The organism is Legionella saoudiensis, from assembly GCF_001465875.1.
Taxonomy (GTDB): domain Bacteria; phylum Pseudomonadota; class Gammaproteobacteria; order Legionellales; family Legionellaceae; genus Legionella; species Legionella saoudiensis.
Genome location: NZ_LN901320.1, coordinates 1 through 57502 on the forward strand (window position 1 = coordinate 1; position 57502 = coordinate 57502).

The window sequence follows — 57502 nt, forward strand, 5'->3', positions numbered from 1 at the left end:
AAAAACATATGATCTGAGGTAACTGAGATTATATGGTCAAGAAGAGAAGCGCAAACGGTGGATGCCTTGGCAGTAAGAGGCGATGAAGGACGTGGAATCCTGCGAAAAGCTTCGATGAGCTGGAAACGAGCGATTAATCGAAGATGTCCGAATGGGGGAACCCGGCTGTACGTGAGTACAGTCATCGTTAGCTGAATACATAGGTTAACGAGGCGAACTCGGGGAACTGAAACATCTAAGTACCCGAAGGAAAAGAAATCAAAAGAGATTCTCCAAGTAGCGGCGAGCGAACGGGGAGGAGCCTGGTGTGATTTATAGTACAGTGAACTAGAACAACTTGGGAAGGTTGGCCATAGAGGGTGAAAGCCCCGTATAGGTGGATTGTATTAAGAACTAAGCACGCGAACAAGTAGGCCGGGACACGTGTAATCCTGGTTGAATATGGGTGGACCATCATCCAAGGCTAAATACTACTTACTGACCGATAGTGAACCAGTACCGTGAGGGAAAGGCGAAAAGAACCCCGGAGAGGGGAGTGAAATAGAACCTGAAACCGTTTGCGTACAAGCAGTGGGAGCATGGCTTAGGCTGTGTGACTGCGTACCTTTTGTATAATGGGTCAGCGAGTTACTTTCAGTGGCGAGGTTAACTGAATAAGGAAGCCGTAGAGAAATCGAGTCTGAATAGGGCGCGAGTCGCTGTGAGTAGACCCGAAACCGGGCGATCTAGCCATGTGCAGGATGAAGGTTGGGTAACACCAACTGGAGGTCCGAACCGGGTAATGTTGAAAAATTATCGGATGACGTGTGGCTAGGAGTGAAAGGCTAATCAAGCCCGGAGATAGCTGGTTCTCCCCGAAAGCTATTTAGGTAGCGCCTCGTGAATGATTGTTGGGGGTAGAGCACTGTTTCGGCTAGGGGGCTGTCATGGCTTACCAAACCGATGCAAACTCCGAATACCGGCTAATTGAATCACGGGAGACACACGGCGGGTGCTAACGTCCGTCGTGAAGAGGGAAACAACCCAGACCGCCAGCTAAGGTCCCCAAGTACTAGTTAAGTGGGAAACGATGTGGGAAGGCATAGACAGCCAGGAGGTTGGCTTAGAAGCAGCCACCCTTTAAAGAAAGCGTAATAGCTCACTGGTCGAGTCGGCCTGCGCGGAAGATGTAACGGGGCTAAAACTAGTCACCGAAGCTGCGGATGTGCACTAAGTGCACGTGGTAGGGGAGCGTTCTGTAGGCTGAAGAAGGTGGATTGAGAAGTCTGCTGGAGGTATCAGAAGTGCGAATGCTGACATGAGTAACGATAATGAGGGTGAAAAGCCCTCACGCCGGAAGTCCCAGGTTTCCTGCACGACGTTAATCGGAGCAGGGTGAGTCGGCCCCTAAGGCGAGGCTGAAGAGCGTAGTCGATGGGAACTAGGTTAATATTCCTAGACTTTTTGTAAGTGGTGATGTGGGGACGGAGAAGGCTAAATGAGCCAGGCGTTGGTTGTCCTGGTACGTGCATGTAGGGGGGTAGACTTGGCAAATCCGGTTTACTGTTAACCCTGAGGTGTGAAGTGGTGCTGACACTTCGGTGTACAGCGAAGTCATTGATGCCCGGCTCCCAGGAAAAGCTGCTAGCCATAACTTACAGAGAACCGTACCGCAAACCGACACAGGTGGACAGGTAGAGAATACTAAGGCGCTTGAGAGAACTCGGGTGAAGGAACTAGGCAAAATGGTACCGTAACTTCGGGAGAAGGTACGCCCTTGCTGGTGAGTTGCTTTACGTAACAAAGCTGGTGAGGGCCGCAGAGACCAGGTGGCTGCGACTGTTTATTAAAAACACAGCACTCTGCAAATTCGTAAGAAGACGTATAGGGTGTGACGCCTGCCCGGTGCCGGAAGGTTAATTGATGGGGTTATCTTCGGAGAAGCTCTTGATCGAAGCCCCGGTAAACGGCGGCCGTAACTATAACGGTCCTAAGGTAGCGAAATTCCTTGTCGGGTAAGTTCCGACCTGCACGAATGGCGTAACGATGGCCACACTGTCTCCACCCGAGACTCAGTGAAATTGAAATCGCTGTGAAGATGCAGTGTACCCGCGGCTAGACGGAAAGACCCCGTGAACCTTTACTATAGTTTTGCACTGGACTTTGATGATGACTGTGTAGGATAGGTGGGAGGCTATGAAGTGATGACGCTAGTTGTCATGGAGCCGACCTTGAAATACCACCCTGTTATTATTGAGGTTCTAACTTGGTCCCATTATCTGGGATGAGGACAGTGTATGATGGGTAGTTTGACTGGGGCGGTCTCCTCCCAAAGAGTAACGGAGGAGCACAAAGGTACCCTCGGTACGGTCGGACATCGTACCAAGAGTGTAAAGGCATAAGGGTGCTTGACTGCGAGAGCGACGGCTCGAGCAGGAACGAAAGTTGGTCTTAGTGATCCGGTGGTTCTGAATGGAAGGGCCATCGCTCAACGGATAAAAGGTACTCCGGGGATAACAGGCTGATACCGCCCAAGAGTTCATATCGACGGCGGTGTTTGGCACCTCGATGTCGGCTCATCACATCCTGGGGCTGAAGCAGGTCCCAAGGGTATGGCTGTTCGCCATTTAAAGTGGTACGCGAGCTGGGTTTAGAACGTCGTGAGACAGTTCGGTCCCTATCTGCCGTGGGCGTAGGAAAATTGAGAGGAGCTGCTCCTAGTACGAGAGGACCGGAGTGGACGAACCTCTGGTGTACCGGTTGTGACGCCAGTTGCATCGCCGGGTAGCTAAGTTCGGACGGGATAACCGCTGAAAGCATCTAAGCGGGAAGCCTCCCTCAAGATGAGTTTTCCCATGAAGCCCGTTGAAGACTACGACGTTGATAGGCAAGGTGTGGAAGCGCAGTAATGTGTGAAGCTAACTTGTACTAATTGGCTGATTGTCTTGACCATATAATCTGAGTTGCTTTGGGTTGATGAAGCAATGCGAGATAGAACGTGTTACGAAAAAAAGCGAAAAAAAAGCGCTACTCTTTATTTACCTGATGCGACATTGCGGTATAATAGCGGCAATGAAGCATAAACGAGTTTTCCTGGCGACCATAGCGGTTTGGAACCACCTGAATCCATCTCGAACTCAGAAGTGAAACAGACATGCGCCAATGATAGTGTGAGGTCTCCTCATGTGAAAGTAGGTCATCGCCAGGGTTTTATTAAAGTGACATAACAATAATTGTCACGAAAGTACTTACAAAGTGTAAGTGAGCGATACATGCCGGCGTAGCTCAGTTGGTAGAGCAACTGACTTGTAATCAGTAGGTCCCGGGTTCGATTCCTGGTGCCGGCACCATCTAAATTAAGTTGGCCGTCAAACAAAGTGTTGACAATCATAGCATCTTAAAAGACAATAGCGTTCTTTTTGGAGGGGTTCCCGAGCGGTCAAAGGGATCAGACTGTAAATCTGACGGCTCTGCCTTCGAAGGTTCGAATCCTTCCCCCTCCACCAGTATTAAGAAGAAAAATAGCGGGTGTAGTTCAATGGTAGAACTTCAGCCTTCCAAGCTGATAGCGTGGGTTCGATTCCCATCACCCGCTCCAATTACAGTGAAGATGTTTGCTTATATAATGATCTAAGCATATATATAAGCCCACATAGCTCAGGCGGTAGAGCACTTCCTTGGTAAGGAAGAGGTCGTTGGTTCGAGTCCAGTTGTGGGCACCATGAAATATTAATTTAGCATATGGGGAGACTTTCCAATGGCGAAGGAAAAATTTGAGCGTAAGAAGCCACACGTTAACGTGGGTACTATTGGTCACGTAGACCATGGTAAAACAACTTTGACTGCAGCTATTACGACAATTATGGCGAAGAAATTCGGTGGTACAGCTAAAGCTTACGACCAAATCGATGCTGCGCCAGAAGAAAGAGAGCGTGGAATTACAATTTCTACAGCTCACGTAGAATATGAATCAGCTACAAGACACTATGCGCACGTAGACTGCCCAGGACATGCTGACTATGTTAAGAACATGATCACTGGTGCGGCACAAATGGACGGAGCGATCTTAGTAGTATCCGCAGCTGATGGCCCAATGCCACAAACTAGAGAACACATTCTATTGTCACGCCAAGTTGGTGTACCTTACATTGTTGTGTTCATGAACAAAGCAGACATGGTTGATGATCCTGAGCTGTTAGAATTAGTTGAAATGGAAGTGCGTGACCTGTTAAGCAGCTACGACTTCCCTGGCGATGATATTCCTATCGTTGTTGGTTCAGCGCTGAAAGCACTGGAAGGCGATGAGAGTGATATTGGTGTTAAAGCAATTGAAAAACTGGTTGATACAATGGATTCTTATATTCCTGAGCCAGTTCGTAACATTGATAAAGCATTCTTGTTACCAATCGAAGACGTATTCTCGATTTCTGGACGTGGTACAGTAGTAACTGGCCGTGTTGAGAGCGGAATTGTTAAAGTTGGTGAAGAGATTGAAATCGTTGGTATCCGCGATACAACCAAAACAACATGTACTGGAGTTGAAATGTTCCGTAAGTTGTTGGATGAAGGTCGTGCTGGAGACAACGTTGGTGTGTTATTACGTGGAACTAAGCGTGATGAAGTTGAGCGTGGACAAGTATTAGCGAAGCCAGGCACAATTAAGCCACACACTAAATTTGAAGCAGAAGTGTACGTATTATCAAAAGAAGAAGGCGGACGTCATACTCCATTCTTCAATGGTTACAGACCACAATTCTATTTCAGAACAACAGACGTAACAGGTACTTGTGACTTGCCATCTGGTGTAGAAATGGTAATGCCAGGCGATAACGTACAATTAGTAATTAACCTACATGCTCCTATTGCGATGGATGAAGGTTTACGTTTCGCAATTCGCGAAGGCGGCCGTACAGTAGGCGCTGGTGTTGTTGCGAAAATTATCGAGTAAGGTAAAATATTGGCATGCGTTAAGATTGACGCATGCCAAGTAAATTTAGGCCAGTAGCTCAATTGGCAGAGTGGCGGTCTCCAAAACCGCAGGTTGGGGGTTCGATTCCCTCCTGGCCTGCCAACTACAAGTGAATATGAAAAGTTCAAACGAAAATCCAAATAAGACAAAAGATATTTTATCTTGGCTAGCGGTAGTTCTATTAACTGCTGGCGCATTCTTTTGCACCTACTATTACACTTTTTCTGGACCTGTTCAGTCAATGATATGGCTGGGATGGTTCTTACTGTCTATGTTTTTTGCTTACCTAACAACCACAGGCAAACAGGTTTATCAATTTGCTCAAGAATCTAAAATTGAATTGTTAAAAGTTGTTTGGCCTACACGTCAAGAGACAATACAGACAACAACCATTGTTATTGTCATGGTTACATTAACTGGATTTATTCTTTGGGGAGTAGATTCAATAATGATGTGGGCAATTGCTAAAATAACACATTTAGGGTGAATTCGGTGGAAGAGCAGAAGTCAAAGCAATGGTATGTAGTACATGCCTACTCAGGTTATGAGAATTTTGTTATGCGCGAAATCTTATCTCGTGCAGTACACCACAATTTGCAAGATAAAATCGGTGAAGTTGTTGTTCCTTCTGAAGAAGTTGTTGAAATGCGTTCGGGACAAAAACGCAAAAGTACACGTAAGTTCTTCCCAGGCTATGTTTTAGTAAACATGGTTATGGATGATCAGACATGGCATATGATTCGTGCGATTCCACGTGTATTAGGCTTTATCGGTGGAACCAGTCAAACGCCTACACCAATTACAGATAAAGAGGCACGTGCAATTATGCAACGTGTCGAAGATGGGGTTACTAAACCTAAACCGAAAATTCTCTTTGAACCTGGTGAAGTTATTCGGGTCAAAGAAGGACCATTCGTTGACTTCAACGGCGTTGTTGAAGAAGTTAACTATGAGAAAAACAGACTAAGAGTAGCAGTTCTTATTTTTGGACGTTCTACGCCTGTCGAGCTTGAATTTAGTCAAGTTGAAAAGACCTAGTTTGTTAAGTGCCTAGACCAGTATTCATACTGTAGATGCTAAATCTACGGTATGGTGCTGGTCAGGCTTTTTTTGTAAAACAGGGGAGCTAGAAATTTTGGACGAAGTTAATTTGTCACGAAACTAGTGTTTGACCCGTAAGGAGTAAATATGGCAAAAAAAGTAGAAGCATATATTAAGTTACAAATTCCAGCCGGAAAGGCAAACCCAAGCCCACCAGTTGGACCTGCATTAGGTCAACGTGGTGTGAATATTATGGAATTCTGTAAAGCATTTAACGCTGCAACACAACAATTGGAACAAGGTTTACCTATTCCTGTTGTTATTACAGTTTATAGTGATCGCAGCTTTACCTTTATCACTAAGACTCCTCCAGCTTCTGTTCTCTTGAAAAAAGCTGCTGGTATTCAAAGTGGAAGTGGTACACCTAACACTAAGAAAGTGGCTAAACTTCACGTCAGTAAACTTGAAGAAATCGCGAAGCTTAAGGCTCCTGATTTAACTGCTGCAGATCTAGCAGCTGCAGTTAGAAGTATTGCAGGTACAGCGCGTAGCATGGGTATTGAAGTTGAAGGTTTAGAATAAGGGGTCACCATGGCAAAAGTAACTAAGAAACAAAAGAAAATTGCAACAGTAGTTAAGCCAAATCATTTGTATACTGTTAGCGAAGCTGTTGCTGTATTAAAAGAATTTGCATCAGCAAAATTTCGTGAAAGCTTAGATATCAGTGTTAACTTAGGAGTTGATCCTCGTAAATCTGACCAAGTTGTTCGCTCATCTACTAACCTGCCAAAAGGTACTGGTAAAGTAGTTCGTGTTGCTGTATTTGCTCAAGGCGATAACGCAACTAAAGCAAAAGACGCAGGTGCTGATATTGTTGGCTTCGAAGATTTAGCTGATCAAATTAAAGCGGGTAAAATGGACTTCGATGTTGTTATTGCAACACCAGATGCAATGAGAATCGTAGGTCAATTAGGTCAAGTTCTTGGTCCAAGAGGTTTGATGCCTAACCCTAAAGTTGGTACTGTAACTACAAACGTAGAAGCAGCAGTTAAAGATGCTAAATCAGGTCAGGTACGTTATAGAACTGATAAAAATGGTATTATCCATTGTTCAGTTGGGAAAGTTGATTTCGCAGCAGAAGATGTGCTGGAAAACATTGTTGCTTTAATTAGCGACTTGAAAAAAGCGAAACCATCTTCATCTAAAGGTCAATACCTGAAGAAAATTTCTTTATCTACAACTATGGGCCCTGGATTAGCTATTGATATTTCATCTTTACCTGTGTAATATATCCACCCATTTTTAAGAATTCACGGCATAGATTTGGTTCTCATGCCGTCGAAGACCGCAGGTGCCTTGGCTTAATTTCCTGCGCAGACGGTGAACCGGCTCCATTTAAAAGAGGCGGCCACCATAACTGGCAAATCCTTGAGATTTGTTTACATTAGGAGGTCAGTAACGTGACATTAAATTTAGCTGCAAAGAAAGCAGTAGTTGAAGAGGTGGCTGAAGTCGCTTCTAAAGCTATTTCGGCAGTTGTTGCTGATTATCGTGGTTTAACTGTTAATCAAATGACGCAATTACGCACTGAAGCGCGTAAAGCTGGTGTCTATCTTCGAGTTGTAAGAAATACCTTAACTCGCAGAGCATTTAAAGACACTGAGTTTGAATGCTTGAGTGATATGCTTGTTGGCCCGTTATTCGTTGCTTTATCTCTGGAAGCACCCAGTGATGCAGCACGTCTGCTTAAAGAGTTTGCTAAGACATTCGATAAACTTGAAGTCAAAGCATTATCAGTAGGCGGAAAAGTATACGCAGCAAGTCAAATTGACGCAGTTGCAAGCTTACCGACTAAGGACGAAGCAATTGCTAAGTTGATGTATGTAATGAAAGCGCCAGTTGAGAAATTTGTTAGAACTCTTGCTGAGCCTCACGCTAAGTTAGTGAGAACTATAGCAGCAGTAAAAGACAAAAAAGCAGGTTAATCCCTTAATCATTAATTAATTTTTTTTAAATCAGGAGCTAGTAATGGCTGTGTCTAAAGACGAAATTTTAAATACCATAGCAAACATGTCTGTTATGGAAGTTGTTGAACTAATCGAAGCAATGGAAGAGAAATTCAATGTTTCTGCTGCCGCTGCTGCTGTTGCAGTTGCTGCTCCAGCTGCTGCTGCTTCTGCTGCTGAAGAGCAAACTGAGTTCAACGTAATTATGACTAGCTTTGGCGCAAACAAAGTTAACGTAATTAAAGCGGTTCGTGAAATTACTGGTCTAGGCTTGAAAGAAGCTAAAGATTTAGTAGAAGGTGCTCCTTCAACAATTAAAGAAGCTGTATCTAAAGACGAAGCTGCTAACCTCAAGAAAGCGCTTGAAGAAGCTGGTGCTACAGTAGAAGTTAAATAATATAGTTGTATCAATGAGATTGAACCCAGCCATGTTTTCATGGCTGGGTTTACGTGTTTGAAAGTCATCAATAATTTACAGAGGAACCACCATGGCCGTTGCAGAAGCTAAACCTCAATATTCGCATGCTGAGAAAAAACGATTTCGCAAGAGCTTTGGTACCCAAGCCGATAAAATGGCGATACCAAATCTGCTTGAAATTCAACTTAAATCCTATAGAGATTTTCTTCAGGCCGATAGCAAATTAAGTCAACACTTTAATACAGGATTACATGCTGCATTTTCTTCTGTATTCCCTATCGAAAGTTTTTCTGGTAATGCACGACTTGAATATGTTGGTTATAAGCTGGGCGAGCCAGCATTCGATGTTCGCGAGTGCAAGTTACGTGGTTTAACCTATTCTGCACCATTACGGGTTAAGATAAGACTTGTTGTTCTTGATAAAGACGCAAGCGAAGAGCCTAAGCCAATTAAAGATATTAGAGAACAAGATGTATTTATGGGAGAAATTCCCTTAATGACCGATGTAGGTACATTCGTTGTGAATGGAACCGAGCGTGTTGTGGTTTCACAGTTACATCGTTCACCTGGTGTTATATTTGAGCATGATAAAGGTAAAACTCATTCATCAGGTAAATTGCTTTATTCAGCACGCATTATTCCTTATCGTGGATCTTGGCTAGATTTTGAATTTGATCCTAAAGATTGCGTTTATGTCCGAATTGATAGACGACGTAAGCTACCCGTTAGCATTTTATTGAGAGCTTTAGGATACGAAACAGAAGATATTCTTAGCGAATTCTTTGAAATGACCAGCTGTCACCTTAAAAATGGTGAGTATCATATTGAGTTGATACCACAACGTTTACGAGGTGAGATAGCTTCATTTGATATTCTTGTACCAGAAACTGGCGAGTTAATCGTTGAGCAAGGCAGAAGAATTACAGCACGTCACATTAAGCAAATGGAAAAAAGCCAAATGCAAGATCTCGTAGTGCCTAGAGATTATTTGGTTGGTAAAACATTAGCTAAAAATATAATAGACACGCTAACAGGCGAAGTTGTTGCTCAAGCAAACGACGAAGTTACTGACGAGTTGCTCGATAAAATGGCATCTCATGGCATTCATCAATTTGATATGATTTATACCAATGATTTGGATCATGGATCATACATTTCTGATACAATTAAAATTGACCCCACTTCAAGTCAATTAGAAGCATTGGTAGAAATCTACCGTATGATGCGTCCTGGTGAGCCACCAACTAAAGAAGCAGCCGAAGCATTATTCAAAAACTTATTCTTTGTTGATGAGCGTTATGATCTATCTGCTGTTGGCCGTATGAAGTTCAACAGACGTGTTGGTAGAAAAAATGATGATGGTCCAGGTACTTTGACCAAAGAAGACATCATGGCAGTAATTAAGACGCTTATTGATATTCGCAATGGTATCGGAATGGTTGATGATATTGATCATCTTGGTAACCGTCGTGTGCGAAGCGTTGGTGAAATGACTGAAAACCAATTCCGTGTTGGTTTAGTTCGTGTTGAGCGTGCAGTTAAAGAGCGTTTAAGTTTAGTTGAATCTGAAAACTTAATGCCACAAGATTTAATTAACGCGAAGCCTGTATCTGCTGCAATCAAAGAATTCTTCGGTTCCAGCCAGTTGTCTCAGTTCATGGATCAGGTAAACCCATTGTCAGGGGTTACTCATAAGCGTCGTGTATCTGCGTTAGGCCCAGGTGGTTTAACACGCGAGCGCGCAGGCTTCGAGGTTCGTGACGTACACACCACTCACTATGGCCGCGTATGTCCAATTGAAACGCCTGAAGGTCCAAACATTGGATTGATTAACTCTTTATCTGTTTATGCAAGAACTAATGATTACGGTTTCATTGAAACGCCTTGCCGTAAAGTAATTGATGGTCGTGTAACCGATGACATTGAATATTTATCTGCGATCGAGGAAGTAGATCAATATATTGCACAATCAAGTGTTGCTTTAGATGAGAATGGTAACATTCTTGCGGATTTGGTTCCTTGCCGTCATCAGAATGAATTTTCATTAACGACACCTGATAAAATTAATTACATGGACATCTCTCCAAAGCAGATCGTTTCTGTAGCAGCTTCGTTAATTCCATTCTTAGAGCATGACGATGCGAACCGCGCATTAATGGGATCAAACATGCAACGTCAGGCAGTACCGACATTGCGCTCTGAGAAGCCTTTAGTTGGAACGGGAATGGAGCGTATCGTTGCTTCAGATTCTGGGGTTTCTGTTGTTGCAAAACGTGGTGGAATAATCGATCTAGTTGATGCTTCACGTATTGTAGTTCGTGTTAATGATGATGAAACTACTGCTGGTGAAACTGGGGTAGATATTTACAACTTAACTAAATATTTCCGTTCAAACCAAGATACCTGTATTAACCAAAGACCAATTGTAAATACCGGGGATCGCATCCAACGTGGTGATATTCTCGCGGATGGTCCTTGTACCGATATGGGTGAGTTAGCATTAGGTCAAAACTTGCTTGTAGCATTTATGCCTTGGAATGGATATAACTTCGAGGACTCGATTCTTATCTCTGAGCGCATTGTCCAAGAAGATCGTTTTACTACAATTCATATCGAAGAATTAACGTGTATTGCTCGTGATACCAAGTTAGGTACAGAAGAAATTACCGCTGATATTCCAAACGTTGGAGAATCTGCATTATCAAATCTGGACGAAGCTGGTGTTGTATACATCGGTGCTGAGGTAAAAGCAGGCGACATTCTTGTAGGTAAAGTAACTCCTAAAGGGGAAACTCAACTTACTCCTGAAGAGAAATTATTACGTGCAATATTCGGTGAAAAGGCTTCTGACGTTAAAGATTCATCGTTGCGCGTTCCTTCTGGTATGAATGGTACAGTAATTGATGTACAAGTATTTACGCGTGATGGACTCGATAAAGATGCTCGTGCAAAGAGCATTGAAGAAGAGCATCTAGCCCGTGTTCGTAAAGACTTAGTTGATGAGCGCAGAATTCGTGAAGAAGATATCTATCATCGTGTAGCTAATCTGATTCTTGATAAAGTAGCAACCGGCGGCCCAGCTAATTTGAAACCAGGGTCAACTGTTACCCAAGAGTACTTGGATAAAGTTGAACGTCAAAAATGGTTTGATATTCGTTTAGACAATGATGCGATAAGTCAACAGTTAGAACAACTTTCAAAACAACTTGAAATGTTGTCTAAAGAAATGGAAAAACGTTTTAACGACAGCCGTAAGAAAATCATTCAAGGTGATGACTTAGCGCCTGGCGTATTAAAAATTGTTAAAGTCTATCTAGCTGTTAAGCGTCGAATCCAGCCTGGTGATAAAATGGCAGGTCGACATGGTAACAAGGGGGTTATCTCTATTGTCGTACCTGTTGAGGACATGCCGCATATGGAAGATGGAACTGCTGTTGATATCGTACTGAACCCACTTGGGGTACCTTCACGTATGAATATTGGTCAGGTATTAGAGACGCATCTTGGTTTAGCTGCTAAGGGTCTAGGACATAAGATAGCCGAATTGTTAGATACGAAGCAGTCAGCAGCTGAAATTAAGTCGTTCCTGGGCAAAATATACAACCATGATGGCGTACAACGAGTTAATCTTGATTGCTTAAATGAAGAAGAATTATTCCGTTTAGCGGATAACCTACGTGCTGGAGTACCAATGGCAACGCCAGTATTCGATGGAGCTTCTGAAGAAGAAATCAAGAGCATGTTATTACTGGCAGGCTTATCTCCTGATGGTAAAACAACATTGATTGATGGTAGAACCGGAAATAAATTTGATAATCCAGTTACCGTTGGTTATATGTACATGTTAAAACTTAACCATTTAGTTGATGATAAGATGCACGCTCGTTCAACTGGTTCCTATAGCTTAGTAACGCAACAACCACTGGGCGGTAAAGCACAGTTTGGAGGACAGCGTTTCGGGGAGATGGAAGTATGGGCACTGGAAGCATATGGTGCTGCATATACATTACAAGAAATGTTGACTGTAAAATCAGATGACGTTGGTGGTAGAACGAAGATCTATAAGAATATTGTCGATGGTGATCATCGTATGGACCCAGGAATGCCTGAATCGTTTAACGTATTGTTAAAAGAAATTCGTGCATTGGGAATTGATATTGAATTAGATCACGATTAACTGTATCAGCGATACATACTGATTAACCAATTTTTGGAGACATAGACTTGAGTACTCTAAACGACGATCCAATGAATGAACCGATGAGAAAAGCTCCAGTGATGAGCGACTTGCTTGGAATTCTCAAGCAACAAGGGCAAAGTGAAGAGTTCGACGCAATTAAAATTGCGTTGGCCTCTCCGGAATTAATTCGCTCTTGGTCTTATGGTGAGGTAAAAAAACCAGAAACGATTAATTACCGTACCTTTAAGCCTGAGCGTGATGGTTTATTCTGTGCTAAAACGTTTGGCCCGGTAAAAGATTATGAATGTTTATGCGGTAAATATAAGCGCTTAAAACACCGTGGTGTTATTTGCGAAAAATGCGGTGTTGAACTCGCATTAGCTAAAGTACGTCGTGAGCGTATGGGACATATCGAACTGGCGAGCCCAGTTGCGCATATTTGGTTCTTAAAATCATTACCATCCAGAATTGGTTTACTACTGGATATGACTTTAAGAGACATTGAGCGCGTTCTTTACTTCGAAGCATTTGTTGTTGTTGAGCCAGGTATGACTGAGCTTGAGCGCGGCCAATTGCTTAATGATGAGGCTTATCTTGATGCAATGGAGCAGTACGGTGATGAATTTGATGCACGTATGGGTGCAGAAGCAATCCGTGATCTATTACGTCAAGTTAGCCTAGAAGATGAAATCAAAAATCTACGTGAAGAGTTACCAACTACGAGCTCTGAAACAAAGATTAAGAAGATTACTAAACGCTTGAAACTATTAGAAGCGTTTTATGAATCAGGAAATAAACCTGAGTGGATGATTATGGATGTATTGCCAGTTCTTCCACCCGATTTAAGACCATTAGTACCTCTAGATGGTGGTCGTTTTGCTACATCAGATCTTAATGACTTATATCGTCGCGTGATTAACCGTAATAATCGTTTGAAGCGTTTACTTGACTTGAATGCTCCAGATATTATCGTACGTAACGAAAAGCGTATGTTACAAGAATCTGTTGATGCCTTATTAGATAACGGCCGTCGCGGTAGAGCCATTACAGGTACCAACAAGCGTCCACTTAAATCATTAGCGGATATGATTAAAGGAAAGCAAGGTCGCTTCCGTCAAAACCTTCTTGGTAAGCGTGTTGACTACTCTGGTCGTTCGGTAATCGTGGTAGGTCCTACACTAAAATTACATCAGTGCGGTTTACCGAAAAAAATGGCTCTTGAATTGTTCAAACCGTTTATTTTTAGTAAATTAGAATTTAGAGGGTTAGCGACAACAATTAAAGCTGCCAAGAAAATGGTAGAGCGTGAAGAGTCTGTGGTATGGGATATTTTAGATGACGTTATTCGCGAACATCCAATCCTATTAAACCGTGCACCAACACTGCATAGATTAGGTATTCAGGCCTTCGAACCTGTACTAATTGAAGGTAAGGCGATTCAGTTACATCCGTTAGTTTGTACTGCATATAACGCGGACTTCGACGGGGACCAAATGGCGGTTCACGTACCACTAACTTTAGAAGCACAGTTAGAAGCTCGTTCGCTAATGATGTCTACGAATAATATTTTATCGCCTGCAAGCGGTGAGCCAATTATTGTTCCTAGCCAGGACGTAGTATTAGGTTTGTACTATTTAACTCGTGAAAAAGTTAACGCCTTAGGTGAAGGTAAAATATTTGTTAGTGCCCAAGAAGCACAAAACTTCTATGAATCAAATCATTTAGATATCCATGCGAAAATTAAGATTCGTATGGCTAAAGAAAATGGCGAAGAAGGGTATCATTTAGTCGAAACTACCGTTGGGCGCGCGATTCTTGCCGAAGTACTACCTAAGGGTATGCCTTTTGCGACAATTAACCGTACTATGACTAAGAAAGTAATTTCTAAGGTAATTGACGGTTGCTACCGTACTTTTGGCTTAAAAGAAACGGTAATTTTCGCCGATAAGCTGATGTATACAGGTTTCAAATATGCAACTCGTTCTGGCGTATCGATTGGTATCGAAGATATGGAGATTCCAGACGATAAAGCCAGTATTATTGAGCATGCTGATAACGAAGTTCGTGAAATCGAATCACAATTCCGTTCAGGTTTGGTAACTAACGGTGAGCGTTACAATAAAGTAATCGATATTTGGTCACGTACTAATGAATTAGTCGCTAAGTCGATGATGGCCAAAATTGCTACCGAAGAAGTCACTGATGCTAGAGGTAATCAGACTCGCCAAGAATCATTTAACCCAATCTTTATGATGGCGGATTCAGGAGCAAGGGGTTCGGCAGCACAGATAAGACAGCTAGCAGGTATGCGTGGTCTGATGGCGGCTCCAGACGGTTCGATCATTGAAACCCCAATTACCGCGAACTTCCGTGAAGGTCTGAACGTATTCCAGTACTTCATTTCAACTCACGGTGCGCGTAAAGGTTTGGCGGATACCGCATTAAAAACAGCGAACTCTGGTTATCTGACTCGTCGCTTAGTTGACGTTGCCCAAGACGTTGTTATTACCGAGGATGATTGTGGTGTCGAAACAGGTATTCTAATGCAACCTCTCATTGAGGGCGGTGATATTGTTGAGCCACTGCATGAGCGTGTATTAGGTCGTGTTGTTGCTGCAGATGTTTATATTCCTAACCAAACTGAACCTGTAGTTACTGCAGGTACTTTATTGGATGAAGATTGGGTTGAGCAGTTAGAGAAGCAGAGTGTCGACCAAGTAATGGTTCGTTCACCAATCACCTGCCAAACTCGATTTGGACTCTGTGCTAAATGTTATGGGCGTGATCTGGCTCGAGGACACTTGGTTAACACCGGGGAAGCAGTTGGTATTATTGCCGCCCAGTCAATCGGTGAACCTGGAACTCAGTTGACCATGCGTACCTTCCACATCGGGGGGGCTGCATCAAGAGCAACCGCTGCGAACAACATTCAAATTAAGACTAAAGGGGTTATTCGCTTACATAACATTAAGACGGTAACTCATGAAAATAAAAACCTGGTTGCGGTATCGCGTTCAGGTGAAGTGACCATCGTAGATGAATTTGGTCGTGAGCGTGAGCGTTATAAGCTACCTTATGGTGCGGTGATTTCCGTGCAAGATAACTCTCCTGTAGATGCAGGTCAGGTAATTGCAACCTGGGATCCTCATACTCACCCAGTTATTTCTGAAGTGAGTGGTTACCTGAAGTTCGTTGACTTAATCGACGGTATTACTATGAACAGACAAACCGATGAATTGACTGGTTTGAGTAACATTGTAATTATCGATGCGAAGCAACGTAGTGCAGCGGGCCGTGATTTACGTCCTATGGTTAAATTAGTAACTGCTGATGGTGACGATATTTATCTGGCTGGTACTAACGTTCCTGCACAATACTATTTACCTGTAGATGCGATCGTTAACTTTGAAGATGGCGGTCTAGTAGGTATCGGGGATGTCATTGCACGTATTCCTCAAGAACGCTCTAAAACACGCGATATTACCGGGGGTCTTCCACGGGTAGCTGACTTGTTTGAAGCGCGTAAACCAAAAGATTCTGCGGTTATGGCGGAAGTATCTGGATTGGTGAACTTTGGTAAGGAAACTAAAGGTAAACGTCGATTAATAATCAATGTTTCCGAAGATCAATGTCATGAAGAATTGATACCAAAATGGCGTCATATATCTGTGTTTGAAGGGGAGCATGTAGAGCGCGGTGAAATCATCGCTGAAGGTGCACTCAATCCACATGACATATTACGTCTATTAGGTGTGGGCGCATTGGCAAATTATATTGTGAACGAAGTGCAAGATGTATATCGTTTACAGGGTGTGAAAATTAATGATAAGCACATCGAAGTAATTGTTAGACAAATGCTACGTAAGCGAGTTATTACTTTTGCTGGTGATTCTAAATTCCTGGCTGGTGAGCAGATCGAAGAAAGCGCTATGCTGCAAGAAAATGATAGGCTTATTGCTGAAGGAAAACAGCCTGCCCGCGGTACACCAATTCTATTGGGTATTACTAAGGCATCTTTGGCTACGGAATCATTTATTTCTGCTGCATCATTCCAAGAAACAACTCGAGTTCTGACGGAAGCAGCAGTAAGTGGTAAAATTGATGATTTACGTGGATTGAAAGAAAACGTGATGGTTGGTCGCTTGATTCCTGCAGGAACAGGTTATGCTTACCATCAAGGCCGGAAGGCAAAAAGAGCTAAGGCTGCAGCTGGTGAGCATGTAATGCACACTGTTACTGCGAGTGATGTTGAACATGCGTTAAGCGAAGCATTAAACGCTGATAATCAAGAACACTAGTTCGGATCTAAGATACGGCAGATTAAAACTTGACAAATCTGTCGTATCTATATAGAATCCGGCCTCCTTATGCATTCGAAATAATCACAAGAGAATATCGGAGTGAAGTACAAATGGCTACTATTAATCAGTTAGTAAGAAAGCCTCGTGTGGACGTAAAGAAGAAAAGTAACGTACCTGCACTAGAGTCATGTCCACAGCGACGCGGTGTGTGTACACGCGTTTATACTACTACACCTAAAAAACCTAACTCAGCGATGCGTAAGGTTGCTCGTGTACGTTTAACTAATGGATTTGAAGTTTCATCATACATTGGTGGTGAAGGCCACAACCTCCAGGAGCACTCTGTTGTGCTAATCCGAGGTGGTCGTGTTAAAGACTTACCGGGTGTGCGTTATCACACAGTAAGAGGTAGTTTAGATACGTCAGGTGTTAACGATCGTAAGCAAGGTCGTTCTAAGTACGGTACCAAAAAACCTAAAGATAAAAAATAACTGATTGTAGGAAATCGAAATGCCTAGAAGAAGAGAAGTCCCCAAAAGAGAAATTTTGCCAGATCCTAAACATCACAGTGAACTGTTAGCAAAATTCATTAACGTATTAATGGTTAGCGGTAAAAAATCGACTGCTGAGAAAATTATTTATGGTGCACTTTCTGTTATGGAAGAGCGCATCAAGAAAATGAAAAAGTCAGATGAAGAAGGTGAATCAGGCTCAACAACTGCTACTGGTTCTAGCCCTGTTCTTCGCTACTTTGAAGATGCCTTAAACAACGTTCGCCCAAGTGTTGAAGTTCGTTCACGCCGTGTTGGTGGTGCTACTTACCAAGTTCCAGTTGAAGTAAGACACGATCGTAGCATAGCTTTAGGAATGCGCTGGATCGTTCAAGCTGCACGTACGCGCGGTGAAAAGGGTATGATGTTACGTTTGGCAGGGGAACTGTTAGATGCTTTTGAAAGCAAAGGCTCAGCAGTTAAGAAACGTGAAGATACTCATAAGATGGCAAAAGCTAACCAGGCGTTTGCGCATTTTAGATGGAACTAAGAGAGAGGTAATCCGTGTCTACTCCATTACAACTATATAGAAATATAGGTATTGCAGCACACGTTGATGCGGGTAAAACCACAACAACAGAGCGTGTTCTGTACTATACCGGTATGTCTCATAAGATTGGTGAAGTACATGACGGTGCTGCAACAACTGACTGGATGGTTCAGGAGCAGGAGCGCGGCATTACCATTACTTCAGCTGCTGTTACATGCTTTTGGTCTGGAATGGATAAACAATTTCAACCACATCGCATTAATATCATTGATACTCCAGGACACGTTGATTTCATGATTGAAGTTGAACGTTCCTTGCGTGTTCTTGATGGTGCTGTTGTAGTATTTGATTCAGTATCTGGAGTTGAACCTCAATCTGAAACTGTATGGCGTCAAGCGAATAAGTATGGTGTTCCTCGTATCGTATTCGTTAATAAAATGGATAGAATGGGCGCAAACTTTTTGCGCGTTGTTGACCAAATTCGCCAAAGATTAGGTTCTAACCCTGTGGTTCTTCAATTGCCAATAGGCGCTGAAGAAGACTTTAAAGGGGTTATTGACTTAATTAAAATGAAAGCAATTGAGTGGGATGATGAGACTAAAGGCATGACCTTTAACTACGTAGACATTCCTGCAAACATGCAAGCTCAATGCGAAGAGTATCGTGCATTAATCGTTGAAGCTGCAGCAGATGCAAGCGAAGAGTTAATGGAAAAGTATCTTGAAGGCGCAGAAATTTCTGAAACTGAGCTTAAAGAGGCTTTACGCCATTTAACTGTGAGCAATAAAATTGTTCCTGTTTTCTGCGGTTCAGCCTTTAAAAATAAAGGCGTTCAAGCGGTATTGGACGGAGTAATTGAATACTTGCCTTCACCAGTAGATGTTCCAGATGTTCAAGGTACTGATGAATATGGTGAGCCAACTACACGTGCAACTAAATATGATGCACCTTTTTCAGCTTTAGCATTTAAAATTGCGACTGACCCTTTTGTTGGCACATTAACATTTATCCGTGCTTATTCTGGTACGCTTAAAAGTGGCGATACGCTGTTCAACTCTGTTAAAGAAAAAAGAGAGCGTATTGGTCGAATAGTGCAAATGCATGCTAATGCTCGTGAAGAGATTAAAGAAGTAAGAGCTGGTGATATTGCCGCTGCGGTTGGTTTAAAAACAGTGACTACAGGTGATACTTTATGTGATCCAGATCATATTGTTATTCTGGAGCGTATGGATTTCCCTGATCCTGTAATTGCAGTAGCTGTTGAGCCAAGAACTAAAGCAGACCAAGAAAAAATGGGTGTTGCGCTTGGTAAATTAGCTCAAGAAGATCCTTCCTTCAGAGTTCATACTGACGAAGAGTCAGGTCAAACGATCATTGAAGGTATGGGTGAGTTACATCTTGAAATTATTGTTGACCGCATGAAGCGTGAGTTTAATGTGGAAGCAAATGTTGGTAAACCCCAAGTAGCTTATCGTGAAACGATAAAACAAGCTGTTGAGCAAGAAGGTAAATTCGTACGTCAATCTGGTGGCCGTGGTCAATTCGGACATGTATGGATTAAAATTGAGCCTCAAGAGCCTGGTAAGGGTTACGAATTTATCAATGAAATTGTTGGTGGTGTTATTCCAAAAGAATACATTCCAGCAGTTGATAAAGGAATTCAAGAGCAAATGCAAAACGGTGTTATTGCTGGCTATCCCGTCGTGGATGTTAAAGTGACACTGTTTGATGGCTCATTCCACGAGGTAGACTCTAGTGAAATGGCGTTCAAAATTGCTGGCTCTATGGGTTTCAAACAAGGTGCATTAAAAGCTAAGCCTGTTTTACTCGAACCAATAATGAGTGTTGAAGTAGTTACTCCTGAAGATTACATGGGAGATGTTATGGGTGACCTTAACAGACGCCGTGGTTTAGTTCAGGGTATGGAAGACTCACCAGCGGGTAAAATTGTTAGAGCTGAAGTACCACTTGCAGAGATGTTTGGTTATTCGACCGATTTACGTTCTGCTACCCAAGGAAGAGCAACATATACTATGGAATTTTCTAAGTATGCTGAGGCTCCAAATAACATTGCTGAAGCAATTATCAAGAAACAATAAAAGTTAACGAGGTTATTGAAATGGCGAAGGAAAAATTTGAACGTAAGAAGCCACACGTTAATGTGGGAACAATCGGTCACGTAGACCATGGTAAAACAACTTTGACTGCAGCTATTACGACAATTATGGCGAAAAAATTTGGCGGTACAGCTAAAGCATACGACCAAATTGATGCTGCGCCAGAAGAAAGAGAGCGTGGAATTACAATTTCTACAGCTCACGTAGAATATGAATCAGCTACAAGACACTATGCGCACGTAGACTGCCCAGGACATGCTGACTATGTTAAGAACATGATCACTGGTGCGGCACAAATGGACGGAGCGATCTTAGTAGTATCCGCAGCTGATGGCCCAATGCCACAAACTAGAGAACACATTCTATTGTCACGCCAAGTTGGTGTACCTTACATTGTTGTGTTCATGAACAAAGCAGACATGGTTGATGATCCTGAGCTGTTAGAATTAGTTGAAATGGAAGTGCGTGACCTGTTAAGCAGCTACGACTTCCCTGGCGATGATATTCCTATCGTTGTTGGTTCAGCGCTGAAAGCACTGGAAGGCGATGAGAGTGATATTGGTGTTAAAGCAATTGAAAAACTGGTTGATACAATGGATTCTTATATTCCTGAGCCAGTTCGTAACATTGATAAAGCATTCTTGTTACCAATCGAAGACGTATTCTCGATTTCTGGACGTGGTACAGTAGTAACTGGCCGTGTTGAGAGCGGAATTGTTAAAGTTGGTGAAGAGATTGAAATCGTTGGTATCCGCGATACAACCAAAACAACATGTACTGGAGTTGAAATGTTCCGTAAGTTGTTGGATGAAGGTCGTGCTGGAGACAACGTTGGTGTGTTATTACGTGGAACTAAGCGTGATGAAGTTGAGCGTGGACAAGTATTAGCGAAGCCAGGCACAATTAAGCCACACACTAAATTTGAAGCAGAAGTGTACGTATTATCAAAAGAAGAAGGCGGACGTCATACTCCATTCTTCAATGGTTACAGACCACAATTCTATTTCAGAACAACAGACGTAACAGGTACTTGTGACTTGCCATCTGGTGTAGAAATGGTAATGCCAGGCGATAACGTACAATTAGTAATTAACCTACATGCTCCTATTGCGATGGATGAAGGTTTACGTTTCGCAATTCGGGAAGGTGGCCGTACAGTAGGCGCCGGTGTTGTCGCTAAAATTATCGAGTAATTAGAATGAGTAACAATCAAAATATAAAAATTAGATTAAAATCCTTTGATCATCGGTTGATTGACTTATCAACTCGAGAAATCGTGGAGACAGCTAAGCGTACTGGTGCTCAAATCCGAGGACCAATACCCTTACCAATTCGTAAGGAAAAATTCACCGTATTGATTTCTCCGCATGTCAACAAAGATGCGCGAGATCAATATGAATTACGTACTCATAAACGCCTGGTCGTTATCGTTCATCCGACTGAAAAGACAGTAGATGCTTTGATGAAATTGGATCTGGCTGCTGGGGTTGATGTTCAGATAAGCCTTGATGACTAATTGTTAGGGTGAAGGATATTAAAGAGGTGTTACAATGATGATCGGTTTATTAGGCCGTAAAATCGGTATGACTCGGGTCTTCACACCAGAAGGGGTTTCAGTACCTGTTTCTGTTGTTGAAGTTCACCCTAATAGAGTTACTCAAATTAAAACCAATGACGTTGATGGCTACTCAGCTATTCAATTAACTGGTGGTTCTAAAAAGGCGAGTAAAGTAAATAAAGCTCAAACAGGCCATTTTGCTAAAGCTCAAGTTGAAGCTGGCGATATGCAAGTTGAGTTTAGAATCGACGCTGAAGATCAATTTACTTCAGGTCAAGTACTGTCTGTTGCTGATATTTTTACAGCAGGACAATTTGTAGACGTTTCAGGTACTTCTAAAGGTAAAGGTTTTGCCGGTACTGTTAAACGTTACAACTTCAGAACACAAGATGCTACTCATGGTAACTCTAGATCGCATCGTGTTCCTGGTTCTATTGGTCAAAACCAAACTCCAGGCCGCGTGTTCAAAGGTAAGAAAATGGCAGGCCATATGGGTAATGTTCGTTGTACAGTTCAAAGCCTTGAACTTGTGCGCGTAGATGCTGAAAGAAATCTTCTGTTAATCAAAGGCGCTATTCCTGGTGCTCCTGGTTCACGAGTAGAGATTAAGCCTGCAGCTAAAAAGCAAGCACGAGGTGAGTGATGGAAATTACTACTATAGATAAGAAAACAAAATTAAATCTGAACCAAGATGTTTTTGCGTACGCATACAATGAAGGTTTAATACACCAAGCTGTTGTAACCTACATGAATAATGCACGTAGTGGTAATAGCGCACAAAAAACTCGTTCAGAAGTTAGAGGCGGTGGTAAAAAGCCTTGGAACCAAAAAGGTACAGGTCGTGCACGTGCTGGTACGATTCGAAGCCCGATTTGGAGAAGCGGGGGGGTAACCTTCGCATCCAAAAAGCGAGATTATTCACAAAAAATTAATAAAAAAATGTACAAACGCGCATTACGTAGTATAATCTCCGAACTTTGTCGTACTGGGAACTTAGTTGTCGTTAGTGATTTTCAATGCGAAAGTAAAAAAACTAAAGACTTCGTTGCAAAAATGAACCAGTTGGACATTAACAACGCTCTAATTGTAATGAGTGAAGTTGGTGAGAATGAATACTTCGGGTCAAGAAATTTAATTGACTTCGATATCTGTGACGTTGCGACTTTAGATCCTGTTTCTTTGCTCAAATTTGAGAAAGTTGTTGTTACAGAAGCTGCAATTAAAAAAATTGAGGAACAGTTACAATGAATGCTGAAAGATTGTTGATGGTTCTCCGTGAACCACATACTTCTGAAAAAGCTACTGTTTTAGCCGACAAGCTAAAACAGTTCACTTTCAAAGTATTGAAAACCGCAACTAAGAATGAAATTAAAATGGCGGTAGAGCATGTATTTAACGTTAAAGTTAAAAATGTATCTGTTATCAACGTGAAGGGAAAATCAAAACGCTTCAAGCAAACTGCTGGTAAGCGTAGTGACTGGAAAAAAGCATTTGTAACTCTTCATGCTGATCAAGATATTGACTTTACAGCTACCGAATAAGGCAGATTAAGATGGCACTATTAAAATCTAAACCAACATCGCCCGGTAAACGTGGTGAATTGCGTGTGGTTCATAAAAACATCCATAAAGGACGTCCACATGCTGCTTTAATTGAGAAGCTAAAGAAAACTGGCGGACGTAACAACAATGGTAGAATCACTGTAAGACATATCGGTGGTGGCCAACGTAATCAATACCGTATAATTGATTTCAAGCGAAATAAAGATGGTATTGAAGGTCGTGTTGAGCGTATCGAATATGATCCAAACAGAACTGCTTTAATCGCTTTAATCGTTTATAAAGACGGTGAAAGACGTTATATTATTGCTCCAGCTAACTTGAATGTTGGTGATGTTATTGTAAGTGGTGCAGATGCTCCTATTAGCGTAGGTAACTGCTTACCGCTGAAAAACATGCCAGTTGGTAGTACAATTCACTGCGTTGAAATGAAACCAGGTAAAGGCGCGCAAATTTTAAGAAGCGCTGGTGCTAGTGGTCAGTTAGTTGCTAAAGAAGGTATTTACGCAACTTTAAGACTGCGTTCAGGTGAAATGCGTAAAATTCACGTATTATGCCGTGCAGTAATTGGTGAAGTAAGCAACAGTGAACATAGCTTACGTTCATTAGGTAAAGCAGGTGCTAAGCGTTGGAGAGGTATTCGTCCAACAGTACGTGGGGTTGCGATGAACCCAGTTGACCATCCACATGGTGGTGGTGAAGGCCGTACTTCTGGTGGACGTCACCCAGTATCTCCTTGGGGTGTACCTACTAAAGGTTATAAGACCAGAAGTAATAAGCGTACAGATGGCTTCATTGTCAGAAGACGTAAGAAGAAATAATTAGAGAGGATATCAAGTGGCTCGTTCTATAAGAAAAGGTCCATTTATTGACCAACATCTGATCAGCAAAGTAATGGCTGCAGTAAAAAGCAACTCTAAGAAACCAATTAAGACTTGGTCTCGCCGTTCAACAATCGTTCCTGAAATGATTGATTTAACAATTGCTGTTCATAACGGGAAAGAACATATTCCTGTATTTATCACAGACAATATGGTTGGTCATAAATTAGGTGAGTTTGCCATGACTCGTACATTCAAAGGCCACTCTGGTGACAGAAAGGCTAAAGGCAAGTAAGAGGATATGATGGAAGTTACAGCTAAGTTGAAAGGTGCTCCCTTATCCGCTCAGAAGGGCAGATTGGTAGCCGATATGATACGTAATATGAAAGTATCAAGTGCACTTGATGTCCTCAAGTTCACGCCCAAAAAAGGTGCTCAATTAATGCTTAAATTATTGGAGTCAGCACTTGCTAACGCTGAAAACAATAATGGAGCAGATATTGATGATCTAAAAGTAGGTATGGTCTGCGTTGATGAAGCGGCTACTTTAAAACGCATTAGTCCCAGAGCTAAAGGTCGTGCAAACAGAATTTGCAAACGCACCTGCCATATCACGATTAAAGTGTCTGACGAGGAATAGCAATGGGACAAAAAGTTAACCCTATAGGCATACGCCTTGGAATTATTAAAGATTGGAATTCTAAATGGTTTGCTGGTAAGCGATATGCTGAGTTCTTAATTCAGGATATTAACTTACGCGCTGAACTCAAGAAAAAGCTTATGGCTGCTGCTGTAAGTAAGATTCTAATCGAGCGTCCAGCTAATAATGCTGTAGTTACAATTCAAACTGCACGTCCTGGTGTTATCATCGGTAAAAAAGGCGGTGGTATTGAAACTTTGCGTAATGAAATTTCTGGTAAATTAGGTGTTCCTGTACATCTAAACATCGAAGAAATTAAAAAGCCTGAGCTGGATTCTACTTTAGTAGCAGAAAGCATTGCACAACAGTTAGAGCAGCGTGTTATGTTCCGTCGTGCTATGAAACGTGCTGTTACATCTGCACTTAAAGCAGGTGCTAAAGGTATTAAGATTTGCGTGAGTGGAAGATTAGGTGGTGCTGAAATCGCTCGTAGTGAATGGTATCGCGAAGGTCGTGTTCCATTACACACATTCAGAGCTGATATTGATTACGGTACAGCAGAATCTAAAACTACCTACGGTATTATTGGTGTAAAAGTCTGGATCTTTAAGGGCGAAGTTCTCCCACAAAAGAAAAGATCTACTGACAACGCCTAGTGATTGAGGATTAAGAATCATGTTACAACCAAAGCGTACAAAACACCGCAAGCAAATGAAAGGCCGTAACAGAGGTTTGGCCTTACGTGGTAGCAACATAAGTTTTGGTGAGTTCGGTATGAAGGCCCTGGAAAGAGGGCGTCTTACTGCTCGTCAAATCGAAGCTGCACGTCGTGCAATGACTCGTCATATTAAGCGTGGTGGTAAAATTTGGATTAGAGTATTCCCAGACAAGCCGATTACTCAAAAGCCTTTAGAAGTTCGTCAAGGTAAAGGTAAAGGTAGCGTTGAATATTGGGTTGCTCAAATACAACCTGGTAAGGTTTTATTTGAAATGGAAGGTGTATCTAGAGAGCTTGCGATGGAAGCTTTTGATCTAGCTAAAGCAAAACTTCCTTTCAAAGTTATGTTTGAAGAAAGGAAGGTGATGTAATGAAAACTGTTCAAGAGTTACGTAATTTGTCAGTTGAAGAATTGAATGACGAATTGCTCTCATTACGTAAAGAACAATTAAATTTACGAATGAAAAAGGCAAGTGGTTCACTAGATAAAACCCACCTTATTACTATGGTGCGTAAGTCAGTAGCCAAAGTTAAAACAATTTTGACTGAAAAGGCAGGTAAGTAATATGTCTACTAATGAATCAAACGCCAGAACAATGGTTGGAAAAGTAGTTAGCGACAAAATGGATAAAACTATAGTTGTGATGATTGAGCGTTCAGTAAAGCATCCTAAGTATGGCAAAATTATGAAGCGTAGATCCAAAGTGCATGCTCATGATGAAAATCAAGTATGTCAAATTGGAAATATTGTGAAGATCCGTGAGTCAAGACCACTCTCTAAAACAAAAAGCTGGGTATTAGTTGAAGTAATTTCTTAATCAACTTCGTTGATATACTTTTAAAACCCTAAAAGGCCTGATATAATCAGCAACCTTTTTCTGGTCTAAATCAGAGCTGGAGTAATAAAATGATCCAAATGCAGACTGTGCTCGAAGTGGCTGATAACAGCGGAGCACGTAAGGTAATGTGTATTAAGGTACTTGGTGGATCGCACAGACGCTACGCGCGTGTTGGTGATGTAATCAAAGTGAGTGTTAAAGACGCAATACCAAGAAGTAAAGTAAAAAAGGGTGCTGTAATGAAGGCTGTTGTTGTTAGAACAGCTCAAGGTGTGCGCAGAGATGACGGTTCGTTGATCCGTTTCGATGGCAACGCTGCAGTACTTTTAAACAACCAAAACGAGCCAATTGGTACTCGTATATTTGGCCCCGTTACTCGCGAGCTACGAGAGAGATTTATGAAAATAATATCTCTGGCTGCAGAAGTTTTGTGAGAAGGATTAGATATGAAACGTATTAAGACAGGCGACATAGTTATTATAATCGCCGGTAAAAGTAAAGGTCATGTAGGTAAAGTCCTACGAGTGGCAGAAGATCGTGTTGTTGTAGAAGGCGGAAACATGGTTATGAAGCATGTTAAAGCTAATCCACAAAAACCCGAAAATAAAGGCGGTATTGTGGCTACTGAAGCTGCACTACATGTATCAAATGTTGCTCATTATAATCCTAACACTAAGAAAGCTGATAAAGTTGGCTTTAAATTTATTGAAAGCAACGGCATCAGTACTAAGGTTAGATACTTTAAATCTGACAATGAAATAATTGACCGTGTTTAACTAGGGGATTGAAATGACAAGACTTAATGATTTTTATAAAAAAGAAATCATCCCTATGATGATGAAGCGGTTTAATTATTCCAGTGTTATGGAAGTTCCAAAGCTTGTTAAAATCACCTTAAATATGGGTGTTGGCGAAGCTGTTGGTGATAAAAAAGTAATGAACCACGCAATCGAAGACATGACTTTAATTGCTGGACAAAAGCCTGTTGTTACTAAAGCTAGAAAATCTATAGCTGGTTTCAAAATCAGAGAAGGTTGGCCGATCGGATGCAAAGTTACGCTTCGTCGTCAACATATGTATGAGTTTTTAGATCGTTTAGTTTCTATTACTCTACCTCGTGTAAGAGATTTTCGTGGCCTAAATCCTAAGTCTTTTGATGGTACTGGTAACTACAGTATGGGATTAAATGAGCAAATCGTATTCCCTGAAATTGATTACGATAAAACAGATGGCATTCGTGGGTTAGATATTTGTATCACCACAACTGCTAAAACAAACGAAGAAGCTAAAGCTTTATTAGAAGCGTTTAATCTTCCATTGAAAGATAGAGACAAAAAATAGAAGGGTGATATTGTGGCTAAGAAATCAATGCTTATGCGAGAGTTAAAGCGTGCCAAGCTTGTAAACAAATACAGCCAGCGCAGAAACGAATTGAAAATCCTGATCAAATCATCTGATGATTTTCAGGTGATTATGGATAGTCAGGCGAAATTAGCAAAATTACCTGTTAATTCTAACCCTGTTCGCCATAAAAAAAGATGTCAATCATGTGGTCGTCCACATGGGGTATATCGTAAGTTCGGTCTTTGCAGAATTTGTTTAAGACAGCAATTAATGGTTGGCAACGTACCAGGCGGCAGAAAGTCCAGTTGGTAAATTTTTTGGAGAACGATTGTGAGTATGCATGATCCTGTTGCTGATATGCTGACCAGAATTAGAAATGGTCAACAGGCTAGACATCAGCAAGTAACATTAACTTCTTCTCGATTGAAAGAAGAAATTGCTCGTGTTTTGAAAGAAGAAGGTTATATTCAAGATTTCTTTGTAGAAGCACTAGAGAACAATCTTAAAATAATGACGATTAAACTGAAGTATTACCATGGTAAGCCAGTTATCGAACTTATTAAAAGAATCAGTAGACCCGGATTACGAGTATATAAATCTTATAAAGATCTAACTTCGATTCCTGGATTTGGCGTGGCAATATTATCCACATCTAAAGGCATAATGACTCATGTATCTGCGAAGCTGAAAGGCGTTGGTGGCGAAGTCATTTGTGAAGTGGCTTAATACTTGAGGGGAATGATATGTCTAGAGTAGCAAAAGCCCCTGTAGCACAACCAGCTGGTGTTGAAGTAACAATTACCGCTGGTGAAGTTACGGTAAAAGGGCCAAAAGGCTCACTAACACAAAAAATTAATAAGTTAGTGAAAATTACTAAAAATGAAGATAACCATATCGAGTTTGCACCAGCAGCAAATGATCCTAAAGCATGGGCACAAGCTGGTACTGCTAGAGCCTTAGTAAATAATATGGTTCACGGTGTTACGCAAGGTTTTGTCGTAACTCTGGAATTAGTAGGTGTAGGTTACAGAGCGCAAGCTAAAGATAAGTCTATTACTTTATCTCTAGGCTTTTCTCACCCTATTGAGTATGAATTACCTGCAGGTGTTTCAGCTGAGACTCCTAGTAATACAGTTATTTTACTTAAAGGTGTTGATAAGCAAATTCTCGGACAGGTTGCTTCTGAAATTAGAGCATTTAGACCACCAGAGCCATATAAAGGTAAAGGTGTTAAATATGCCGGTGAGCAAATTGCTCGTAAAGAAGCGAAGAAGAAATAGGGTCTAAGTTATGAATAAGCAGAACTCACGCACAAGACGTGGTTTAAAAACAAAAGCCCTGATCCGTAAGTCAGGCAGAGCACGTTTAGTTGTACATAGAAGTGGTGTGCATATCTATTCCCAAATTATCCAAGCTGATAAGCAAGGCGATAGAGTGTTGGCATCTTGTTCAACTGTCGATAAAGAATTAAGAGCCAGTTTGACCGGCAAATGCAAAGTAGAGCAAGCAGGCTTAGTAGGTAAGTTACTTGGCAAGCGTGCTAGCGAAAAAGGTGTTACTCAGGTTGCATTTGATCGTGCTGGTTACAAGTATCATGGCCGAGTGAAAGCCCTTGCAGAAGGTGCTCGCGAAGCTGGGTTAGATTTTTAAGGAACGATTATGGCATTCGAAGAATCACCAAAATCAGATGGTTATACAGAGAAGCTAGTCGCGGTAAACCGTACAGCAAAAGTTGTTAAAGGTGGACGCGTATTTGGCTTTGCAGTTCTCGTTGTTGTTGGCGACGGAAAAGGTAGAGTAGGCTTTGGCCGTGGTAAAGCTCGTGAAGTACCTATTGCAATTCAAAAAGCAATGGAGCAAGCCAAGAAAAATATGGTCTACATTCCACTTTCTGGTTCAACTATTTTCCACGAAATTACCTGGAGCTATGGTGCTTCTAAAGTATTCATGAAGCCAGCTAGCGAGGGTACTGGAATTATTGCTGGTGGTGCAATGCGTGCGGTGCTGGAAGTTCTCGGCGTGCAAAATATATTAGCTAAGAGCATTGGTTCTACTAATCCAAGCAATATTGTACGTGCAACAATCGGTGCTTTAATGAACATCGGTACTCCAGATTACGTTGCGGCCAAGCGTGGTAAAACTGTTGAAGAAGTTATGGCGGGCTAATTATGGAAAAGAAACTTAAAATTACTTTGGTTAAAAGTACAATAGGTAGAAAACCAAAGCATATTTCGATTGTAAAGCAATTGGGTTTAGGTAAAACTAACTCATGTGTGTTTCATAATGATACTCCAGCAATTCGTGGCCTTATTAATATGGTCGATTACTTATTGCTCGTTGAGGAGAGTGTGTAATGAATTTAAATTCACTATCACCAGATCCAGGTTCTCGACGTCCTAAAAAACGTCTAGGCCGTGGTATTGGATCAGGACTAGGTAAAACTAGTGGTAAAGGTCACAAGGGTCAAAAAGCTAGAGCAGGCGGATTTCATAAAATTAACTTTGAAGGCGGTCAAATGCCAATTCAAAGACGTTTGCCAAAAATGGGCTTTAAATCTCGTGTTGGCAGAACAGTTGATCAAGTATGTTTAAGTGAACTTGAAAAGTTAACCGCTGATGTAATTGACTTAGAAGTCTTACGTAAAGAGGGACTGATTAATAGTTCAATTAAAGATGTAAAGGTTATTTTATCCGGTGAATTAACTAAAGCCATCAAACTGAAAGGTTTAAGGGTCACTAAAGGCGCTCGTTCAGCCATTGAAGGTCTAGGTGGCAGCATAGAAGAGTGACTATGAAAAACCAAAAACATAATGGTAGCCAATCTCGTGGTGGATTGGCTGAACTTAAATCAAGATTAATGTTTGTTATTCTTGGAATATTAGTTTATCGTTTAGGCGCCCACATTCCAGTTCCTGGTTTGGATCCGGCTCGTTTAGCTAATTTCTTTAATGAGCAACAAAATACAATCTTTGGCTTGTTTAATATGTTTTCTGGTGGCGCTTTATCGCGTGTAACCGTATTTGCTATCGGTATTATGCCGTACATTTCCGCCTCCATTATTATTCAACTTTTTTCTGTAGTTTCACCTAAGCTGGAACAATTAAAGAAAGAAGGTGAGTCTGGACGTAGAAAGATAAATCAATACACACGATATTTAACTTTGGTACTGTCTATATTCCAGTCCTTAGGTATGGCGCGGTGGTTAGCAGGGCAGCAAATTGCATTACAACCTGATGCTTCATTTTATTTTACAGCAGTAGTTACTTTGGTCACAGGTACCATGTTCTTAATGTGGTTAGGTGAGCAAATTACAGAGAAGGGTGTTGGTAACGGTATCTCTTTGATTATTTTCTCAGGGATTGTTTCCAGTATGCCCACGGCAATAGCTTCTGTTCTTCAACAAGTAAAAGAAGGGCAAATGCAGGCTCTGACCTTAATTGTTGTTGCTGTAATTGTAGTTGTCGTAACAGGCTTTGTGGTGTTCATGGAACGAGCTCAAAGACGAATTAGAGTTAACTATGCACAAAGGACGCAAGGTAGAAAGGTATATGCGGCTCAAACAAGCCATTTACCATTAAAGATAAATATGTCTGGTGTAATTCCTCCAATTTTTGCATCTAGCATTATCTTACTACCAGCAACACTAGCTCAGTTCTTTTCCCATACCAAAGGTTTGGGATGGTTATCTGATGTTGGGATGGCTTTATCACCCGGCCAGCCTTTGTACTTAATTGTTTATGCAATTGCTATTTTGTTTTTTGCGTTCTTTTATGCAGCTCTTGTTTTTAACCCCAAAGATACTGCAGAAAACCTAAAGAAATCTGGTGCTTATATCCCAGGAATTAGACCCGGTGAGCAAACAACTAAATACATCGATTCAGTGATGACTCGTTTGACCTTAATCGGTGCCATCTATTTAGTTTTAGTGTGTTTGTTGCCTCAGATTTTAATGTATACGTGGCATGTCCCTTTTTATTTTGGAGGAACATCCTTGCTGATTATCGTAGTTGTTATTATGGATTTTGTAGCACAAATACAAGCCCACTTAATGACACAGCAATATGATTCTTTAATGAAAAAGGCTAATTTTAAAGGTACTAAGTTACCTGGTCTACTATGATTTTTATCGGAGTTTGGAATGAAAGTAAGAGCATCTGTAAAGCGCATTTGTCGCAATTGCAAAATTATTAAAAGAAGTGGCATTATACGAGTAATTTGTAAAGATGCCCGACATAAGCAAAAGCAGGGTTAAGAACTGCTTGATTTATTTTTATAAAAATAGTATTCTTCTGTCCCTTTCGACAGAACAAAATAACGTTCGGAGAAGTTAATGGCTCGTATTGCAGGAGTAAACATACCTGATCACAAGCATGTTGTGATTGCTTTAACAGCTATATATGGTATCGGTAAAACTACATCCTTAAAATTATGTTCCACAGTAGGTATCGAACCTTCAACTAAAGTTTCACAGTTATCAGATGCTCAGTTAGAGTCTTTGAGAACTGAAATCGCTAAAATTACTGTAGAAGGTGATTTGCGCCGTGTTGTGACAATGAACATTAAGCGCCTTATGGATCTTGGATGTTATCGTGGGTTAAGACATAGAAGAGGCTTGCCCTTGCGAGGACAACGTACGAAAACTAATGCTCGTACTCGAAAAGGTCGCAGAAAAGGCACTACTAATTGATTTTTCATGTAGGAAAGTAAGATGGCAATAACTAAGTCAAAGCAACAGAAAGTACGTAAAAAGGCAAAGCGTGTCGTTTCTGACGGTATCGTTCACATTCATGCGTCTTTTAACAATACAATTGTTACCTTTACTGATCGACAAGGTAATGCATTAAGTTGGGCAACAGCAGGTGGTTCTGGCTTTAGAGGCTCAAGAAAGAGTACACCTTATGCTGCGAAAGTCGCAACTGAGCGTGCTGCTGCTGCTGCAAAAGAATATGGTATAAAATCTGTGGCTGTATTTGTACGCGGCCCTGGTCCTGGTAGAGAATCCACTATTCGTGAAATTATAGATCAGGACATTAAAATCGTTGAAATAACCGATGTTACTGGTATCCCTCATAACGGGTGTAAGCCACCTAAAAAACGTCGTGTATAAGACTTAGGAGTAATTTAATGGCTAGATATCTTGGTCCAAAATGTAAATTATCACGTCGTGAAGGTTGTGATTTATTACTGAAAAGTGGCGTTCGTGATCATAAGTCCAAATGTAAATCTGAAAAATTACCAGGACAACATGGTGATAAGAAGCCACGTTTAAGTGGTTATGGAATTCAGCTTAGAGAAAAGCAAAAAATTAGAAGACTGTATGGTGTTCTTGAGAAGCAATTCCGTGGTTATTATAAAATGGCCGCGCGCATGAAAGGTGCAACAGGTGAAAATCTGATGAGCCTGCTTGAACGTCGTCTGGATAATGTTGTTTATCGTATGGGTTTTGCGACCACACGTGCTGAAGCAAGACAATTAGTTACGCATAAAGCGATATTAGTTAATGATCAAATTGTTAACGTACCGTCTTTTTTAGTTAAGCCTGGAGATGTGATTACTGTTCGCCAAAAAGCAAAAGGTCAAGCACGTATTCAAGCGGCTTTAGCTTTGTCTGAACAACGAGCTCCATGCGATTGGATTACTGTAGATTCTTCTGCGTTTAAAGGAACTTTCTCTACAGCACCAACGTTAACTGACTTATCTTCAGACTACAACGTAAACCTTGTTGTAGAACTTTACTCTAAGTAAGCTCGGAGAAATAGCTGAATGTATACTGAAATCAATGAAATGCTGACACCTAATGTTCTTAAGGTTCAGGCTGAATCGCCTTATAAAGCTAAAATAGTTTTAGAGCCTTTGGAGCGTGGCTTTGGTCATACCCTCGGCAATGCTTTGAGACGTATATTACTATCATCTATGCCTGGAAGCGCAATCACTGAGGCTTCAATAGAAGGTGTTCTTCATGAATACAGTACTATTGAAGGTGTTCAGGAAGATGTTGTTGATCTACTGCTTAACCTTAAACTGGTTGCAATTAAATTAACAACAGGTGAAGAGGCTATAGTAACTCTTAATAAGCAAGGCCCCTGCCAAGTTACTGCAGGTGATATTCAACTGACTCATGGCGTTGAAGTTGTTAACCCTGAGCTTGTCATTGCTAATTTGAACGAAAAGGGCAAATTAAACATGACATTGAAAGTTGAAAGAGGAATTGGATTCCATAGTACTGATTCCTTCATTAGACATTTTGATGATGAAGTGGAAAGAAAATCTGTTGGTAAACTTAAAATTGACAATAGTTTCTCACCTGTTAAGAAAGTTGCTTACTATGTTGATAGCGCGCGTGTTGAAAACCGCACCGACTTAGATAAGCTAACTATTGAATTAGAAACTAATGGTACAATTGATGCTGAAGAATCTATTCGTATTTCTGCTAGCATCCTTCAGAGACAACTTCATGCATTCGTTGATATGAAGTTTGAAGAGTCTCGCTCTGACAATAAAGAACGCAATGATTTTGATCCGATTCTATTACGTTCTGTAGATGATTTAGAGTTAACTGTTCGTTCTGCTAACTGTTTAAAAGCAGAAAATATTCATTATATTGGCGATTTAGTACAACGTACTGAAAATGAATTATTAAAGACTCCTAATCTAGGTAAGAAATCTTTAACTGAAATTAAGGACGTTTTAGCTTCACGTTCATTATCGCTGGGTATGAAACTTGAGAATTGGCCGCCAGCAAGTCTTGGCGAGTAATGTTTAGGAGTTTTTGTTATGCGTCATCGTAATTCTGGCCGTAATTTTGGCCGTACAAGTAGTCATCGTAAGGCGATGTTCTCAAATATGTGTAATTCTTTAATTGAGCATGAGATTATTAAAACAACTCTGCCTAAAGCTAAAGATTTACGACGTTATATTGAGCCTTTAATTACTGTAAGTAAAGTTGACTCAGTAGCTACCCGTCGTCACGCTTTTGATATTTTGAGATCAAAATCTGCGGTTGGTAAATTATTCACTGACTTAGGTCCTCGTTTTGAAAAGCGTCCTGGTGGTTATGTTCGCATTATCAAATGTGGATTTAGAGATGGTGATAACGCACCTATGGCAATTGTTGAGCTGTTAGACAGACCAGTTGCTGATGCTGAGTAATTATTGAAATGTCATTTATTGATGTTTTATAAAAGCCCGCTTTAAGCGGGTTTTTTATTTGGTTAGCCCAAAGCAATAATATTGTATGAGTGTTGCGCCTTACAATAAATGTAGGCAGGACTGCTAAGCCTAGCATCTGCACGGCGCGAGCTATATTTGCTGAGCTTAGAGGCGGCCTATGTATAAGTTTAGAGTAGTTGTTTGCATTAGCATCAATAGCTAAATGCACTGTTTAAAGGAAACCTGGTTGCAAACAACCAGGTTACAGCATTTTAGAAAGGGACATCATCATCAAACTGGTCAAAGGCATCATGCGGCACTTGATTTGACTGGGGAGCTGCCTGGCGGTTAGTACTTGCCTGTGGCGCTGGTGCATATTGTTGTGTTTGCGGCATATCCTCATAACCACCGGCACTGCCCCCTTTGCTATCCAGCATTTGGATGTCATTGGCAATGATTTCGGTGGTATAGCGATCTTGGCCTTGTTGATCTTGCCATTTTCTCGTTCTTAAACTGCCTTCAATGTAAAGCTTGGAGCCTTTACGAACATATTCACCAGCGATTTCGCCAAGACGATTAAAGCAAACGACACGGTGCCATTCGGTACGATCTTGCTTTTCACCGGTATTTTTATCTTTCCATGTTTCACTGGTTGCAATTGAAAGAGTAGTTACTGCATTACCATTAGGTAGGTAACGAACATCCGGGTCAACACCAACGTTGCCAATCAAGATGACCTTATTTATCCCGCGAGCCATTTGTTATCTCCTGTATGCGAAAGTTAGGCAGAGAGTATACCTTAATTTATATCACTAGTGCATAGTGAATTGCTAATCAAATAGCGTCTGTTCTGAATGGATAACCTGCTCATATAAACGCAGAAGTTGCCTTTGCGTTACTCGTGGAGTTGAGAGCGGTGGGAGGTCATGTAAGTCAAAAAAATCGATCGCTGAAATTTCTATATTTTCTGTGGCCTCTCCTGAGATTAAATTACAATGGAAAAAGCACTTATATGTATGTGGCCAGTGATGGGGATGATCATGTTTTTGTTCATCCCACAGGGCTAATAAGCTTACCGTAGCTACGTCAAAGCCGGTTTCCTCTTTCGTTTCTCTAATTACCGCTTCAGAGGGGGACTCATTAATATCAGTCCAGCCCCCTGGCAAGGTCCATAAACCATCGGATCGCTCTTTTACCAGTAAGATTTTATTTTCCTTGAGAACAAATGCGCGGATCTCAAGCTTGGGCGTTGCATAGCCATGTTCTAAAGAGAATCGTAACTTAATGTCCTCATGTTGATGTTCGGTGTATTCTACGGTCAATTCCGCAGCAATTTCACGCAGCCTTGAATAACGCTCTTTATCAAATTCATTATGGCAGTAGGCAAGGCCATTTTGGGCAATGGCCTGAATTTCGCTGAGCAATTTGAGCCAATTAGTTGGATTGTTGGACATAAGTTAATTCTCTTAATATTAAGTAAGCACGAAGCAGATAAGTATTGACTCTCACGTTACGTGATGCAATAGAATTACATCAAGGAGAGGTGTATGAAATATTACCAAATTAAAGAAATCAGTCAAATGACTTCACTAACGATTAGGTCTTTACAGTATTACGATGATATCGGCTTATTGAAACCAGAAAAGCGCTCAATTTCAGGTTATAGATTGTACTCGGAACACGATTTGCTACGCTTACAGCAAATTACCACCCTGAAATTCTTGGGCTTCTCTTTATCAAAGATTAAAAAAATTATAGAAAGTGCAAATTTTGATGTGGTACTCTCCATGCAAATGCAAGCGCGTGAATTGGAAGCTAAAGCAACACGCATTAATGAGGCTGCCTCCCTATTAAAATATATTGCTAGTCAAATGGAAATAAGCCAGCCGGTTAATTGGAAAAGCACGGCAAAAATAATAGAAATTTTGGAGCGAAATACGATGAATGATCAAATATTAAAAAAGTATCAGTCTGGGGCTGATGCTTCTGAATTAGGTAAAAAATCGGATTATGATTCAACGTATAACCCTGATCGCCTATTTCCCATTCCTCGAGCGGGAAAACGACAAGAGATAGGCGTTGATCCGCAAAACCTTCCTTTTTATGGTTTTGATTATTGGAATCATTATGAAGTGTCCTGGTTGAATGCCAAAGGCAAGCCTATGGTTGCGCTTGCAGAAATTGTTTATGACTGCAACTCGCCCAAACTTATCGAATCTAAGTCATTAAAACTTTATTTTAACTCATTTAATAACAGTAAATTTGAAACTATTGATGCTTTGGAAAAAATCATTAAAAAGGATTTGCAGGAGCGTATTGAGGCAGAGGTTTTTGTTGCTATCCACCCCATAGAGCCGTCTACTCGAATCCATATGCAACAAGTGTTTACGGGTGAATCCATTGATGCGCTGGATATTGAATGTTCTGTTTACCTTGTTGAACCTTCTTTTCTTGCGGTAGGTGATGAGGAAGTTGAAGAGACATTGTGCTCTGACCTTTTAAAATCCAACTGCTTAGTCACTAATCAGCCGGATTGGGGAAGCATACAAATTGCTTATAAAGGGAAAAAGATTAACCGAGAAGGCTTATTAAAGTATCTGGTTTCATTCCGCAATCATAATGAATTTCATGAGCAATGTATTGAACGTATCTTTGTCGATATTATGAAGCACTGTAAACCGGAATCCCTAATCGTTTATGGGCGATATACTCGTCGTGGCGGACTTGATATTAATCCCTATCGCTCTACCGAAAAAACAACATTTATGGGTAAAAATATACGCCTGATTCGCCAGTAAGCTGTTGCACCCTTAGAGCATTCCCGTGATGCTAGTTAATTTTACATTAAGGTTTGAATGATACATTATGGGTCTAACTTGATCTAGATGGGATATATCAAGGCATGATTTATAATGTTGTCGCCAGAAAAGAATTAACCACATTTGTTAACAAAGTGAGTAACATTATCGCAAGCGCGATTCAAAACGCCAGTGTGGTTCAAGGGGTGGCTAATCAAGCATTAACTTTACTTTATGCATATAAAGAGCCTGGAGTGCGTGAAGACAGTGTACAGGCTCGCTTTGAATATTTAGATGAACTTCTGAGGTCTCTAAAACAATATAATGCCTATCTCACCGAGGGCAAAAGTTGGTGGCAAAAATTTATGGGTTTCTTTGGTTTTCTCCCACCTATAGAAAAAGAAGTGCTGCGTGTAATAAGGCATGTTAAAGAGGCGCATGCGCAGGCTTTAGTTGAGTATGACAATGTTCATTATCCGAATTGGGTGTTTCGTATTGCTCGGTTCTTTGGTTTACAGAGTGTAAAGCAATTTTTAGCAGATAAATATGAGGACTATCCAACGAAATCTAAATTAACTTATCTTTCTCATCACTTAATGGGCAAAACGGATTTAAACCATCACGTTGTCTTACAAGGTAAAGTATCCTCTTCTGCTTATCATGATTTTGCTAATGATTTAGAAGAATTTGAGCAAGAGAGCAGCTCTCTTGATGAGCAAACTCGAGCTTTATTAGGAAGCATAAAAGATAAAGTAAGACAAAGCTCGGAGTTAGCGAATGAGATGGATAAAGCATGCATGATTAGTCATCTCAATATTAGCTCATCTCGCGAAGTTGAGGAATTGATTTTAGATGTGTCTTATCAAATACAAAAAGCAATGATGCATTTGTCAGTGGGGTCGTCTTTAATTATTCCCTGTGGTTTTAAAAGTACTAAGGGCGGGCATGCTACCGTTGTTGAGTGTTGCTGTGTCGCTGAGGACCGGTTTGTCTTTAAAGTAATTAATACTGGTGCTGGAGAGACTGACATTGAGAGTTGGAAAACCCTTTTCGTTACTACCATTAGTGGTAGTATGAAGCGGCCCATTAAAGTGACGGATCCGATGTCGATGACAGAAATTACCGACAGGAAACTTATTGAGAAAATGGTTAAACCAACGATTGTTTCGTCTGCGGATTCCGCACGAGCAATGAACGAAGAGTTCCTGACACTATATCACGAAGGCAAATTACACGATGATAAGCAAAGCCTAACCCTACAGACCAATGGCACTTGCTCCCATTCATCCTTACTTGAATGGTTTAAAACACAAGTACCAAGCCCCATATTTGCATTATTTCAACACACTACTATTGCAAGAGCACACCAGCGGCTTAAGGGCTTGAATGACCAGGATCAGTGGTTTGGTTTTTCTGCTGAGGTGAGTAACGCATTAGTTGCGTTACATGACGCCGCAGATAAAACTGCAGGAGAGGCAAGAGATAACTTAGTTGTTGTGAAGAGGCAAATGCAAAAAGAAAGGGCAGAATTATATTCTGAGTTGGATGTTTTCTTAAAAAATAAGAAAGGGAAAGAGAATAAAGCGGTAAAAAGAGAAGCAAATTCTATTAGAGACTTTAATGCTTATTGGCATAAAAAGTGCAACTCCACAAAGCTCCAGACAGCTCAAACTGATAGAATTGTTGCTGCAGAGCCCTTAGCTCCATTAGCATCAACGATAAAAATATCTCGCTCAGGTGTTTCGGGATTGTTCTTAGGTAAGGCATCCATGCCTGAAAGGACGGAGGCTAGAACACGAAAAGCAATAATTGCTAAACAAGTTGCAGGACATGATGGATTTATTGCGGCGACTAACTTGCCTTAGCAGAGCAACAAACAGTTAGAAAAATATCTTAATTTAGGGCAGGGAAGCGGCTTAATTAGAGTATGTATTGTTTTTTTGCCCATAATTTATATACAATGTTTGCTTTTGGGAAACCAAGTCCATGTCTTTTACCTCTAAGCAAGTTAAGCTTCTTTACCAATTAGAGTTTTCGCAGGAAGAGATAAATACTCAATTAGCGCAGTTAAGTGAGGAGGAGCTATCTGCTGCAATCAAACGGCAAAGAAGGATAGTCTCTGCTAAATATCATCCGGATAGGACCAATGGCGATCCTCTATTAACTAAGAAGTTTTTACAAGTTACAGATGCGGCTGAGGAGCTTCTCAATTCGCAGGGGCTAACACCTAGTCTTTTAGAAGCAATAACCCCATTTGATTATCAAATCCCGCTAGATTGCATTGATCATAGAATAAAAGAGCAGATAGATGATTATTTTGAGGAAATGACTAATTATTTTAGCTCGCTGCCTTCGAAAAATGAACAACAGCAATTCATTGATGAAAATAAAACCTTCTTGCAATTTGCGCTTTGGTTGCATCAACATAGTACTGAAATTCGTAAGATTCGAGATGAGGCTTTTTATAAAACAGTACAGGCCCCATCCTTATTCAACACCATTAAACAAGAGATGAATAAACTAATCATTCAGTTTTTTGGCGAGGAAGACCTGAATGATATTATTTACCGCGAAGCAATCGCTTTGGGAAATTTAAACTTTATTTTGGCGAGTCGTAAACTGTTCTCTCCGATTAAATGGCTTGGATTCGTTGTGTGTGCAACTTATGATGCCCTGACAACAGGGCTGACATATGGGCTGCAAAGTATGATTAAAGATATGAGTAAGGATTTAGCCGCTCTATCTGATGATGGATATCGTGCTGTTCCTTTTTTGGCAAAGATGTTTGCATTAATTGCCTTATTTGCTACTCCTATCGTGCTGCTTCCACAACTAGTAATATTTATGCTTGTTTTGCCCTTATTGACAAGAAGCCTTTTTTATTTAGCTAATCCCGTAAACCAAATTATTAGGCCACTTTCAGAGTATTTTAAAATAGCACCTATTTGGGTGGGACTGGCTACGGCAGGCATGGGCGTAGCAGCTTTAGGGGGAACCCTATTATTATCTAGTTCAATGATAGAGGTATTGTTGGTTCTTGCCTCTGTTACCAGTATTTTAAGTTTATTTGCTAGCGCGATGGTTCTTAAAAAGTTATATGAATACACTCCAGAAGTAGCTTTGACTTTAGGAGGACTAGCGGTGAGCCTAACGCTATTGCAGCTTTTTATTCCCGTGGAGGCACAACCTGTTATTGATACCCTTACCGGTGCTATAATCAATCTACTGTCCGAATTAAGTGTCTTGGGTATTAACGTCCTGGGTTATCAGCACTTATCAAATATAAAAGAAAACCTAAGCGCTATTTATATGAGCTTACCTTTACCAGCGGAGGAAGCTCCAGAGGTTGTAAAGCAGGTCGTGGGCGAGGTTAGCCAAAAGAATTATTGGTCTTATACTTTGTTTAACTCTCCTCTACAGCGGAATGTCCCCACGGCCCAGGAAAAGATATCTCGGCATTCAATGGGGCTATTTGGGCGGAGTATAAAACAGTTGGAGTATCCTGAAACCGCAGAGGTTCTAGACCCTTGTATGACCTGCAATTAAGGCATTAAAGCGCCTCAAAACGATACGTTGATTGATGCGCTTTTATTTCTTTACGGCTTAAGTTGTTCGTATTGCTAAAAAAGCGCAGAAAATCATCAAAATTACTTTTTGCAGTACCGCCAAATGGCAGCGTATCATCGGTTCCGGATACTAAGGGAGACTCAACTCCAGGATAAATAGAGCTTACGGGATGGGGTTTGCCTTCATAATGCCAGTTAAGTTTCATATGGCAGGTGGGGCAAACTTCTATAGGGACATTGAGGGCACGAATGCGCATCTTTTGCTGTTCTGTAAGATAAATACAATGCCCCAGACGGACTCTCCCATGCAGTGCATCGCTTGATACTGATTGTTGTTTTACCCATTCTTCTAGCGCGTCCAGAACCATATTGGTATCCTGCCGTTCCAAATCCGTATCGGATTCGCCCATATGTATTGCAATATTCACACCTTTATTAAGCGCCAATAAAACTACATTTTTTAAATCTTGCCCGGTTAAACTGCGTTTGCCTAATGGGTTACCCGATATATCGAGGCCGGCAAGTACGTGTTTTGAGCTGGAGAGAATTTGTTGTATTAAAAATTCTGCATCGCTTAATGTATGAATTGTTCTATCCAAGCTTAATAAGCCTACGGCTTTTTTCGTAGGACTTCGGTTTGCTTGCACTAGTCCGCTTTCAAACGCATTAATATAGTCTGTAACTGAATGATTATCCATGCTCTTAGGAGTGGTGCGTATTTCTAAATATTTAGCCGCAGAGCTTTGAACTACATCAATAGTACCCTCAGTAATGTCATCAAGAGTTTGGATGATTTTATGGATTAAGTTAAATTGTTTCCAGACCAGGCCGATTAGCTCTTCTGAATAACCTTCTTCGGGTTGGTTTTGAGTTTGATTTAGATAATCTTTCCGAACCTTGATCAATTCTGCATAAACATGGAAGCGATGATTTTTTTGAGCAATTCGTGCCATAAACTCTAAACTAAAACTACCATTTAAATGGCAATGAAAATCGGCAGTATGGGGCTTAGTACTTGAGATAATATCCTTGGTAAACATAATAATGGCTCTCCTTAACGAGAGGCAGCTCTGAGAATTTGTTCAGCACTGCCTTCTGCATAATGTTCTCTATCTACGCGTAAATAAAGAACCTGTTCTTCTTTTGCAAATGCAACTTCAAGGATGCCTGGAGCACTCAGAAGTTGATTTACCACCTCTTCTTTTTTATCGAACCAGTCACAAGCTAAAATCAAGGTCGCCACATAAACGTTAGGTTTCATGGCATAAGAAATAACAAACCAAAGAGCGGCTACTAATGCATTCACTAGGAAAATACCTGGGCTACCATTCCATTGATAGAGAAGGCCGGCAAGAGCGCCACCAATGAAAATTCCTAAGAATTGGCTGGTCGAATAAATTCCCATGGCCGTACCCTTACTATTAGGCTGAGCCTGTTTGGAGACTAATGAGGGAAGGGCTGCCTCAAGAATATTAAAGGCAACAAAAAAAGCCAGCATGAGCAGGCAAAGGCTTAACCAGTTTTGGTAGGTATAAGCTAAGAATAATTGCGCAACGGTGATGATCATGACGGAGCTTAGAAAAATACCTTTCATGAGTTTTTTCTTTTCAGCAATAATGATAAAGGGGATCATTAATAAGAAGGAGCCAAGCATTAGTGGTAAATAAAAATGCCATTGCTGGGCTAAGTGGCCTTGCTCTACCTGCTTTCTTAAGATAAATGGAATGGCAAAAAAAGTTGAAGTAAGAATGAAATGCTGACAGAAAATCCCCACATCAAGACGCAATAGGTGCTTATTACGGATTACTTTTTTAAATAAGGCTGGATTTGCTTCACTGTCACTATGAAAGCGTTCTTTGGTCGGTTGAGGAATGACCCCATGCAGTAAAAGTAAGCCCAATAAGGCTAATGCCGCAGTCAGATAAAAAATACCCGCTAAACCATAACGATGCGACAGGGCTGGACTGATTATCATGGCCAAACTAAAGGACGTACCAATGGTCATACCAATCACTGCCATAGCCTTTGTACGTTGTCCGTCCGGTGTTAGATCTGCAAGCAAGGCAATTAAAACGCTGCCTATAGCCCCAGTCCCTTGTATTGCTCTCGCAAGAATCATGCCATAAATGGAATCGGTTAATGCGCCCAATATGCTGCCGCATGCAAATAAAATTAAACCAAAGGTAATGATTGGTTTGCGCCCAATTTTGTCAGAAAAAAAACCAAAAGGCATCTGCAAAAGACCTTGTCCCAAACCATAGATTCCCAACGCAAGGCCAATTAGAGCCGGAGTTGCTCCCTGTAAATTTTCAGCATAAATACTAAATACGGGAATCAGTAAAAATAAACCGAGCATACGAAATGAAAAAATAGCAGCGATAGGAAATACAGTTTTAGACCAGGGGTATTTCATTAAATTATTAGGATTGGCATATGGTGTGGGGATAGTACAAAGTTAGGCATCCAGAAACAAGATCTTTAAAAATTTAATACTGGAAAGATTGCATTCCTGATGAATAAAAATGACAATGCACTATTTTAGCACGAGGGTTGTTCCATGAGTTTAAATTTTGCAGGAAAAGTTGGGTTAATTACTGGTGGCGCGCGAGGTATCGGTAAGGCCACTGCATTAAAGTTAGCTCAAGCTGGATGCGATATTGCCATTGTTTACTACAACAGCTCAGATGAAGCGCAGGCTCTAGTTCAAGAAATTCAGGCAATGGGGCGAAAAGCGGTTGCCTTACAGGCGAATGTGGCAGACCATCAATCAGTTAAAGAAATGTTTGCACAATTTCGTGAACATTTTAATCATCTAAATTTTTTAGTGAGCAATGCGGCAAGTGGGGTTTTAAAACCAGCACTGAAAATGTCAACCAAACATTGGCGCTGGTGTTTGGAAACGAATGCCTTAGCATTAAATCATCTCGCCTCCGAAGGACGCACCTTAATGCAACGTGGTGGTCGTGTTATTGCTTTATCCAGTTTGGGAGCACATCGTGCTATTCCTAATTATGCATTTATCGGAGCATCTAAAGCAGCTTTGGAGGCTCTAGTTCGTTCATTAAGCCTTGAGTTAGCTGTTGATGGTGTTACCGTGAATACGGTTTCTGCTGGGGTAGTTGATACGGATGCATTAAAGCATTTTCCCAATAGAGAGCAATTATTAGATGAGTATCAAGCTCATGCTCTAAGTGATCGCCCATTAACCCCTCAAGATGTCGCCAATGCGGTTTATTTACTGTGCTTACCTGAAGCAGACATGATTAATGGACACACTCTGTTTGTGGATGCGGGTTATAGCCAGGTAGGTTAGTTTTATGTAGGTTGGGCCCATGGCCCAACATGGAACCCTATCGAGGCTCAAGGCTTTGGGCCACGGGCCAATCTACGCTCCTTTCTCATAATGCACCATAACAATATTGCTTTATCATTGTCCGTTTTTAACCAAATTATGTTAATTTTATGTCTTTAAAAAAATCTATGATATACTTTGCGGCTTTGTGAACCAGCCTGAATCTCTGAGGAAAAAATAATGAATGTAGCTGATGTTTATCCTAAGGTTAGAGAAATCGTTGCCGATGTACTTGTAATTGATGAAGACGAAGTGTCCCAAAACAGTCGCTTAATTGCGGACTTAGGCGCTGAATCCATTGATTTTCTTGATTTAGTTTTCCAATTGGAGAAAGAATTCAAAATTAAAATTCCACGTGGTCAATTAGAAAAAAATGCACGTGGTGATTTAGCTGAAGATGAATTTGAAAAGGGTGGCGTGTTAACGGCCCAAGGTTTGACTGCATTACAAAATTATTTGAGTGAAGTCCCAGCCGATCAATTTAAGTCAAACATGAAAGTTAACGAGATCCCAACTTTATTTACTGTGGAAACTTTTTGTAAATTAGTTGTTTCTGCAATGAATGAACAACAAGTTACTGCGTGAGCATAGATGAGATTTTTGTTTGTTGATCGCATTGTACATTCTTCTCCCGGAGAATTAATCCGGGGGATTAAGCACATAACGAGTGATGATACCTTTCTGACGACTGACGAACAGGGTCGCCCCTGTTTTATTCCTTCTTTAATCGGTGAAACCTTAGGGCAATTGGCTGCATGGAATGTGATGCACCACAATGGCTTTTCACAGCGTCCAGTCGCAGGTATTGTGGCGAGTGCCCAGTTACATAGACCAGCTTATGTTGGTGAGACTTTATTACTCGAATCGTTTATTGACGTAGTGGATGATCGCGCAGTGCAATACCATAGCATTGCCCGAGTAGGGTCAGAATTAATTTTTAGCGTTGAAGGCGCCTTAGGTCCCTTATTGCCCATGACTGATTTTATTAGTCTGGAAGAGGTGAAACAGCAATACGCCGAAATTGATAATCCTGGCGATTGGGATGTACTTAGTGCCGAAAGTATGCCGTTACTGGATGAGCAACAACTTACACCTAAGGACAGCCTCCGTACGGTTTCGATGACTTTTGACCGTATAAGCTCCAGTGAGCCTGGAATTAGTTTGACTGCCGTTAAGCGTATCACCCGTGCAGCGCCTTATCTCCCGGACCATTTTCCCAAGAATCCTGTTTTACCCATGACGGTTTTATTGGAATGTAAGCTAAATCTAGCTCGTGAATTTGTTGCACGTGCAGCCTTTGCAGAAACTTATTGCGTGAGTGAATTGCGCAAGATAAAAATGAATGAATTTGTCCATCCTGGAGATGTGATTGAGTGTTATGTAACCGTTAAACGACACACGGAAAATGAATTAATCTTGGCTTTTCGCAGTGAAGTTGCTGGAAAGCGTGTTTGTGTTGTGGATGTGGTGCTTATTCCTCGAGGTAAATAATGTGAAAAAAAGACGAGTTGCAATTACCGGCTTAGGAGCTGTTTCTCCTATAGGCCTTGATGTTCAGTCCACTTGGTCTAATTTATTAGCCGGACAATCAGGCATCGCAGAAATTAAACAATTTGATGCGAGTGCCTTTCCTACCTATATTGCTGCGGAAGTAAAGAACTTTAAGCCCAATCCGGCATTGACTAATAAGCATTCTCGTTTTGCAATGTCATTTACTCAATATGCTTTAGAAGCCGCAAGGCAGGCATTTGAGGATGCTGATATTTTACCTACTGAGCAAACGGCATCACAATGGGGTGTGGTTACTGGTAGTGGGATGATGACCTCTGAGTTTGATTATTTGCATCGATTCCAGAAAACTTGCGCTCAAGATGGCGAAGTTAATTGGAGTCAATTACAAGAAAAGTCACGCGAGTTTTATCAGCTGGCTGATTTTGGCAAAACCACAACAAACTCAGGTTTATCCTTATTAATTCAACAGTTTGGCATCCGCGGTTATGCTTCTTCCGTGCATACTGCTTGTGCTTCAGGCGGCCAGGCTTTAGGGCTTGCCATGCAAGTGATTCGTCGTGGCGAAGCTGATTTTATGCTGGCTGGTGGTTTTGATTCCATGATAAACCCCATTGGTCTTTCCAGCTTCTGTTTATTAGGTGCATTATCTACTTATAATGAAACTCCAGAAACGGCCAGCCGTCCTTTTGACGGCACTCGAAACGGCTTTGTTTTAGGTGAGGGTGCTGCCTTTTTGATCCTTGAAGATTGGGATAAAGCAAAGGCACGCGGCGCGCGTATTTATGCCGAGCTCGCGGGCGAAGGAAACTCGCTCAGTTCGTATCGTATTACTGATTCTCATCCAAATGGGGATGGGGCCATTCAAGCCATACAGCGCGCATTACGCGACGCAGGAGTACAGGCATCAGATGTGGATTACATTAATGCCCATGGTACCTCGACAAAGATGAATGATTTAAGTGAAACCAATGCCATTAAAGCTGTTTTTGGTGAGCGTGCGGCGCATTTGCCTGTAAGTTCAACTAAAGGCCAAACCGGCCATTTAATTGCTGCGGCTGGGGCACTTGAGGCCGTGTTATCGGTTAAAGCCATTGAGCAAGGCCAAATTCCCAAAACCGCGAACTTAACAACCCCAGATCCTGAATGTGATTTAGACTATGTTGTTGATGGCCCACGTGAAAAGTCTTTAGGTGTGGTTTTATCTGATTCTTTTGGTTTTGGTGGCTCGAATAGCTGCTTGTTATTTAAGCATCCTGAATTTGAAGGAGCAGGACGATGAGTCAAAGCAACAGAGTATTTATTACTGGCCGCAGTGCCTTAACCGCCTCAGGGAACACTGCAGACGCAACCTGGGATGCTATTTCTACGGGAAAAAGTGGAATTGAAGAAATTCGCGATTGGGATTTATCGCAATGGCCTGCACGTTTGGGCGGCGAACTTAAAGATTTCCAGCCGGCAAAAATGCTGCCAGATAGAAAATTAATTAAAGTCATTTCACGCCAGGATGTAATTGGTATTAACGCGGCGGTTCAGGCGGTAGAGCACAGCCAAATGATCACGTATCGAGATGGTTTAGATGATACTGATGCCTTTAATGAACAAACTGCGATTTTTGTTGGCTCGCCTGGAAATAAGTATTTCCAACAATATGATTTTTTACCCTTGCTGGCTAAATCACAAGCGCAGATGCAACCTTTTGCACAGCAATTATTTGATGAAGTACATCCAATGTGGTTATTGCGGATTCTTCCTAATAATGTTTTAGCCTATACCGGTATTACTTATGGATTTAAAGGTCCTAACCATAATTTCACGAACCATGCCGTAGGGGGAACCCAAGCGCTAATCGAGGCCTATCATGCCATCGTGAGTGGGCAGGTTGATCGCGCTGTAGTTGTTGCCTATGATGTGGCTACTGAGCCGCAGTCGCTATATTATTATGACCAATTGGGGGTATTAAGCCATCGCCACTTAAAACCATTTGATGCACAGCATGATGGGACTATCATGGCTGAGGGAGCTGCGGCAATAGTCTTAGAAAGCGAGGCGAGCGTTCAGGCGCGTTCAGCACGCTGTTATGGCGAAGTGATGGGCGGTTTTTCTACCACCGAGGCTTCGGGCTTATTTTCTATTGAGAATGATGGCCAGCAATTAGCGGCACTAATGCAACGTACCTTGGGTTCGACGGCAATCCGTCCACAAGATATTGGCTTTATTGTGGCACATGGAAATGGTAATGTGAAATCGGATGACAGTGAGGCTCAGGCAATAAATGGTATTTTTGCCGAACAACAAACGCCAGTCACCTCATTTAAATGGTCTATGGGCCATACTATTTGTGCTTCAGGGTTGATTGATGCAGTCATGGCAACTTATGCTTTGGAAAATCAATATGTTCCTGGGATTGCTAATTTGCAACAGCCCGCAAATAGCTGCGAGGGATTATCTGTTAGTGCGGCACATCGCTCTTTAGAGAACGCGAATTATGCCTTAGTAATTAATCGCGGATTTGCCAGTATGAACACGTGTTTAGTGATTAAAGCCTGTGAATGAGTTAGAACAACAAATTAGTGCATTACCTACTAGTTTTTGGGGGCGAGCAATTTTTAAGTTTGCCCCTTATAAACGTCAGGTTATTATGGCAAATATCGATCGTGTTTATGGTGAGCGGTTGAGTCTATCCCTAAAAAATCACTTAGTGAAAGCTTATTATTCCCATCTGCTTAAATCATTTAAAGAAGCCTTGCAGCTACGCTTTATGAGCGAAGAAAAGCTACGCCAGCTCGTTGAAGTCCGTGGGCATGAACACATGTTATCCGTAGTGGCCCAGAAAAAGGGCGTGCTGACGCTCACCGGCCATTTCGGCAACTGGGAGGTAGCTCCAATAGGCGGGGTGCTGAACTTTAAAGAGTTTCAAGGTCAATTTCATTTTATTCGTCGTACCTTATCGATTAAACTTATTGAACGGAGCTTATTTAAGCAATATTATCAGGCTGGCCTAAATGTAATTCCTAAGAAAAATTCTCTTGATAAAGTATGTGCCGCTCTAGAACAAAATCATGCAGTAATTTTTGTTTTAGATCAGCATGCCTCTTTAGCTAACCGAGATGGAATTGCGGTGGAATTTTTTGGAGAGAAGGCAGGAACCTATCGTAGTTTAGCTACGCTATCGCGTTATACTGGAGTCCCCGTTATCCCTGCAGCAGGATATCGCTTGCCTAACGGTAAGCATGTTTTAGAATTTTACGAGCCCATTCCTTGGAAAGATTATGGTTCTACAGCAGAATCGCTTTATCAAAATACTCTTGCTTATAATCAAGCTTTAGAGCGTATCATTTTAGCTCATCCTGAGCAGTGGAATTGGATGCATAAACGTTGGAAACTTAAAAAGCATCAATTAGCAGCCGCGAATAGTCAGCCTGCCTCCTAAACAAAATCCATTTGCAAACTGAACCTCTCCCATTTATGGCAAATAAGTTTAACTATTGCGTTTTTTTTTCAAACAGCTATTCTGAAAAAGGGGTATTTAATGTGAGCTCGGGATAAGAGCTCACATCGCGATAGGGGCCAAAGGGAGAGTTGCATGCCTGGAAAAATAGACTTGTTTAAAGCAGCTTTAGGGAATGAGGCTTATTTAGCTGAGATTAATAGCAACTCAGGCTCGCAACTTAAATTCATTAATACACTTGAAGAAAATCAATTTACACCACTAGAACTGATTGAATTAATTAATATAATGCAGGAGCCAAGAGTACGTACCTTACTAATTGTGCGCCTCTTAGGACAAAGTGATTATTTAGCTAACTTAAAAGGTGAATCGGTACTAAACCGCATTGCTTTTAAAGAGTCGCATACAGAACCATCGCGTTTAAACGCCTGGGTTCACCAGCTTGATGTAGCAATACTCACACCAGAGCTAATTAATAAATTGGATCCCGAGGCGGCAGTAACCTTGCTTTGCTCTGTCCCCCATTTTCATCAATTAAGTACCGTCCAGGTGCAAGCTTTATTGTATAAGCATTTGCATCGTGAATTATTTTTTTATTGGGTAAGACATTACGCTGCTCTACCCAACGCGCATTATGTGTTAGCCCATTTAATGAAGCTTATCTATTCAGAAATTATCAATGCCATAAAAGACCTGGAACTGAGCAAACAAGAGCTGCTTACATCTACAATCATTGAACACTTGCAGTTGTTTCATCCTTTGCCTAAGAAGTTATTCCTGTTATTAAATCAGGAATCGCATTTAATTTTAGCGATGAGATTGTATTTGAATGGACATTATTATGAAGCATATACTTCATTTATTAAACAATTGACGAGTAGCTTGCTGCACGCCAATCATGTTTTTTCCTCAGAAGCAATTGAGCTATTATTGGCCTTAGAAAATGTCTCTGAGCTGAAAGACACTCAAGTTAGTACTCGTGCACTCACCAGTAACTATTTTTGCGCTTATTTAAAAACGAATGCTTTAGCAGGTAGTACGTACCCTTTATATCATAATGGACGCCTTAATACGCAAAAAATAGCCCAAGATGTGGTTCTGAATAATGACGCGAATCCCTATCCATTATCAGAAACGGAAACTACACTTCATGATTTTTTAGCCCAATATCAGTCCATTAATTTTTTCGAGTACTTTACCATTCATTATCAGGGTGATATAAAACCTTTTGCGCGGGCAGTTAACGAGTACCTTTACCACTTTATCATTACTGGAGATGGGGTTAAAAGTGGGCAAATAATACAGCGCTTGTTGTTTTTATTACATAACCCTCAATTAGATCCTAGTCTTAAAAACTCTATATTTTCAGCAGTACTGCAACAGCCAATTCCTTATAATGAGCGTATTATGCAGAAACTGTTTCAATATAATGCAATCGCAACGATACGGCATTTCGGTTTTAAGGGTGGTAAAAGCAACTACCAAATTGTTGCTAATCTTTGTTTATGGGCTTTAAATGAGGCAACCATAGCTGACGAACAGGCTTGCAAGGCCGTGCGACAAGCTCTGGCTGAAGCTGAGTTTGAACTTAAACTGTGTGATGAAGAGGGGCTATTTTCTGGTTTAGTAAAATACCTTAAACGATGTTGGTTTTATGGTTGGAGCGGATTTTTCATACCCAAAAATCCAGTATATGTAAGCCCAGGAGCAATAATGTCCGATGCGGCTAGTAGGGAGTATCACGCAGTTCCCGAAGAACCTGTACTGCCAATGGAAAAAGATATCCAGGCCCTCTTAAAGGAAATGGAACCTCCCGGAGTATTAACGCAGGATCTATTTGAAGCATTGGCAAGGGCGCTAAAACATTATGCATTTTCCGGTTCACCCCAAGATGAATTTGAGACTCGAATGAGAGTGCAAGCTTTATTCAATTATGTAGTGCATCATAATGAAAACCAGCTCAGGCTGTATGCATGGTTAAAGTGCAATCAAGGTCCTTTTATGGAAAATCATTTTCGGTTATTAGCTTTATCACTCCAATTGCGTCCCTTAAGCGAAACCGAGATACTAATAAAACAAATAAATGATGGGCCGGCAAAATTAATGCGTGCCGCGGCAGAGTTTAATAGTCCTTTGCCTCAATTAAATGATGAGTTACTGCCTTTAACCAATGCGGCAGCAGATGTGAGTCACGTGGTGACGGCAACCAAAGAGACTCTTTTGGCTTATTCAGAACAGGTGTATAAAACCGCCCAATCAGGCTGGGGCTGGATGGTAAAAAACTTTAATGATGGTTTTTTTGCCAAGCCAGAGGCCAGACATGAAGGCAACCAAGTCGCATCTCCACAATCAACATCGACAGTCCAGCTTTAATTAAGAGGAATATACGTCATACCTAAGTTGAGGGGAATTACCTGCATGCCGTTAGCAGGATAAAATTTCCCCTTCATAAACAAAAACGGCAGGCCCTATGAGGGTAATTGGTTTATCAAAGGCAGGCCAATCAATCAGCAAATCCCCACCGGGCAAAGAAACAGTTATTTGTGGTTCCAGTTGGTGATATAGGCGACCAATAGCTGCGGCGGCCACTGCCCCGCTACCGCAGGCGAGAGTCTCGCCACAACCGCGCTCATAAACCCTTAATTTAATTTGTTTTGAATTAATTATTTGCATAAAGCCAACATTGGTTTGCTCGGGAAAACGTGGGTGATGGCTAATTTGCTGACCCAGAGTATGCACCGGGGCCATTTCTGTATCATAAACTAATAAAACGGCATGTGGATTACCAACGCTAACAGCATGAATAATTGCCGTTTCATCGTCTTCTAATTTTAGGGTATATGCTTCTGCTTGGTGTTCAGCGATAAAGGGGATATCTTTAGGGGCTAAACACGGGACACCCATCTCAACTCGAATGCTATTATCCACATTAATATGCAGCTGCATTTGTGTAGTTGAGGTGGCAACCGATAGGCTATTTTTTTGCGTTAAGCCATAATGTTTTGCAAACGCAGCAAGGCATCGCGCCCCATTACCACATTGCCCCACTTCGTGACCATCGGCATTAAAAATTCGGTATTTAAAATCAATATCAGGATGATCGCTTGGTTCAATAAGTAATAGCTGATCAAAGCCAATACCTGTATTTCGTTGAGCCAGCATGCTTATGTGCGCAGGGCTAAGGTTAATCTTTTGATTAATGCCATCGATGACCATGAAATCATTGCCTAATCCATGCATTTTAGTAAATTTTATAGCCATAACATTTTATTTTGAATCGGTAGTTTTGGTGTTTTGTGTCTCAGGTTGTGGTAAATAAAGGGGACCTTTTTGGCCACAGCCAGAAAGAGTTAATATTGCCAAGAAGGCAATTAAGAGTAAACTTATTTTTTTCATTAAAGCGCCTGTACAACTTATTAGTCGGGTTCAGCTCAGAATAAACTAAGTATATTCTGAGCTGGTGCAGCTAGTTGATTTTATTATTTGGCTGCATTAAATGGCATAATAGCATAACGTCTCATGATGTTTTCTGCTTTTAATCCATAAGCACCAACGGCACCAGGAACACCAACAGTAGTTAATGAACCGTTACCTGCATCAAATACTGGCACAGCAGCAGCAGTATTAATTCCCCACGCAGTAGCAGTAGCAGCTGCAGTAGCTGATGGAGTACCATTTCCATTAACAATCAAAGCCATATTTGCATAAGCTGTTGTTGGCGCATCGAAACTTACTGAGCCTGTTGCAGTGGCTGCAGGAACAGATGTAGTTGTTGCATTATCATATATAATAGTTGACACTGAGCCTACAGTAGCTTTAAGTGGAGTAACTGCAACGCTAGATATTCCAGTACAAGAAGTAGCACTGTGTGTAGCTGCAGAGTTCCATTTAACAGTTACCGTACCGTTGTAAGCAACGCTTGCAGTGGTTGAGCAAGGACCTGAACTATCAGATACTACAACAGAGAAGCTAGACGCAGAAGCTCCAGTATTGCCAGTGGTGCTTACATTACCTAAACTGTTAATAATTACTAATTGACCGCTAGTTGGCGGAGTAGCTGCAGCAAATGCAACTCCAGAAGTTAATAATGCAACAGCAAGAGTAGAGCGTAAAAATGTACGTTTAGTTGCTTCCATAATTTAATACCATCCTTCTTTAACTTTTTTCTTATTATTAATACAAATATCAATCTAAAATAGTAGTCCGTGGAACACACTGCAGCCCACTCGAACTAAAGTCTAGCACTACATTTTTGATTCTGCAGTATTTTTTTTTACTTAAATTTAACTCGGTCCGACTTGACATGACTGGTAAGTGGAAGCCTTGTTATTAAAGAGAGCGGCTTTTCTGATACATAAGCACTTGTCTCAGAAAAGCCTAACGTAGTGGGTTATAGTGTGACGTTTAACGAGCTATCTACGAGTGGGTTAGCTTCTCCCAAGTCCTGTGCGCTTTCCACTGTGTCTGGCTTATCGCCTGCAGGAACAGGTGGACGAACTTTTTTCAACTCATTAACAAATGTATTGCCATGAGTGTTCCAGAAATAAGCAGAGTTACCGGTATATTTAACATAGGCCATAAGGAAAACTAGCCCAGGAATAACCGCCGAGGCTAAAATAGCACTAACAATAACGATATTTCGCACATAGATGAGCCAATCATTATCGCGATGTGTGTCTAGTTCTTTAGTAGCAGTCTCTAATTTATCATAAAAATCAGTCACTCGCATTGAGGGCTCGGGCATGTTAACCGTATCATCAAGGCTCTCTAGTAAAGAGTTAAGATGATCTATCTTTTTGGTTCGGGTCCCTTTTTCGTCCTCGGCTGAACGCTCTAATCGTTGCAAGTACTTTAATGTTAAGGGTCTTAACTGGTTACCAATAAGTAATAAACTGTTTGCTTCGAACTCACTATTTAAGGCAGTTTGCAGATTTTGTTTTTTTTGCTTTTTCTTTTGGATTCGTCTTTCTAAATCCGCATTTTCTTCATTCTTTGTATTTAGCTGATTTTCTACATCGCTTTTTTCTTGAGTTAGTTGTTCATTCGCGTGACGTAGTTGCTCAATTTCATGCTCTAATGCGGTGTGATTTTCTTTTGCGCGGTCGACGATACCATAATTTTCAATTGCATAACGTTCTGCTAATTCGGCAAAAGTCCCTGGAGCGGCAATCGGTGGAAGTTCACCAACATGATGGCCGGAGTAAAATTTTTGTGCTGCTCGCTCTACTAAGGTGAGGGAGTTTTGTCGAAGTTTGAGGATATAGACACCAAAGTCTGCTGTTTTTTCTGGAACTAGGTTACTTAAGGCACTTACATCGTTCATAAAGACTTGCATTTGTTCATGCAATTTTGCAAAAACTTCAAGACTCTCAGCATATTGCTCTACAAAATTTCCCGCAAGTTCTTCGATGATATTAATTTCTTGGGCATGTGCTTCATTGGGGTCAAGTTGTAAGTGATGTTGTTTAACGTTTTCTTTGATTTGTACAATGAGATCTGCTCCGCCATTCATGGTGCTAAGCTGTTCAAAGATGTGCGCAATTTTAAGAGCTGGGGGATGATCTGCCAGTTCTTTGTATGCAGATGAAGCCATGATCTCAGTAACCATATTATCGATTGCCAAATTCGTGCCCTTTGCAGCGAACTGGGCGCTTAGATCGCGGAAAAAGCGTTGTAGCCGTATATCTGTAGACTCATTGATACGGGCATAGCTTTTAGTCAATATCTGATATTGATCTTTTAATGTATCGCCAATTCCAGATAGGGCCAGTTGAGTAAGCTCAGTAACAAATGTTTGCGCAATATCATCTTGTAATGTAGATAATTCTTTAAATTTTTGTAGCAGATTAATAATGGCATCAAAAAGTTGTTGTTTTTCTGCTTGCTTATCAACGGAACTCCAATCAACAGTTAAATAGCGTGTGCTTATTAATTGGATGACATTGCCGAAGTTTTTGCTCACTTCATCGCGAGTCGCTTTCTCTCGTAAATTGGCAGGTTTATTATCCACGAGGATATAACTGCTGCTCAAATCCTCAACCACATCAGCTAAAGGCCTAATATTTTTATCTAAAATAGCACTGACCTCATTTACTAGCGCGGCTAAATTCTCAGGTGGATGATCTAAGCGGAACATGCTGAAAAAATATTCCTTTATCAGCGTTGCGTGCTCATCATTAATAAAACCCGAGTTAATGCGGATTACATCGGTAAGCAGCCCATAGGTATGTACTGTTTTACCGGGCTCACCTTTAACGAGTATCCGGCGTTGTGGAGTAACTCCCATCAGCATATAGCTGGTATTATTAAAAGCCTTATAGGCGGGATCGTTTTTCGCAATTTTATCATAAAGTTCACGATAAATAGCCTGGAAGTTAAGTTTCGCTGCATCAATTTTTTTATTTTGAGGTACGGGCGATTTAACACTAGTAACTTGTTCAGCCTGTTCAACCAATTTGGTCAGTTCGCTCTGGTCATCAATCCCTGAGTCTTTAAGTTGGACATCTTCCAAAAGTTGGACATCTTCCAAGTCGGCAAAAATATCGTAAAGCTCAGGATTTTCTTTCTCTTCAAGCATCACTGCGTATTTCCGGCCTAAAGCTGCATACTTCGCAAAAAGTTCTTGGCTCAGATCATTAAATACAACGCCATGCTGGGTTAAGAAATCCAATAATTTATATATTAATAATTTTTGCACATGAGTTGCCTTAACTGAAGAATCAGTCATGACCACTTTTTGTTGTGAACCATCATTTCCAGCAGAGCCTGTGCCATGATGCCCAGGAAGCGTGTAGCACACAAATTTTTGTTCTGATGTTTCTGGTCTAATCCATGCGGGGGTAAACCCTAAATATGAATGTTCATTTTCGTAATAGAGAATCTGTACGTTTTTGGCAATGGGTGGGATGGTAAAATAGCGATCGTCATACCAGGTAATTGGAAAACAATCTCCGGGAACGGGATCAATACCCAAAAAGTTAATGGAGGTATTGGGTATATTCTTTTTTAATGATTCAAACCAGGTTACTCGCTCTTCTTGAGGAATGACCTGCAGTTGTGCTTTTAAATGCTCAATAATATCTGGTGTGTTATTAGGCGGTGTTTTCGCATTGCGTCGTTCAGTTTGCTGGCGAAGTAATTCGGCAATCACCTCATCCATGGAGTTACAAGTAGCAATCATATTTTGTATTGCTTGTACCTCATGAGTAATTAAGGTGGACTCCACTGCGCCGCGGCTGTGAGCAATGATATTAATTGGCTGTTGGCCGCGAGCTATGGCAAGTAATATTTCAGCTACGCCAAAACCAATTTTTTCACCTACATTGGAGCCGCTAGTCGTTGGTCCATTAACTACAGTAACTTCGTTGGTTTTGTAAGGAATTGGGCCTGGACTAATCTCTGCCTTACCTTCAACCTGAACTTGCATGCTTATCAAACTTAATGATTCTCCTTTGGGATAATCACTAACGGTTTCCCCTTTTTGCAGTACATGATTTTTTTTTGCTTTTTTAGTTATAGGCGATAACTTGGTATCTGTACCTAACATAGTGAGAAGAAACGGCTTCATTCTGGTACCTCTTAAAACACAATAGACTATTGTAACACAGGGCTGTCAATAAAATAAACAATTCCAGACCTCTTTTGCTTCTATTTAAGGCGGTTTGTTTGTTAGTTATTTTTATCAAAAAAGGCTTTCCTATAAATATTGGTTTGGGATAACTTGCACTGTGCGAAGGCATTGGCGATAATTTGCCTTTTTGCATTAAGGGGAACATTTTGAGTGTTTATATGAAAGAGCCCCAAGCTCCAGCACAAGCATGTGTCATTTGGATGCATGGATTGGGCGCTGATGCTTCTGACATGGTCGGTTTGGCTGATCAATTGGTGGCTGGGGATGTGGCGTTACGCCATGTATTTATTAATGCGCCCATGCGCCCAGTGACGCTCAACAACGGCATGGTGATGCCGGCTTGGTATGACATCCTTGGCGTGGAGTTAGTTGACCGGCAAGACAAAGAAGGTATTGAGCAATCCGAGGCATTAATTCGCAACGTGATGGATGAGCAATTGCGGGATGGTTTTGCATTCGAGCAACTATTTTTAGCGGGATTTTCACAAGGTGGCGCAATGGCTTTGCATACTGCCTT

60 protein-coding genes, 5 tRNA genes, 2 rRNA genes and 1 pseudogene (1 of these 68 cut by a window edge) are annotated in these 57502 nt (G+C 41.2%); 60 read left to right on the top strand and 8 right to left on the bottom strand.

What is annotated here, in order from left to right:
* The first annotated feature begins 34 nt into the window (after positions 1-34).
* The 48 genes from BN3124_RS00910 to rplQ all read left to right on the top strand — a co-directional run bounded on the left by BN3124_RS00910 (position 35) and on the right by rplQ (position 34679).
* Positions 35-2932: ribosomal RNA gene (locus BN3124_RS00910) — 23S ribosomal RNA — on the top strand.
* A gap of 139 nt (positions 2933-3071) precedes the next feature.
* Positions 3072-3187 (top strand): 5S ribosomal RNA (rrf, locus tag BN3124_RS00915).
* A 66-nt stretch (positions 3188-3253) separates the two neighbouring features.
* A tRNA-Thr gene (locus BN3124_RS00920) sits at positions 3254-3329 on the top strand.
* A 71-nt stretch (positions 3330-3400) separates the two neighbouring features.
* A tRNA-Tyr gene (locus BN3124_RS00925) sits at positions 3401-3485 on the top strand.
* An 18-nt stretch (positions 3486-3503) separates the two neighbouring features.
* Positions 3504-3577, top strand: a tRNA-Gly gene (locus BN3124_RS00930).
* Between the two features lie 48 nt (positions 3578-3625).
* Positions 3626-3701: transfer RNA gene (locus BN3124_RS00935), tRNA-Thr, on the top strand.
* A 35-nt stretch (positions 3702-3736) separates the two neighbouring features.
* Complete coding sequence (gene tuf, locus BN3124_RS00940; RefSeq protein WP_058532993.1) at positions 3737-4927, top strand: elongation factor Tu; 1191 nt, start codon at positions 3737-3739, stop codon at positions 4925-4927.
* A gap of 47 nt (positions 4928-4974) precedes the next feature.
* Positions 4975-5050 (top strand) — tRNA-Trp (locus BN3124_RS00945).
* A 13-nt stretch (positions 5051-5063) separates the two neighbouring features.
* Complete coding sequence (gene secE, locus BN3124_RS00950; protein ID WP_058533257.1) at positions 5064-5435, top strand: preprotein translocase subunit SecE; 372 nt, start codon at positions 5064-5066, stop codon at positions 5433-5435.
* Between the two features lie 5 nt (positions 5436-5440).
* Positions 5441-5986 (top strand): transcription termination/antitermination protein NusG, encoded by a 546-nt coding sequence (gene nusG, locus BN3124_RS00955; RefSeq protein WP_078061440.1) that lies wholly within the window; start codon positions 5441-5443, stop codon positions 5984-5986.
* A 150-nt stretch (positions 5987-6136) separates the two neighbouring features.
* Complete coding sequence (gene rplK, locus BN3124_RS00960) at positions 6137-6571, top strand: 50S ribosomal protein L11 (RefSeq protein ID WP_058532994.1); 435 nt, start codon at positions 6137-6139, stop codon at positions 6569-6571.
* A 9-nt stretch (positions 6572-6580) separates the two neighbouring features.
* The gene (rplA, locus tag BN3124_RS00965; protein ID WP_058532995.1) at positions 6581-7276 is read left to right on the top strand and encodes a 50S ribosomal protein L1; all 696 of its coding nucleotides are present in this window, start codon (positions 6581-6583) and stop codon (positions 7274-7276) included.
* 173 nt (positions 7277-7449) lie between these two features.
* The gene (gene rplJ / locus BN3124_RS00970) at positions 7450-7974 is read left to right on the top strand and encodes a 50S ribosomal protein L10 (RefSeq protein WP_058532996.1); all 525 of its coding nucleotides are present in this window, start codon (positions 7450-7452) and stop codon (positions 7972-7974) included.
* A 43-nt stretch (positions 7975-8017) separates the two neighbouring features.
* Positions 8018-8392 carry a 50S ribosomal protein L7/L12 gene (gene rplL / locus BN3124_RS00975; protein WP_058532997.1) on the top strand — a complete coding sequence of 125 codons (375 nt, stop codon included), beginning with the start codon at positions 8018-8020 and terminating at the stop codon, positions 8390-8392.
* 91 nt (positions 8393-8483) lie between these two features.
* Positions 8484-12590 (top strand): DNA-directed RNA polymerase subunit beta, encoded by a 4107-nt coding sequence (gene rpoB / locus BN3124_RS00980; RefSeq protein WP_058532998.1) that lies wholly within the window; start codon positions 8484-8486, stop codon positions 12588-12590.
* A 101-nt stretch (positions 12591-12691) separates the two neighbouring features.
* A complete protein-coding gene (gene rpoC / locus BN3124_RS00985) occupies positions 12692-16891 on the top strand; it encodes a DNA-directed RNA polymerase subunit beta' (RefSeq protein ID WP_058533259.1) in 4200 nt (1399 codons plus the stop codon).
* Between the two features lie 113 nt (positions 16892-17004).
* Entirely contained in the window at positions 17005-17385 is a 381-nt protein-coding gene (gene rpsL, locus BN3124_RS00990; protein WP_010654837.1) for a 30S ribosomal protein S12, read from the top strand.
* A 19-nt stretch (positions 17386-17404) separates the two neighbouring features.
* A complete protein-coding gene (rpsG, locus tag BN3124_RS00995) occupies positions 17405-17935 on the top strand; it encodes a 30S ribosomal protein S7 (protein WP_058532999.1) in 531 nt (176 codons plus the stop codon).
* A 14-nt stretch (positions 17936-17949) separates the two neighbouring features.
* Positions 17950-20034 carry an elongation factor G gene (gene fusA / locus BN3124_RS01000; RefSeq protein ID WP_058533000.1) on the top strand — a complete coding sequence of 695 codons (2085 nt, stop codon included), beginning with the start codon at positions 17950-17952 and terminating at the stop codon, positions 20032-20034.
* A 20-nt stretch (positions 20035-20054) separates the two neighbouring features.
* Entirely contained in the window at positions 20055-21245 is a 1191-nt protein-coding gene (gene tuf, locus BN3124_RS01005) for an elongation factor Tu (RefSeq protein WP_058532993.1), read from the top strand.
* A 5-nt stretch (positions 21246-21250) separates the two neighbouring features.
* Positions 21251-21568, top strand: coding sequence for a 30S ribosomal protein S10 (gene rpsJ, locus BN3124_RS01010; RefSeq protein WP_058533001.1), 318 nt, complete (start codon positions 21251-21253; stop codon positions 21566-21568).
* 34 nt (positions 21569-21602) lie between these two features.
* The gene (gene rplC, locus BN3124_RS01015) at positions 21603-22253 is read left to right on the top strand and encodes a 50S ribosomal protein L3 (RefSeq protein WP_058533002.1); all 651 of its coding nucleotides are present in this window, start codon (positions 21603-21605) and stop codon (positions 22251-22253) included.
* Positions 22253-22858: a 50S ribosomal protein L4 gene (rplD, locus tag BN3124_RS01020; protein WP_058533003.1), complete on the top strand. Its 606-nt coding sequence runs from the start codon at positions 22253-22255 to the stop codon at positions 22856-22858. Before rplC ends, rplD begins: the two co-directional genes overlap by 1 nt.
* Entirely contained in the window at positions 22855-23151 is a 297-nt protein-coding gene (gene rplW, locus BN3124_RS01025; protein WP_058533004.1) for a 50S ribosomal protein L23, read from the top strand. Before rplD ends, rplW begins: the two co-directional genes overlap by 4 nt.
* 11 nt (positions 23152-23162) lie before the next feature.
* Positions 23163-23990: a 50S ribosomal protein L2 gene (gene rplB, locus BN3124_RS01030; protein WP_058533005.1), complete on the top strand. Its 828-nt coding sequence runs from the start codon at positions 23163-23165 to the stop codon at positions 23988-23990.
* A gap of 16 nt (positions 23991-24006) precedes the next feature.
* Positions 24007-24285: a 30S ribosomal protein S19 gene (gene rpsS, locus BN3124_RS01035; protein ID WP_058533006.1), complete on the top strand. Its 279-nt coding sequence runs from the start codon at positions 24007-24009 to the stop codon at positions 24283-24285.
* A 9-nt stretch (positions 24286-24294) separates the two neighbouring features.
* Positions 24295-24630 carry a 50S ribosomal protein L22 gene (rplV, locus tag BN3124_RS01040; RefSeq protein ID WP_058533007.1) on the top strand — a complete coding sequence of 112 codons (336 nt, stop codon included), beginning with the start codon at positions 24295-24297 and terminating at the stop codon, positions 24628-24630.
* Positions 24631-24632: 2 nt separating this feature from the next.
* Entirely contained in the window at positions 24633-25286 is a 654-nt protein-coding gene (gene rpsC, locus BN3124_RS01045; RefSeq protein WP_058533008.1) for a 30S ribosomal protein S3, read from the top strand.
* Between the two features lie 19 nt (positions 25287-25305).
* Positions 25306-25719, top strand: coding sequence for a 50S ribosomal protein L16 (rplP, locus tag BN3124_RS01050; protein WP_058533009.1), 414 nt, complete (start codon positions 25306-25308; stop codon positions 25717-25719).
* On the top strand, positions 25719-25913 hold the full coding sequence (gene rpmC, locus BN3124_RS01055) for a 50S ribosomal protein L29 (RefSeq protein ID WP_058533010.1): 195 nt from the start codon (positions 25719-25721) through the stop codon (positions 25911-25913). Before rplP ends, rpmC begins: the two co-directional genes overlap by 1 nt.
* Before the next feature lies 1 nt (position 25914).
* Positions 25915-26166, top strand: a complete 252-nt coding sequence (gene rpsQ, locus BN3124_RS01060; RefSeq protein ID WP_058533011.1) for a 30S ribosomal protein S17 — start codon at positions 25915-25917, stop codon at positions 26164-26166.
* Positions 26167-26255: 89 nt separating this feature from the next.
* The gene (rplN, locus tag BN3124_RS01065) at positions 26256-26621 is read left to right on the top strand and encodes a 50S ribosomal protein L14 (protein WP_058533012.1); all 366 of its coding nucleotides are present in this window, start codon (positions 26256-26258) and stop codon (positions 26619-26621) included.
* Between the two features lie 12 nt (positions 26622-26633).
* Positions 26634-26963, top strand: a complete 330-nt coding sequence (gene rplX, locus BN3124_RS01070; RefSeq protein ID WP_058533013.1) for a 50S ribosomal protein L24 — start codon at positions 26634-26636, stop codon at positions 26961-26963.
* A 13-nt stretch (positions 26964-26976) separates the two neighbouring features.
* Entirely contained in the window at positions 26977-27528 is a 552-nt protein-coding gene (rplE, locus tag BN3124_RS01075) for a 50S ribosomal protein L5 (protein ID WP_058533014.1), read from the top strand.
* 12 nt (positions 27529-27540) lie between these two features.
* Entirely contained in the window at positions 27541-27843 is a 303-nt protein-coding gene (rpsN, locus tag BN3124_RS01080) for a 30S ribosomal protein S14 (RefSeq protein WP_058533015.1), read from the top strand.
* Positions 27844-27867: 24 nt separating this feature from the next.
* Entirely contained in the window at positions 27868-28257 is a 390-nt protein-coding gene (gene rpsH / locus BN3124_RS01085) for a 30S ribosomal protein S8 (RefSeq protein ID WP_428410730.1), read from the top strand.
* A gap of 17 nt (positions 28258-28274) precedes the next feature.
* On the top strand, positions 28275-28811 hold the full coding sequence (rplF, locus tag BN3124_RS01090; protein ID WP_058533017.1) for a 50S ribosomal protein L6: 537 nt from the start codon (positions 28275-28277) through the stop codon (positions 28809-28811).
* Between the two features lie 10 nt (positions 28812-28821).
* Positions 28822-29181, top strand: coding sequence for a 50S ribosomal protein L18 (rplR, locus tag BN3124_RS01095; RefSeq protein ID WP_058533018.1), 360 nt, complete (start codon positions 28822-28824; stop codon positions 29179-29181).
* A gap of 9 nt (positions 29182-29190) precedes the next feature.
* On the top strand, positions 29191-29697 hold the full coding sequence (rpsE, locus tag BN3124_RS01100; protein ID WP_058533019.1) for a 30S ribosomal protein S5: 507 nt from the start codon (positions 29191-29193) through the stop codon (positions 29695-29697).
* Between the two features lie 2 nt (positions 29698-29699).
* Entirely contained in the window at positions 29700-29885 is a 186-nt protein-coding gene (gene rpmD, locus BN3124_RS01105) for a 50S ribosomal protein L30 (RefSeq protein ID WP_058533020.1), read from the top strand.
* A complete protein-coding gene (gene rplO / locus BN3124_RS01110; protein ID WP_058533021.1) occupies positions 29885-30319 on the top strand; it encodes a 50S ribosomal protein L15 in 435 nt (144 codons plus the stop codon). Before rpmD ends, rplO begins: the two co-directional genes overlap by 1 nt.
* A 2-nt stretch (positions 30320-30321) precedes the next feature.
* Complete coding sequence (gene secY / locus BN3124_RS01115; protein ID WP_058533022.1) at positions 30322-31650, top strand: preprotein translocase subunit SecY; 1329 nt, start codon at positions 30322-30324, stop codon at positions 31648-31650.
* Positions 31651-31668: 18 nt separating this feature from the next.
* Positions 31669-31782 (top strand): 50S ribosomal protein L36, encoded by a 114-nt coding sequence (gene rpmJ / locus BN3124_RS16600; RefSeq protein WP_078061441.1) that lies wholly within the window; start codon positions 31669-31671, stop codon positions 31780-31782.
* A 78-nt stretch (positions 31783-31860) separates the two neighbouring features.
* Positions 31861-32217 (top strand): 30S ribosomal protein S13, encoded by a 357-nt coding sequence (rpsM, locus tag BN3124_RS01120; protein ID WP_058533023.1) that lies wholly within the window; start codon positions 31861-31863, stop codon positions 32215-32217.
* A 21-nt stretch (positions 32218-32238) separates the two neighbouring features.
* Complete coding sequence (rpsK, locus tag BN3124_RS01125; RefSeq protein WP_058533024.1) at positions 32239-32637, top strand: 30S ribosomal protein S11; 399 nt, start codon at positions 32239-32241, stop codon at positions 32635-32637.
* A gap of 17 nt (positions 32638-32654) precedes the next feature.
* The gene (gene rpsD, locus BN3124_RS01130; RefSeq protein ID WP_058533025.1) at positions 32655-33275 is read left to right on the top strand and encodes a 30S ribosomal protein S4; all 621 of its coding nucleotides are present in this window, start codon (positions 32655-32657) and stop codon (positions 33273-33275) included.
* Positions 33276-33293: 18 nt separating this feature from the next.
* A complete protein-coding gene (locus tag BN3124_RS01135; RefSeq protein ID WP_058533026.1) occupies positions 33294-34286 on the top strand; it encodes a DNA-directed RNA polymerase subunit alpha in 993 nt (330 codons plus the stop codon).
* 18 nt (positions 34287-34304) lie between these two features.
* Positions 34305-34679, top strand: a complete 375-nt coding sequence (gene rplQ, locus BN3124_RS01140) for a 50S ribosomal protein L17 (RefSeq protein WP_058533027.1) — start codon at positions 34305-34307, stop codon at positions 34677-34679.
* A gap of 272 nt (positions 34680-34951) precedes the next feature.
* Here rplQ and ssb read toward each other — a convergent pair whose 3' ends face one another.
* Together ssb and BN3124_RS01150 are read right to left on the bottom strand one after the other, a co-directional pair.
* Complete coding sequence (gene ssb, locus BN3124_RS01145) at positions 34952-35437, bottom strand: single-stranded DNA-binding protein (RefSeq protein ID WP_058533028.1); 486 nt, start codon at positions 35435-35437, stop codon at positions 34952-34954.
* Positions 35438-35509: 72 nt separating this feature from the next.
* A complete protein-coding gene (locus BN3124_RS01150) occupies positions 35510-36133 on the bottom strand; it encodes an NUDIX hydrolase (RefSeq protein ID WP_058533029.1) in 624 nt (207 codons plus the stop codon).
* Positions 36134-36259: 126 nt separating this feature from the next.
* Between BN3124_RS01150 and BN3124_RS17475 the strand changes: the two are divergent.
* From BN3124_RS17475 to BN3124_RS01165, 4 genes and pseudogenes are all read left to right on the top strand, one after another.
* Positions 36260-36382 (top strand): annotated as a pseudogene (locus tag BN3124_RS17475) (MerR family DNA-binding transcriptional regulator); the annotation flags it as partial.
* Between the two features lie 237 nt (positions 36383-36619).
* Positions 36620-37477, top strand: a complete 858-nt coding sequence (gene queF / locus BN3124_RS01155; protein WP_058533260.1) for an NADPH-dependent 7-cyano-7-deazaguanine reductase QueF — start codon at positions 36620-36622, stop codon at positions 37475-37477.
* Positions 37478-37581: 104 nt separating this feature from the next.
* Positions 37582-39342, top strand: a complete 1761-nt coding sequence (locus BN3124_RS01160) for a hypothetical protein (RefSeq protein ID WP_058533030.1) — start codon at positions 37582-37584, stop codon at positions 39340-39342.
* 121 nt (positions 39343-39463) lie between these two features.
* The gene (locus tag BN3124_RS01165) at positions 39464-41023 is read left to right on the top strand and encodes a J domain-containing protein (protein WP_058533031.1); all 1560 of its coding nucleotides are present in this window, start codon (positions 39464-39466) and stop codon (positions 41021-41023) included.
* 4 nt (positions 41024-41027) lie between these two features.
* Here the strand turns inward: BN3124_RS01165 and BN3124_RS01170 are convergent, their stop codons facing one another.
* Both BN3124_RS01170 and BN3124_RS01175 read right to left on the bottom strand, forming a co-directional pair.
* Positions 41028-42083 carry an amidohydrolase family protein gene (locus BN3124_RS01170; protein WP_058533032.1) on the bottom strand — a complete coding sequence of 352 codons (1056 nt, stop codon included), beginning with the start codon at positions 42081-42083 and terminating at the stop codon, positions 41028-41030.
* Positions 42084-42097: 14 nt separating this feature from the next.
* Entirely contained in the window at positions 42098-43456 is a 1359-nt protein-coding gene (locus BN3124_RS01175; RefSeq protein ID WP_058533033.1) for an MFS transporter, read from the bottom strand.
* A gap of 144 nt (positions 43457-43600) precedes the next feature.
* Here BN3124_RS01175 and fabL point away from each other — a divergent pair, with 144 nt between their 5' ends.
* From fabL to BN3124_RS01210, 7 genes are all read left to right on the top strand, one after another.
* Complete coding sequence (fabL, locus tag BN3124_RS01180; RefSeq protein WP_058533034.1) at positions 43601-44356, top strand: enoyl-[acyl-carrier-protein] reductase FabL; 756 nt, start codon at positions 43601-43603, stop codon at positions 44354-44356.
* 219 nt (positions 44357-44575) lie between these two features.
* Positions 44576-44980 carry an acyl carrier protein gene (locus BN3124_RS01185; protein ID WP_058533035.1) on the top strand — a complete coding sequence of 135 codons (405 nt, stop codon included), beginning with the start codon at positions 44576-44578 and terminating at the stop codon, positions 44978-44980.
* A 6-nt stretch (positions 44981-44986) separates the two neighbouring features.
* Positions 44987-45886 carry a 3-hydroxyacyl-ACP dehydratase FabZ family protein gene (locus BN3124_RS01190; RefSeq protein ID WP_058533036.1) on the top strand — a complete coding sequence of 300 codons (900 nt, stop codon included), beginning with the start codon at positions 44987-44989 and terminating at the stop codon, positions 45884-45886.
* A complete protein-coding gene (locus BN3124_RS01195) occupies positions 45858-47186 on the top strand; it encodes a beta-ketoacyl-[acyl-carrier-protein] synthase family protein (protein ID WP_149865179.1) in 1329 nt (442 codons plus the stop codon). Before BN3124_RS01190 ends, BN3124_RS01195 begins: the two co-directional genes overlap by 29 nt.
* Positions 47183-48460: a beta-ketoacyl-[acyl-carrier-protein] synthase family protein gene (locus BN3124_RS01200; protein WP_058533038.1), complete on the top strand. Its 1278-nt coding sequence runs from the start codon at positions 47183-47185 to the stop codon at positions 48458-48460. Before BN3124_RS01195 ends, BN3124_RS01200 begins: the two co-directional genes overlap by 4 nt.
* The gene (locus BN3124_RS01205; RefSeq protein WP_058533039.1) at positions 48453-49337 is read left to right on the top strand and encodes a lysophospholipid acyltransferase family protein; all 885 of its coding nucleotides are present in this window, start codon (positions 48453-48455) and stop codon (positions 49335-49337) included. The genes BN3124_RS01200 and BN3124_RS01205 overlap by 8 nt, the downstream gene beginning before the upstream one ends.
* Positions 49338-49490: 153 nt before the next feature.
* Positions 49491-51728, top strand: coding sequence for a hypothetical protein (locus tag BN3124_RS01210; RefSeq protein WP_058533040.1), 2238 nt, complete (start codon positions 49491-49493; stop codon positions 51726-51728).
* 51 nt (positions 51729-51779) lie between these two features.
* On the opposite strand, the gene dapF is transcribed toward BN3124_RS01210, so the two are convergent.
* From dapF to BN3124_RS01225, 4 genes are all read right to left on the bottom strand, one after another.
* Complete coding sequence (gene dapF, locus BN3124_RS01215) at positions 51780-52616, bottom strand: diaminopimelate epimerase (RefSeq protein WP_058533041.1); 837 nt, start codon at positions 52614-52616, stop codon at positions 51780-51782.
* Positions 52617-52622: 6 nt separating this feature from the next.
* Positions 52623-52751 (bottom strand): LPS translocon maturation chaperone LptM, encoded by a 129-nt coding sequence (lptM, locus tag BN3124_RS16605; RefSeq protein ID WP_078061443.1) that lies wholly within the window; start codon positions 52749-52751, stop codon positions 52623-52625.
* An 83-nt stretch (positions 52752-52834) separates the two neighbouring features.
* Positions 52835-53491 carry a hypothetical protein gene (locus BN3124_RS01220; protein ID WP_058533042.1) on the bottom strand — a complete coding sequence of 219 codons (657 nt, stop codon included), beginning with the start codon at positions 53489-53491 and terminating at the stop codon, positions 52835-52837.
* A gap of 254 nt (positions 53492-53745) precedes the next feature.
* A complete protein-coding gene (locus tag BN3124_RS01225) occupies positions 53746-56922 on the bottom strand; it encodes a hypothetical protein (RefSeq protein ID WP_149865172.1) in 3177 nt (1058 codons plus the stop codon).
* 221 nt (positions 56923-57143) lie between these two features.
* Here BN3124_RS01225 and BN3124_RS01230 point away from each other — a divergent pair, with 221 nt between their 5' ends.
* Positions 57144-57502, top strand: the 5' portion of a protein-coding gene (locus tag BN3124_RS01230; protein WP_078061444.1) for an alpha/beta hydrolase. It continues 289 nt past the right edge of the window; 359 of the gene's 648 nt are visible here — the first part of the coding sequence; it begins with the start codon at positions 57144-57146; its stop codon lies beyond the right edge, outside the window.

What these genes read in the sequence shown, in the direction of transcription:
- tuf (WP_058532993.1), top strand. Translation starts at nt 3,737, where the DNA reads ATGGCGAAGGAAAAATTTGAGCGTAAGAAGCCACACGTTAACGTGGGT.
- secE (WP_058533257.1), top strand. Translation starts at nt 5,064, where the DNA reads ATGAAAAGTTCAAACGAAAATCCAAATAAGACAAAAGATATTTTATCT.
- rplK (WP_058532994.1), top strand. Translation starts at nt 6,137, where the DNA reads ATGGCAAAAAAAGTAGAAGCATATATTAAGTTACAAATTCCAGCCGGA.
- rplA (WP_058532995.1), top strand. Translation starts at nt 6,581, where the DNA reads ATGGCAAAAGTAACTAAGAAACAAAAGAAAATTGCAACAGTAGTTAAG.
- rplL (WP_058532997.1), top strand. Translation starts at nt 8,018, where the DNA reads ATGGCTGTGTCTAAAGACGAAATTTTAAATACCATAGCAAACATGTCT.
- rpoB (WP_058532998.1), top strand. Translation starts at nt 8,484, where the DNA reads ATGGCCGTTGCAGAAGCTAAACCTCAATATTCGCATGCTGAGAAAAAA.
- rpoC (WP_058533259.1), top strand. Translation starts at nt 12,692, where the DNA reads ATGAGCGACTTGCTTGGAATTCTCAAGCAACAAGGGCAAAGTGAAGAG.
- rpsL (WP_010654837.1), top strand. Translation starts at nt 17,005, where the DNA reads ATGGCTACTATTAATCAGTTAGTAAGAAAGCCTCGTGTGGACGTAAAG.
- rpsG (WP_058532999.1), top strand. Translation starts at nt 17,405, where the DNA reads ATGCCTAGAAGAAGAGAAGTCCCCAAAAGAGAAATTTTGCCAGATCCT.
- tuf (WP_058532993.1), top strand. Translation starts at nt 20,055, where the DNA reads ATGGCGAAGGAAAAATTTGAACGTAAGAAGCCACACGTTAATGTGGGA.
- rpsJ (WP_058533001.1), top strand. Translation starts at nt 21,251, where the DNA reads ATGAGTAACAATCAAAATATAAAAATTAGATTAAAATCCTTTGATCAT.
- rplC (WP_058533002.1), top strand. Translation starts at nt 21,603, where the DNA reads ATGATGATCGGTTTATTAGGCCGTAAAATCGGTATGACTCGGGTCTTC.
- rplD (WP_058533003.1), top strand. Translation starts at nt 22,253, where the DNA reads ATGGAAATTACTACTATAGATAAGAAAACAAAATTAAATCTGAACCAA.
- rplW (WP_058533004.1), top strand. Translation starts at nt 22,855, where the DNA reads ATGAATGCTGAAAGATTGTTGATGGTTCTCCGTGAACCACATACTTCT.
- rplB (WP_058533005.1), top strand. Translation starts at nt 23,163, where the DNA reads ATGGCACTATTAAAATCTAAACCAACATCGCCCGGTAAACGTGGTGAA.
- rplV (WP_058533007.1), top strand. Translation starts at nt 24,295, where the DNA reads ATGGAAGTTACAGCTAAGTTGAAAGGTGCTCCCTTATCCGCTCAGAAG.
- rpsC (WP_058533008.1), top strand. Translation starts at nt 24,633, where the DNA reads ATGGGACAAAAAGTTAACCCTATAGGCATACGCCTTGGAATTATTAAA.
- rplP (WP_058533009.1), top strand. Translation starts at nt 25,306, where the DNA reads ATGTTACAACCAAAGCGTACAAAACACCGCAAGCAAATGAAAGGCCGT.
- rpmC (WP_058533010.1), top strand. Translation starts at nt 25,719, where the DNA reads ATGAAAACTGTTCAAGAGTTACGTAATTTGTCAGTTGAAGAATTGAAT.
- rpsQ (WP_058533011.1), top strand. Translation starts at nt 25,915, where the DNA reads ATGTCTACTAATGAATCAAACGCCAGAACAATGGTTGGAAAAGTAGTT.
- rplN (WP_058533012.1), top strand. Translation starts at nt 26,256, where the DNA reads ATGATCCAAATGCAGACTGTGCTCGAAGTGGCTGATAACAGCGGAGCA.
- rplX (WP_058533013.1), top strand. Translation starts at nt 26,634, where the DNA reads ATGAAACGTATTAAGACAGGCGACATAGTTATTATAATCGCCGGTAAA.
- rplE (WP_058533014.1), top strand. Translation starts at nt 26,977, where the DNA reads ATGACAAGACTTAATGATTTTTATAAAAAAGAAATCATCCCTATGATG.
- rpsH (WP_428410730.1), top strand. Translation starts at nt 27,868, where the DNA reads ATGCATGATCCTGTTGCTGATATGCTGACCAGAATTAGAAATGGTCAA.
- rplF (WP_058533017.1), top strand. Translation starts at nt 28,275, where the DNA reads ATGTCTAGAGTAGCAAAAGCCCCTGTAGCACAACCAGCTGGTGTTGAA.
- rplR (WP_058533018.1), top strand. Translation starts at nt 28,822, where the DNA reads ATGAATAAGCAGAACTCACGCACAAGACGTGGTTTAAAAACAAAAGCC.
- rpsE (WP_058533019.1), top strand. Translation starts at nt 29,191, where the DNA reads ATGGCATTCGAAGAATCACCAAAATCAGATGGTTATACAGAGAAGCTA.
- rpmD (WP_058533020.1), top strand. Translation starts at nt 29,700, where the DNA reads ATGGAAAAGAAACTTAAAATTACTTTGGTTAAAAGTACAATAGGTAGA.
- rplO (WP_058533021.1), top strand. Translation starts at nt 29,885, where the DNA reads ATGAATTTAAATTCACTATCACCAGATCCAGGTTCTCGACGTCCTAAA.
- secY (WP_058533022.1), top strand. Translation starts at nt 30,322, where the DNA reads ATGAAAAACCAAAAACATAATGGTAGCCAATCTCGTGGTGGATTGGCT.
- rpmJ (WP_078061441.1), top strand. Translation starts at nt 31,669, where the DNA reads ATGAAAGTAAGAGCATCTGTAAAGCGCATTTGTCGCAATTGCAAAATT.
- rpsM (WP_058533023.1), top strand. Translation starts at nt 31,861, where the DNA reads ATGGCTCGTATTGCAGGAGTAAACATACCTGATCACAAGCATGTTGTG.
- rpsK (WP_058533024.1), top strand. Translation starts at nt 32,239, where the DNA reads ATGGCAATAACTAAGTCAAAGCAACAGAAAGTACGTAAAAAGGCAAAG.
- rpsD (WP_058533025.1), top strand. Translation starts at nt 32,655, where the DNA reads ATGGCTAGATATCTTGGTCCAAAATGTAAATTATCACGTCGTGAAGGT.
- BN3124_RS01135 (WP_058533026.1), top strand. Translation starts at nt 33,294, where the DNA reads ATGTATACTGAAATCAATGAAATGCTGACACCTAATGTTCTTAAGGTT.
- rplQ (WP_058533027.1), top strand. Translation starts at nt 34,305, where the DNA reads ATGCGTCATCGTAATTCTGGCCGTAATTTTGGCCGTACAAGTAGTCAT.
- ssb (WP_058533028.1), bottom strand. Translation starts at nt 35,437, where the DNA reads ATGGCTCGCGGGATAAATAAGGTCATCTTGATTGGCAACGTTGGTGTT.
- BN3124_RS01150 (WP_058533029.1), bottom strand. Translation starts at nt 36,133, where the DNA reads ATGTCCAACAATCCAACTAATTGGCTCAAATTGCTCAGCGAAATTCAG.
- queF (WP_058533260.1), top strand. Translation starts at nt 36,620, where the DNA reads ATGAATGATCAAATATTAAAAAAGTATCAGTCTGGGGCTGATGCTTCT.
- BN3124_RS01160 (WP_058533030.1), top strand. Translation starts at nt 37,582, where the DNA reads ATGATTTATAATGTTGTCGCCAGAAAAGAATTAACCACATTTGTTAAC.
- BN3124_RS01165 (WP_058533031.1), top strand. Translation starts at nt 39,464, where the DNA reads ATGTCTTTTACCTCTAAGCAAGTTAAGCTTCTTTACCAATTAGAGTTT.
- BN3124_RS01170 (WP_058533032.1), bottom strand. Translation starts at nt 42,083, where the DNA reads ATGTTTACCAAGGATATTATCTCAAGTACTAAGCCCCATACTGCCGAT.
- BN3124_RS01175 (WP_058533033.1), bottom strand. Translation starts at nt 43,456, where the DNA reads ATGAAATACCCCTGGTCTAAAACTGTATTTCCTATCGCTGCTATTTTT.
- fabL (WP_058533034.1), top strand. Translation starts at nt 43,601, where the DNA reads ATGAGTTTAAATTTTGCAGGAAAAGTTGGGTTAATTACTGGTGGCGCG.
- BN3124_RS01185 (WP_058533035.1), top strand. Translation starts at nt 44,576, where the DNA reads ATGAATGTAGCTGATGTTTATCCTAAGGTTAGAGAAATCGTTGCCGAT.
- BN3124_RS01190 (WP_058533036.1), top strand. Translation starts at nt 44,987, where the DNA reads ATGAGATTTTTGTTTGTTGATCGCATTGTACATTCTTCTCCCGGAGAA.
- BN3124_RS01195 (WP_149865179.1), top strand. Translation starts at nt 45,858, where the DNA reads ATGTGGTGCTTATTCCTCGAGGTAAATAATGTGAAAAAAAGACGAGTT.
- BN3124_RS01200 (WP_058533038.1), top strand. Translation starts at nt 47,183, where the DNA reads ATGAGTCAAAGCAACAGAGTATTTATTACTGGCCGCAGTGCCTTAACC.
- BN3124_RS01210 (WP_058533040.1), top strand. Translation starts at nt 49,491, where the DNA reads ATGCCTGGAAAAATAGACTTGTTTAAAGCAGCTTTAGGGAATGAGGCT.
- dapF (WP_058533041.1), bottom strand. Translation starts at nt 52,616, where the DNA reads ATGGCTATAAAATTTACTAAAATGCATGGATTAGGCAATGATTTCATG.
- lptM (WP_078061443.1), bottom strand. Translation starts at nt 52,751, where the DNA reads ATGAAAAAAATAAGTTTACTCTTAATTGCCTTCTTGGCAATATTAACT.
- BN3124_RS01220 (WP_058533042.1), bottom strand. Translation starts at nt 53,491, where the DNA reads ATGGAAGCAACTAAACGTACATTTTTACGCTCTACTCTTGCTGTTGCA.
- BN3124_RS01225 (WP_149865172.1), bottom strand. Translation starts at nt 56,922, where the DNA reads ATGAAGCCGTTTCTTCTCACTATGTTAGGTACAGATACCAAGTTATCG.